The organism is Thalassotalea piscium (assembly GCF_030295935.1).
GTDB classification, from domain to species: Bacteria; Pseudomonadota; Gammaproteobacteria; order Enterobacterales; family Alteromonadaceae; genus Thalassotalea_B; species Thalassotalea_B piscium.
This window is the reverse complement of sequence record NZ_AP027362.1, coordinates 1787813-1845483: the sequence shown is the minus strand read 5'-3', so window position 1 is coordinate 1845483 and position 57671 is coordinate 1787813. Positions and strand designations below refer to the sequence as shown.

The following is a 57671-nucleotide window of genomic DNA, read 5'->3' as shown; positions in this document are numbered from 1 at the left end:
AAGGTATCTAACCAAACTAATTCACCATCTTTAATTTCAGGTGTTTTAGTATATTGAGTAAGCCCTCGTCCACATATAGTCTCAACATCTTCATGAAGTAGGCCGGCTCCAAGCAACTCTTTGAATAGTAATGCCATACCACCTGCTTGTTGAAAGTGATTAACATCTGCTGACCCGTTAGGATAAATTCTTGTAATAAGCGGAACAGCATCAGATAAGTCATTAAAGTCTTGAAAGTTAACGATAATACCTGCGGCTTTAGCAAAAGCAATAATGTGCATTGTTAAGTTTGTCGAGCCGCCTGTGGCTAGCAAAGCAACAATGGCATTTACGATCGAACGTTCATCTATCATTTTTCCTGCAGGCATGTAATTACCTGACTGTTGCGTTAAACGCGTTACCTGGCGTGATGCAGCCTTGGTTAACTCTTCTCTTAACTGTGTATTAGGTGATACAAAAGAAGCTCCTGGTAGATGCAACCCCATAACCTCTACTACTAACTGGTTTGAGTTAGCCGTGCCGAAGAAAGTACAAGTACCAGGACTATGGTAAGATGCAGACTCAGCCTCAAGCAACTCTTCAACACCAATCTCACCTTTAGCAAACTGTTGGCGTACTCGTGCTTTTTCTTTATTTGGAATACCTGAAGGCATTGGTCCAGCAGGAATAAATACAGTAGGTAAATGTCCAAACGTCATAGTAGCGATTAATAGGCCCGGTACAATTTTATCGCAAATACCTAATATAACCGCGCCATCAAACATGTTATGTGACAGAGCAATTGCAGTAGACATCGCAATAACATCTCTGCTCATCAGGCTTAAATCCATTCCCGGTTGGCCTTGGGTTACGCCATCACACATAGCTGGAACACCACCTGCAAATTGCGCTACACCGCCTGTATCACGGATAGCCTGTTTAATGATTTTAGGGTAAGCCTCATACGGTTGATGTGCCGACAACATGTCGTTATAGGCAGAAACAATCGCAATATCTGAGTGATTAAGCCCTCTCAGTATTTGCTTGTCTTCTTTGCCGCATGCTGCAAAACCATGGGCTAAATTACCACATGATAAGTTGGCTCTATGCACTGTTTGTGACTTTTGTGCCTCTATTTTTTTTAAATATGCAGCACGAGTCGCTTTACTACGTTCTATAATATTATTTGTAATCGCTAAAATCTTTTTATTCATTACTTACTCCGCCCAAAAAACTTGTGTATTAATTTCAGGGTCTTGTATAAATGCCCTAATTGGCATTTCTTTAATGTTGGTATCCGCTAACGCTTTATTTAATACTACTTTCTTACCAGTTCCGCTGATATGGAGGAAAATGTTTTTACTTTCTTTTAAAGACAAAAAGCTAAAACTAATACGTTCGTTAGGTGCGGTTTTAGGTAAAACCCTTAATAAAGGAGCTGATGTAGAAAAACATTCATCAATTTGGTCGCTGCAGGGAAACAATGACGCTGTGTGGCCGTCCTCTCCCATACCTAATATAAGGACATCAAGCGGTAATAACATTGACGCTGCTGCAACATTTAAATCAGCTAATGTTTCTTCAGATAATATATTGTCTTGCTTTAAATGAAAAAAGTTTGCCGCAACGGCTTTATTTTGCAGTAAATTTTCATGTACTAACCGTGTGTTACTGTCGGCACTATCAAACGCTACCCAACGTTCATCTGCTAGGGTAATGGTAATATTGGCCCATGGTAAATCTATTTGTGATAACGCCTTAAAAAAACCTTTAGGGGTTGAACCTCCTGATACAGCGATACTTGCTTTACCTTTAGATTTTACTGCTTCAACTAAGATATCTGCTACTTTACTAGCAAGTGCTTGATCAAGAGATTCACGTTGTTTAAATTCATTAATTTGATACATTTTATTCTACCCATTGTCTGTCGTCGCGTGCAATTAAAGCAATTGAAGAAACTGGCCCCCAAGAGCCGGCTGGGTATGGTTTTGGTGCTTCGTTAGTGTCCTCCCAAGCTTCGATAATGCCATCTGCCCATTTCCATGCAGCTTCAACTTCATCCCTGCGCACGAATAAAGATTGATTACCATTGATCACTTCCAACATTAAACGTTCATATGCTTCAACAACCCGCGTGTTTTTATAAGTTTTAGAAAAGCTCAAATCGAGTTTATTTTCATGAATTTTCATTTGTGATGCGATACCTGGAATTTTATTCATCATTTCTAACTCAACCCCTTCATCTGGTTGCAGTCGAATGGTGAGTTTATTCGAAGGTAAATCAGCATAGCTGTCTTTAAAAATATTGTGTGGCTGTTGTTTAAAATGAATCACTATTTCGCTATGTTTTGCTGGCATCCGTTTTCCGGTTCTTAAATAAAAGGGAACCCCTTTCCATCGCCAGTTATCAATTTCAGTTTTTATTGCAACAAAGGTTTCTGTATTACTATTCTCGTTAGAGTCTTCTTCATTTAAATATCCTGGTACCGCAATTCCATTTAAAAAACCATCAGTGTATTGTCCACGAACTGTTTTATCTTTTACATTAAATCGCGTTATAGGCACCAACGCACGAAGCACCTTTAGCTTTTCGTCACGAATACTATCTGCACCTAGATCTGCAGGAGGCTCCATTGCTAATAATGACAATATTTGCAACAAATGATTTTGTATCATGTCTCGCATCTGCCCTGCTTCATCATAAAAGCCCCAACGACCTTCAATACCAACACTTTCAGCCACTGTAATTTGAACATGATCAATACAGTTTCTGTCCCAATTATTAGTAAATAATGAGTTTGCAAAACGCAGAACAAGTAAATTTAATACGGTTTCTTTACCTAAGTAATGATCAATTCTATAAATTTGGCTTTCTGCAAAATACTTAGATACATGATCATTAATTACAATTGAGGATGCTAAGCAATGCCCTATAGGCTTTTCCATTACGACACGATCTTTACTACAAATAAGATTTGCTGCATTAAGTCCACTACCAATATCTCCATATATATCAGGTGGCGTAGAGAAATAATAAACACGAGTATCATGGCCATTAGCCAAGGTTTCGCTTAAATTTTCATAAGCATCTATTTGTTTAAAATCGAGTGTTTGATATACCAGGCGTGCTTTAAACCTTTCTATAGTTTCTTGATCCAAACTTTCTTTAACAAAAGTATGTAAATTTTCTAAAACCAGAGCTTCAAACTCTTCTGGTGTATGCTCTTGACGAGCAACCCCAACAATACGACTCGCTGGGTTTAATAGGCCAGCAAGATCTAATTGATATAAGGCAGGTAATAGTTTTCTACGTGATAAATCACCTAACGCCCCAAAAATAACAATCTCACTCGCTGATTGATAATCAAAATTTTCCATAATTCACTTCTCAAATTTTATCTGGTAATGAAACTAAACTACATTTATACACTAATTTAGCGTGAGTTTCACCTTCAGTAAAGTATTTTCTGTAATTTTACTACACAAGGCTTTTTAACTCATTATATATAGGCTAGCGCTAAGAAAATCTCTATTTGTTGTAATATCTGTTTGCAATAAAATACCATTTTGAATTACATTAGGCCAAATCATGAAATAAATTTTCATAAATACTGTTATTACAACAGAAAATAAATTACAGTAGATAAAAGATCTAGGGCTATACCAGATGAATATTTTAGAAAAAATTGCTAATGAACTAGATACATTCAGTAAATCTGAACGTAAAGTAGCCGAGGTGATATTGTCATCACCAACCACAGTAATTCACGCGAGTATTGCTTCGTTAGCTAAGCAAGCAAATATAAGTGAGCCTACTGTAAATCGCTTTTGCCGGCGCTTAGATACTAAAGGGTACCCTGATTTTAAATTACATTTGGCACAAAGCCTAGCAAACGGCACACCCTATGTTAATCGACATGTCGATGAAAATGATTCAGCTGAAGAATATACAGCAAAGATTTTTGAATCAACAATGGCAAATCTTGAATTAGCGCGTAAAAGCTTAGACACCTCAACAATAAATCGCTCAGTAGATCTATTGACACAGGCTAATAAAATTTCTTTTTTTGGCCTAGGCGCTTCTGCCGTAGTGGCTCATGACGCACAAAATAAATTTTTTCGTTTTAACGTTCCCGTTGTTTATTTTGATGACATATTAATGCAACGTATGAGTGCTATTAATAGTCGTCAAGGTGATGTTGTTGTTGTTATTTCTCATACAGGACGAACAAAGTCATTGGTTGAAGTAGCAAGTTTAGCTAAAGAAAATGATGCCACAGTAATAGGGATAACAACAAATGGTTCACCGCTAGCGAAAGAATGTAATATCGTTTTATCAATCGATGTTGCTGAAGATACAGATTTATATATGCCGATGTCTTCCCGTATAGCTCAACTTGCTTTAATTGATGTATTAGCTACAGGGTTTACGCTAAGACGCGGCACTAAGTTTAGAGATAATTTGAAAAAAGTAAAAGATAGCTTACGAAGCTCACGATTTGAACGCAAAGAATAGAAAACCTATTTTTCTTATTAATTAATTGAACAAAATTGTAAGGATTAAAATGCCTAGAAGAACAAAAATTGTTGCCACCTTAGGTCCAGCAACAGAAGACCGTGAAATTCTCAAAAAAGTACTGGCCGCTGGCGTTAATGTGGTAAGACTTAACTTTTCGCATGGCACCCCTGAAGACCATATAGCCCGAGCAGTTATGGTTAGAGAACTTGCTCAAGAATTAGGTATTTATGTTGGAATATTAGGTGATTTACAAGGACCTAAAATTCGAATATCTACGTTTAAAGATGGCCCGATAAAATTAGCCGTAGGTGAAAAGTTTGAATTAGATGCAAATTTAGCCAAAGGTGAAGGATGCCAAACAAAAGTAGGTATTGACTATAAAAAGCTGCCCGAAGATGTACATGCAGGTGACATTTTATTGTTAGATGATGGGCGAGTTCAATTAAAGGTATTAAGCACTGAAGGTGCTTCTGTATTTACCGAAGTTACCGTTGGAGGCCCTTTATCAAATAATAAAGGGATAAATCGCCAAGGTGGTGGTTTGACTGCTCCTGCACTTACAGAAAAAGATAAAGAAGATATTAAATTAGCCGCAAAAATTGATGTCGACTTTTTAGCCGTATCATTTCCACGTGATGCTGCCGATATGCGTGAGGCTCGCTTATTAGCGCAAGAAGCTAATTGTAATGCACGTTTAGTGTCAAAAATTGAACGGGCTGAAGCCGTTAATGATGATAAGGTATTAGATGAAATAATACTTGCATCAGACGTTGTTATGGTTGCCCGTGGTGATTTAGGCGTTGAAATTGGCGACGCTGCCCTAGTTGGAAAGCAAAAGCATATAATTGCACGAAGTCGTCAATTAAACCGTGCTGTAATTACAGCAACACAAATGATGGAAACAATGATCGAGCAACCCATGCCTACCCGTGCCGAAGTAATGGATGTTTCGAACGCGGTACTAGATGGTACTGATGCTGTTATGTTGTCTGCTGAAACTGCCGCAGGTAAGTACCCTGTTGAAACGGTAACTGCGATGGCTTCTGTTTGTGTAGGTGCGGAAACTCATCGTTCTGTCAATATCTCTAATCACAGAATGGAACTTACCTTCACTGAAGTGTCTGAGACTATTGCTTTGTCAGCTATGTATGCTGCCAATCATTTAGACGGTGTTAAAGCAATTATTTCATTAACTGAATCAGGGCAAACAAGTAAAATAATGTCACGTATTACTTCAGGCTTACCTATTTACTCATTGTCTCGTCATCAAAAAACGTTAAATAACTCTGCTATATATCGAGGTGTTTACCCTTTATATTTCGATTCTACGCCATGTACAAACGACGATTTATCGGAAAAGGTACTCGCCGCAGTTGTTAAAAAAGCAGATTTAAAAGAAGGTGATAAAGTTATATTTACCTATGGAGACATGATGGAAACAGTGGGTGCTACAAACACCATGAAGGTATTAGTGATCACTAAATTTAATAACAAATAATATAGGGTCTGTTGATCTTTCAATTTATTGCTCTGTTGCACTTGAATGGCTGTCAATCGTGGCGCTTAATGTAATATTTAGTTGTTTCAAATTCACATTAAGCAACAAAGAGTGACGCTTTTTCGAGGCAACGCAGACGGCTATGGCTATTTTTCAACCTAGCTACGTTAAAAATAGTTAACCTGAACTCGGGATAATGGATGTACGTTTAACGAAGATAAAAATCATACTTTGCAATATTTTAGATTATTTCTTTTTTTTAGTATTAAGTGCAAATTTACTACCAATGCTATATTTTGTTTGTATCACGGCTGATTTGAGCACCTAATAGCCGGCTATTAGTTGCAAATTAAACGCAGATCTGCATAAAATTGTAGCTTTGGTGTACTTAGCTTATCCCTAATTCAGGTTAGTTCAGATAGAATATCTACATCGCACTATTTTCCTCTTGTTATCTTAAAATAGCTTATAGCAGAGCCTAAAAGATCAATAGACCCAGCTTTTTTAACCTATATTATTCATATTTTAGTACAGCTACTTATACTAAAACCTAAGCCACTTGAACTTTACTCTTTAATAGAAGCATAGTAACTCCCCTATTTCCTCATGGTAATTAAAGCAGCAATAGATTAAATTGGCTTAACCTCCTTAATTTAATTCAATAATCGAGCGTTAGATCATGAAAAATATCGCATTACTTACAAGTGGTGGAGATGCCCCTGGAATGAATGCAGCAATTCGTGCAATTGTTTTAAGTGCCCATCATTATAACTATAACCTTATTGGCTATTATCATGGTTATAATGGTTTAATTAATCGAGAGTGTAAAAGCCTTAAATTAGCTGATGTTAACGGTATTATTGGCCGTGGAGGTACTATTTTAAAAAGTGCACGGTGCAATGCAATGCACAGCGAACAGGGAGTTAATCAGGCTATTCTTACCCTTGAAAATGATAAAATAGATGCGCTCATTGTCATCGGTGGCGATGGTTCATTCAAAGGCGCAATCAAGTTAGCAAAACATTGGCAAGGTCAGGTGATTGGTATACCCGGCACTATCGATAATGATATTTGCGAAACCGACTATACTATTGGGTTTTCTACAGCTGTAAATACCGCAATTGAAGCTATCGATAAGATCAGAGATACCGCTGATGCATTTGAGCGTGTATTTTTAGTAGAAGTGATGGGGCGTAGAAGTGGCCATATTACTTTTAATGTAGGAATTGCCACTGCAGCTGAGCAGATATTATCATTTGAGAACTTTGACTGTACTGATCAAGCTGCACGCCTTAATGACTTAAGTAATGACATTAAAGTCGTTCAACAAAATCGTCATGCGGGCTATTTAATCGTTATAGCAGAAAATTTATGGCCCGAAGGAAATACAAACCTTGCAGCTCAAATAACAAACAAAACTGGCATAGACTGTACACCATGTATATTAGGGCATATACAGCGTGGTGGTGCACCTGTGGCTAAAGATCGCATTTTAGCTACCAAACTTGGTATAGCTGCTGTACAAGCGATCACAGAAGATAAAACAGGGATAATGATCGGAGAAAGTAATGGTGCTGTCGTTACGGTTTTACTTCAACACGCAACCCAAAAAACGAAAGAAGTAAGTCAGCGACTAATAAAAGCGCAACATGATATTTTATCAGTATCAAATCAAGGTTAAATCTAATAGCAATTGAAAAAATAGTTGTTCATTCAGCAACATTAAATAGCTTAGAGGCAAGGCACTGATCACAGATAATGGTTATTCTCGTTAACTGCACCTACGTAAGCCTTTTAAACTCGCCCTTGAGAGCCCGTCAGAAAAGTGATGACTTTACAAATTGAATGGATGGAAAATACTACAACTGCATCAATTTACTTTGTTCTAACTTCCCTGATGATGCTCTGAATTGGTCAAATATTTATTAGCTAAGCTTACGAGCTAGTAAAGTAGCAAACTGCAATTGGGCGCCATTATGCATTGTACCTAAGTCTTCATTGTATTTAATAAGTTCCCAACCGTCATACACTTCACGTAACTGCCCTGCTTTAAGGGTAAAAGGAAATGGAACAGGACAAGGATGTTCTTCGGTATTCATCGCACACACAATTAGATTATACCCGCCAACAAACGTAGACTTTTGCATATCAGCAATAATATCATCAAAGCGTGACGGATCGATAAACATTAAGGTTACGGTACAGGATATAAAACCATAGTTAGTATCAAGGCTAGCATTATTTATATCGCTTACTTGAGTCTGGATAGAATTAAGCTTTTCTTCACTACAAATACGCTCTAACATAGCAATAGCACTAGGGTTAATATCTATTGCGGTAACATCAAACCCAAGCTGAGCAAGGTAAAGTGCATTTCGCCCGCTAGAACATCCCATATCTAAAGCATTACATGGCTCAATAATTTTACACGCATCTACCACTTCACTATGTACGGCACTTAGGCCATAACGGCTATTTAAATCAACTGTCATGTTTTCACTTAGTTTTAAAATTAGAGGGCTATATTACTATTGATTTTACACTTATAAATAAAAATAGATCTATTTATAAATGTTTGTTGTCCTTAATCAACAAACAGGACAAAGCTGTAATTTTCCGGGAGTTAGATTCAAAAGCCAACTTAAAGTAAATTGGCTATTCGTTAACGGCTTGTTTAACTTTGTCTTTGTAACTACGACTAACCTTCAGTTCTTTACCATTACTCATTACTAAAAAGTATTCGCCGTTAAGTTGACTACAAAACTTACCAATATAGTGTTTATTCACAATAGTAGAACGATGACTACGTACAAAAAGTTTAGGGTCCAGTAACTCTTCGAGCTGTTTCATTGTTTTTCTTAAGATATGTGTATTTTCTTCAGTATGAACACACATGTAATCTCCCGCTGCATCAATCCATAATATATCTTTAGTTGGCACCCTACTAACTTCACCACCATCCTTTATCGCAAGCACATCAGAATAACTGGTAATAGAAACGGGAAGATCAGATTCTAGCTCTTTCAATATTGTGTGATAGTCATTACCAGTAACATTACTGACCAAACGCACTAATTTCGATTTGTGCTCGGCATTTTGTTGGCTTTGACGTTTTTCTCTAATTTTATCTAGCGATTGAGATAATCGTTCTTCATCCGCTGGTTTCAATAAATAGTCTTGTGCATGTACCTCAAACGCTTGAAGTGCATATTGATCAAATGCAGTAACAAAAACAACCATGGGTAAGGTTAAATTTTGGTCGATGATAGATTGCATAACCTCAAAGCCATTTAAACCCGGCATTTGAATATCTAAAAACATTAAGTCGGGTTGATGTATTCTTACCGCTTCAATTGCTTCTCGACCATTACTGCATTGGGCTATTATATTAATGTCTTTGTGCTCAGCTAAACGAACGGCTAAACCCTTACGAGCTAACGGTTCATCATCAACAATAATTGTTGACAACGCTTTGTTCATTACTAATTTCCATTATCATATGGCAGTCTGATGTTAACTTTAACACCATTTGGATTATTTTGGGCAATAACTAATGAAAAATTTCCAGGGTAAAGCGCTTGTAGCCTTTCTCTGGTATTGGCCAAACCAACACCTTTATCTCTGAAAATATTACCATCAACAATATTAGCACCGGGGCCATCATCTGACAGTTCTATTAAAAGATCATTACCAAAACGACTTACACTTACTGTAATTGTGCCACCTTCTTCTCTTTCAGCAATAGCATATTTAATTGAGTTTTCTGCCAACGGTTGCAATATCATACTAGGAACTAACGCTTGTCTGCAGTCTGAGGCAATATTAATCTCTATTTTCAAGCGCTCTTCAAAACGCACCTTTTCAATCCCTAAGTATAGCTTTAATGCATCAATTTCATTATCAAGTGTTACTCGCTTCATTGGGTCTTTATCAAGCGAATACCTTAAAAATTCACTAAGTTTTGTTACCATACCATTTGCTGTTTTATTGTCTTCAACCAATATTAACGTTGAAATTGCGTTTAACGTATTAAATAAAAAATGTGGATTTAATTGATAGCGTAGCATTTTGAGTTGGGCTTGATGAGCTACACTATTTGCTTGTAGGACATTTTGCTTCTCTGTTTGCAGCATTTGGTAATATTTAGTCCCAAAGTAAAGCACACTCCAACACAGCATAATTGAAAAAGAAAATAACGAATTCTTAAGGTAATGAATTAAAAACTCTGGCCTATATCCGTGCTTATAAATTTCCCAGTAATTAATGTTTTTGACAATCTGCCAGAGCAAACCAGTAAAATAAGAGGCTAATAGTACCGTTAATGCTATTTTTAAAGGCGTGGAATTCCAAATTTTACGGTAAAGATAGCGCAGTGGAATACTGAACATCCAGCCTGCGTATGCATTTAAGAAAATTATAATAACGAACAAATCACGAAGATCATGAAGTAAAGAGCTCAAATAATGGATCAACACAAAACCAAGCCATCCGCCGGTGTGCATTAACCAAAATAATCGGTCTTTATTTTCAATAATGTTTTTCCAATTCACGGATACAGCTCAATAGATATCATAGGGTTAATTATGGAGCATTGAAATAAACAACGCACTGTTACTGACCGTATCTTTCAAGCTAATTGTCTCATTTACCTCAGGTTAAAATACACCTTCAAACATGGTGCTAATAATATTGCCTTCACCATTAACAACATCTGCTTGGTTAAATTGTTCAAATGCTAAATATAGCCACTGTTTGTCCATGGTTACGTTATACTTGTCTAAATACCATAACCCATTGATTAAAAGCGATTTTAATAAGTAACGCGTAACCCTTTGTTTATTGATACTGATTAATTTTGTAGTTAAATACGCTTCAATATTAGTTAATGTTACTTGTAGATCAGTAGATTTAACTAGGTTGTTAATTGCGATCATCATACCTAAATCATATTCAATTTCAGCATAGCAGCAGCACTCAAAATCTATCAAAGTCGGATTAACTCTCTGTGTTTCAGTTATCAAAACATTCGTAAAATTTAGATCACCGTGGCACAAAACATACGACGCATTATCGATTAGCAACTCATCTATTAATATCGATTTAAGTAATACTTTTTGTGATGCGCTTAAGTTAATCCTATGCGTAAAAAAGCTAAGAATAGATGAAAAATTTAAAGGGCTTATCAGCTTTGAATCTATAAGTGTTGTTTGAAAACTTAACATCGCCTCTATCGTTAATGTGACTTTTTTGTCAATAGCCATTACTTTATTGGCTAAGTTACCACCTTTTAAATACGGAGTGACTAGCCAATGTACATCATGGTAAAGCAATTTTAGTGTAGAAGGGTTATCAGTGGTCAAGTGAAGCACTTCTTTTTCTATAGCGGCAAAATGTGTATTTTCAGAGTCAAAATACTTTGCAAAATATACATCATTTTTATCGCAATACACTGCGAATGTGTCTTGACTGTACCCTGTTGCAATAGGAATAACATTGCTAATATGTTTATCTTTGAAAAACACTAAATTTTGTAGTGTCTCCATAATATTAATCAAGTTACCCTACCCTGTGCTACTAGCATAATTAGTAGGTTCCTCGGTGATGTTTAAAAGTCTGCGCCATTTGAAATAACCATAAGTAGCAAACACAACAAAAAAACCAAAAAGAAACGCTGTAGGGATTAATGCCTTTTCAATATAAAGGTAAATAGAAACAAAATCGATAGCGATCCAATATAACCAGTTTTCAACAACCTTTTGTGTAACTAAATACGTAGCAAATAACGCAAATATGGTAGTAACTGCATCTAAATATGGGAAATGCGTTGGTGTGAAATTTGCCATCAACCAACCTACTAATAGCGAAATAACACCACAGATAAGTATGGCCTTAATATGAAACCCTATTGTTTTTTGGTTAATTGCTAGTAACGGTTTTTCGTTACCATTAGCTGTATGTTCACGCCAACATATCCAACCATATATCGCCATGGCAAAATAATAGACCTGTAATAAGCTGTCAGACCATAAGTAAAACTCATAAAAGATCACCGTATATAATGTGGTACTAACCAGCGCGGCGGGCCAACACCATATATTATTATTCGCTGCAAGAATTACATATAATAATGAGCTAATTACCGCAAGCCATTCAACTAGCGGTAAATTAGCATAATAATGAACAATATCAGCCATTAACTTTCAGCTTCTACTTCAGAACGGTCACCAGAGATGAATTTGCACACGAATACCGCGCTATCAATGGTTTGATGTACTAGCTTAACTTCTTCCATTACATGCTTTACCGCTAAGTCATAGTCACCAAATACTTGAGTACTCATGCCATTAGTGACAACGGTTAAGCCATCAATAGCGCGCAATTTATGTATAAAAGCCCAAATATCTGTTTTAAATTTTTCTTGCGCTAATGGGTATAAGCTAATTTCAATTGAAATATTCATTATATTGCCTTCTGTCACGTTAATAAAAACTAAAATTGATAATCAAATGTAACGCCCAATTGTCTGGGGGCAGCATATCGTTGATATTTTTTAGCAGCCCAGCCAATGTCAGGCTCATTACCAAAGTAAAAGCCGCGTGTTGCAACTTTTTCATCGGCCAGGTTTCTACCCCATAAATAAATAGACCAATCGTTAGTTTCGTAACCTAAACGTGCATTAACTGTCGATGAACTATCTGCTTTCTCAGAATGACTATCCGAAAAATAAAAACCACTTTTCCCCGCAACATACGCATTAAAGAAAAAGCCAGAATCATTTCGATAAGTACCGCCAAAACTATAACTAAATTTGGGCGCATGCGCTAATTCACGATCTGATATATCAATGCTGCTCCCATACTTGTCAAAATAGGCGTACGTGTCATATTTTGCCCGTAAATAGCCCAGTGTAGAATAAAGAACAACGTCACTGGTTAACTGCCATGACACATCCATTTCCATACCATAACTTGAAGAGCTTGTTGCATTAGCCGTGTAAATTGTAAACTGCTGTGGTTTATCTGGATTTTGCTGTGAGGCATTAACTTGTTGATCTTGTCGATCCATAGAGAAAATAGCTAAACGTGAGCTCAAGCGTTTTTCAAAATATTGTGAGTCTAGACCGAATTCGTAATTGAGTAATGTTTCGGTCTCAAACTCTTTAAATTTAGCTAATTGTGTAGGAAGGCCCATGTTAAAACCACCAGCTTTATAGCCCCGCGCAACTCTGATATAGGCATTATGCTGATCATTAAGTTGTTTACTTAACGCAATATGACCGCCCCACATAGTTTCACTTGGGGAAAAGACATCTCCAATCCCACCGCTTAATGTAAAGTCGTTGTAGTCACTACTTCGTTTTTCAACTCGCAATCCAACTGAAAGCTGATAACCTGAAGTCAATTCACTGTCAAGCTGTCCAAACACTGCCAAATTAGTCGCTTTATAGTGTGCAAATATTGTGTCGGATGCCCAACCATTGTACATTTCTTCGGTAATGTTATCTTCTTCGAGTCGACTTACATATATTCCTAGCAACCAATCCGTTGTTTGAGCAAATAATTTATTGTTATCTTTATTGCTAAAGCGAAACTCTTGCGATAATACGTCGCGTTCCGCTTTTTTGTCCCAAAGGTAATCATACACACAAGCAATCGTATCATCGTATTCGCCATTACCATTTTCATCGTATTCATCAAGGCACTCTTTACTTGCCCAATATTCAGGATTTGCCCAGTCTCCGTCATAAGCATGCTGATGATCTGTTGTGGTGAAGCTCGAAATAGCAGTTAAGTCAATTGTATCAAAGCCTGTATATTCAAACTTTAAAGCACTACCAATAGATTTTTGATTATCAACACCTGGTACATCAGTTAGTGTTTGAAAACCGTTATTGTCTAGCGTCCATGCATCAAAACCGTTATCCATATTAGCGAATAATAAGGTAAATTTGATCGCCAATTCATCGGTAAGTTGCGCATTAATTTTAATTTTGCCCGTTAGTTCATCAATATTATTAGTGTCATCTTTGTCTAAAAATGAATTATTGCTATAACCATTTTGCTGGTGATGCTCTAAACTTACTCGGTAATTTACATTAGAAGATAATGCTCCGGAACTAAAGCCTGATAAAGTCAGTAACTGGTCATCACCGAAACTGGAAGTTATTCCGTGCTCTGCAACATCGGTAGGTTCATTCGATTGAACATAAATAAGACCGGCTAACGCATTTGCACCAAAACGAGTGCCTTGTGGGCCTCTTAATACTTCTATTTGGCTAACATCATATAAATTTGCGGCCATTCCTAAGCCAGACAAATCAATATCATCAACAATAAAGCCAACGGAAGCGTTAGGAGCGCCATTATATTCAGAACGCTCTCCAACGCCTCTTATTTGAAAATACTTTGGTCTTGATGTTCCGCCAGCAAAATTAACATTTGCAATACTTGATAATACGTTATCAAAGTGCTGAACACTTTGGTCTTGAAGTTGTTGCTGATTAATGACAGCGATACTTGTTGGTGTTGCTGCTAATGATTGTTTTTTGAAGTTTGACGTTACTGTGATCTTTTCAACGGCTTGCTCGGTAGATTGCGCAAATGAAACGGGGGTGAAAAGTGAAACAGTAATGGCAATTGCTAATGAAGATTTTTTGAATGTCATGTTTATCTCAATTGGTAAATACACATTACTGGCATAAGATAAAAAGTGTGATCCATTATTCTGTTATAAGAATATAGAAAACACTAACCATTCCTACGCCAGAATTATCCGGGTCAGGTTCAAAGGGTTTGCAAATATCACATCTCAGCCCGTTACAAAGTAAACTTAGTAAGGACACCCCTTGGTTCGTGCAGCATATTATCAATATTTGGTTAAATGTACAGCCTTTGTTGATAATACGGTTAATTACCTATTGAGATACTTAAATAACAACAGAATTATTATACATCTTACAGGTCAAGCATTTTACCTAATGGTTGACCACCGACTAAATGCATATGAATATGATAGACCTCTTGTCCACCATGTTGATTGCAATTCATAATCAATCGATACCCATCTTCGGCAATACCTTCTTCTTTTGCCAACTTTTTAGCAACAGTAAACATTCGGCCCATAGTTAATTCATCACTTTCTTCAATATCGTTCGCTGTAGGTATTAACTTATTGGGAATAATTAAAATATGCGTATTAGCTTGCGGTGAAATATCACGGAATGCAGTCACTAGCTCGTCTTGATACAACAGTGGGGTTGGTATTTCTTGTCTTACAATTTTAGAAAATATGGTTTCTTCAGCCATAATTAACGCTCCATAAATGATAAAGAAGTATTGCTATTAAAACACAAAAGCAACACTCCTTTATGTATAAGTTAAGCGGTTACTGATTTTAATGCTTCAGTACCCTTTTTTGTATAACGCTTTAGCTCTTCAACTAACATGTAATTAACTGGAATAAGCACTAAGGTGATAAAGGTCGCAAAGATAATTCCAAAACCAAGAGATACTGCCATAGGAATTAAAAATTGTGCTTGGGTAGCCGTTTCAAAAAGTAACGGCATCAAACCAAAAAATGTGGTTAGCGATGTTAACATAACGGGTCTAAAACGAGACTGCCCTGCTGTTAAAACAGCTTCCATTAGCGCCATACCTTGCTCACGTTTTTTATTGATAAAATCAACTAGTACTAAACTGTCATTCACCACTACACCAATTAAAGCCATTAAACCTAAAATACTCATAATGGTAAGGTCCATCCCCATAATCCAATGACCAAGTACTGCACCAATTGCACCAAAAGGAATAACCGACATTACAATTAACGGCTGAATATAAGACTTAAAAGGTATCGCTAGTAAGCAATAAATAATGAAAAACACGAACATGAGCCCAAAACCTAAACTACTGAAAGACTCAGCTTGCTCTTTAGCCTCCCCCTCAAAGGTATAGCTAACTCCTGGATACTTATTCATTAATTCATCTAAATACATTTTCAAATCAGCATTCAGTACGGTCATATTAGTCGCTGTTTTATCAACATCGGCGGTAACATTCACTGTTCTAAACCTATCTATTCGATTAATGGCCGATGGGCTTTTACCTGGATTAAATGTAGCTACGTGTGCTAATGGTACTTGTCCACCATTAGGCGTTTTTATTAGCATTTCACCTAAATTTGATAAAGATTGTCGCTCAGATAACGGATAGCGTAATATCACCCTAACATCATCACGACCGCGCTGAATTCGTTGAATTTGTGAACCGAAGAAGGCTGATCTCACTTGATTAGTAACAACTGATCTTGTTAGACCAAGAGCGTGCCCTTGATCAGTTAATTCGATTTGAATTTCTTCTTTACCATTAGATAAGCTGTCTGATATTTCAAAAGCAGTAGGATAAGTCGCTATTTGTTGGCGCACTTGAGCCGACACTTCTTTAAGTGTTGATAAGTCATTTGCACTTAATTGAATATTAATCGGATCGCCCCCACGTCCAATTTCAGCCCGAAAATTTAAACTTTCAGCGCCGGGCATAGTTCCAATTAGTTGACGCCACTCACTGACTAACTGCTGAGATCCTATTCCTGTTTCGTTTATATCGGCAGGTAATATTTCAAACATAACTCGGCCAGTTTCATTACGTGTAATTGCCATACTGTTTAAAATAATACTATTACCTTCTTCATCTTGGTATTTTTCTTTCAAGACATTAGCCGCATTAACCATGCGCTCAACATACCCATCAACAACGTCATAAGAGCTGCCAACAGGCATAGTTAACGTTGCTCTAACCACTTCACTTGGTATACGAGGGAAGAAGGTAAACTTTGCCCAACCAGAAGTAATAAAGGTTAAAATAAGTACAAACACACCAACAAATAGGGCCAGTGTTGTTAATTTATTCGATACTGCTTTTTTTAATATAGGGTAATAATATTTTAATATGGCATTTTCAAAGCCATCAGCAAAACGTTCTTGCCAAGCACTCAGTTTCGACTGTTTGGTCTTTTCACTACGTAGTTTCAAGCCTTTAAGGTGAGACGGTAATACAAACTTAGACTCAATCAACGAGAATAAAAGTACAGGTATAACAATAACTGGAATTTGCGCAAACATTGCCCCTCGCATACCTTCAATAAATGCCAAAGGAAGAAATGCCGCAACGGTTGTTAATATGCCAAAAGTAACTGGCACAGCCACTTCTTCGGTACCCTTGATTGCAGCTTCTAATCCAGAACTTGCAGTTTGGGTATGCCGGTAGATATTTTCACCAGTAACAATAGCATCATCAACTACAATGCCAAGTACTAGAATAAAACCAAATAAGCTCATTACGTTGATAGAAATCCCAAAGAAAGGCATCATAATAAACGCGCCCATAAAGCTTACGGGAATACCAATAAACACCCAAAAAGCTATAGATGGTCTTAAAAACAAGGTCAAGAGTAGTAAAACTAAAAAACCACCTTGCAAGGCATTAGTGATCAAGGTGTTGAGCCGGCTTTTAACAATTTCAGAGCTGTCTCGCCAATAACCAAGGTTAAACCCTTCAGGTAATGTTGCTTGTCTGTTGTCAATATATGCCTTAACTGCATCAGCAACTTCAATAGCACTTTGGTCTCCAATACGATAAACCTCGATCATTGCCGCTTGCTTGCCGTTAAATCGCGCTCTTAATGGTGTTTCTTCAAAGCCATCATTAACGGTGGCAATATCGCTCAATTGCAATAAAGTACCGTCTTCGTTTGTCTTAATGATAATTTGTTCAAACTCATCACGGCGGTATGCCTGACCTTTCGAGCGAACTAAAACGTCTCCGCCTTCTGTACGAACATTACCTGCGGATAAGTCTTGTGAACTCGCTTTTACTGCGTTAGCAATATCAGCTATGGTAATTTGATATTGGTTTAATTTATCTTGGCTAACATCGATATTAATTTCATAATTTCTCACCGCATCTAATGAAAGTTGTGTTATTTCAGGTAAGGTCATTAAGTCATCACGTACTTTTTCCGCAAATTCTCGGATCTCTTTTTCACTATAGATTGAAGAAACTGTAACCGAAATAACCTCTCTGGTACGTTGTAAAATTGAAGTGGTTGGTTTTTCCGCTTCTACAGGAAACGTATTAATGGCATCGACACGACTTTTAACATCTGACAATAGTTCGCGAACATCATAGCCTGACTCTGCCTCAATACGAACACGGGCTGAACCTTCAACAGATGTTGATGAAATATGCTTGATCCCTTCAAGATCTTGTACTGCTTCTTCTATACGGATGGAGACACCTTGTTCAACATCTTCTGGTGTTGCACCTCGCAGAGAAACACTTACATTAACTATATCAGACTCAAATGAAGGAAATACTTCTAGTGGGATATTGCCTTTTAATGAAAATAATCCTGATAAAAATATAGTGATCATTAACAAATTAGCAGCAACATGATTACGCGCAAACCAAGCTATCATAATTGTTCACCTTCGGCAGATTTACGTTGGTTGTTTTCACTTCTTTTACCTGTACCTGTACCTTTAGTTGCTTTACCACTTGCTTGTTTAGTCGGTTTAACTACAACACCATCTCTAGCATTAATGGCAACTGGAGTGCCAGAATTAACTTGTCCTAAAGGCGTAACTACCAAAAGCTCGCCTTCAGTTAACCCTGAACGAATGATAGCAATTTTGTCGTTTTGCCATGCTAATGAGACTTCTTTTCTTTTTAAGACATTATTATCAACAATATAAACGTAACTGCCTTGGTAAATTGATTGATTAGGTACCACTAAAGCATTTTTTAACTCTTTTCCTTTAATTTTTGCTTTAACGTACTGACCAATCTTTAATGGTAACCCTTCAGATTGATTAATCCCGTAAGGATCATCAATTTGTGCAACAACAAACAATTGCTGTGAGGCTGTGTCAAACGCTCCTTCGGTGCGCACTACCTTCCCTTTCCAAGTTTGTGCTATTGTCATAATATCTGACGATAACTCAACTTCAGGCTGATAACTTACTTGTCCTTGAAAACGATTATTTTCTGGTAAATCAATGTATGAAAGGTCTTTATTTTGTATAGGTAAACGAACTTCTACATAGTCAACCGCAAATATCTCAGCTAATTTAGTACCAGATGAAACCACTTGGCCCACATCAACCTCTTTACGCAACACCCTACCTGTAAATGGCGCTTTAATTTTAGTACGTTCTAGCGCTAATTCTGACTTTGCCAAACTCGCTTTTGCAGACGATACTTTTGCTTGTGCTGACATTAATTGTGGCTTACGCAATACCAGATCAGAAGCAACACCTTTATTACCTAGGCGTTGCCAGTCTTGATTAGCTTGTTCTGCTCTGGCTTTTTCCTCACTTAATGCTTGTTTAGCAGTAAAAAGCGCCGATCTAGCTATTTCAATTTCAGCTTTATGGTCTCTATCATCTAGTTTTAACAACATATCGCCTTTATCGAAAAAGCCACCATCTCTAAAATTTGGGCTAATTTCCATAATTTGTCCTGAGACTTGCGGCAACAAAATACTTTGAGTTCTTGGTTTTACTTTGCCATAACTATTGATAAAGATTGTTGTATCAGCTTTTTTTAGTGTTACTACATCTACGGTCAATTGCGGCGCTGAACTAGGTCTACCTCGTTTAGTTTGAGGTGGGTTTTGGCTAACAATGTAAGCAGTTAACAGAAAAGCTGTAATAACAAGTAGAGGGATTAACTTTTTAATTTTTAAAGACATGTTTATTTACTCTGTAAATTAGCTGACTCACTAAATGGCGAACCACCTAAAGCAACAAATAATGAAATACGGTTAGCTAATAATTGATTTTGCAATTGTATTAAGGTTGACTGTGCATCAAAAGCACGGCGTTGTGACTCTAGAACAGTAGTGTAAGTAACAAGACCTTTTAAATATTGATCAAAAGAAATAGTTTCGGCTGAAATAGCATTATCTTTTGCTTTCTCATAATGGTTAAACCGTTCCTTTAGTGCTTTTGCATTAGCAAGGGTGTTTTCAACCTCGGCAAACGCTTGATAAACTTGCTGTAGGTACAGTTGCTCTTTTTGAACAACGGCTAAACGCGCCTGTTCTTCAAGTGCTGCTAATCGACCAGCATTAAATAATGGCATAGTTAAATTGCCAATAAGTGACCAAGCCATTGCACCACTGTCTAATAAATTACCAAGCTCATTAGCACTGTCACCGGTTGATGCCGTCAACGAAATACGGGGAAAGCGTTGTTTATGAGCAATTGCTAAACTTGCATCTAATGACATTAATTCATACCACGAAGCCATAATATCGCTACGTCTAGTCAAAATATCTGAGGGTATACCTTGGGTTATTTGGGTATCAAAACTTGTTAATTGAACATCAGAGGTAATATCTGCATCAGGATATTCACCAAGTAGTAACTCTAATGCACGGCCTTTTGTAGCAACTTGTTGCTGTTGTTCAGCAATTCTTGCTAATTCTCTACTAACATCATTCTGAGTTAAATAAACATCTAACGCATCACTTAACCCTAAGCGGTAAGATGACTGAATCATCTCTAAATTATTTTTTAAATTATTTGCACGCTCTTGGTATAAAGAAAGTAATGACTTTGCTTCTACTAAGTTAAAATAAGCTTTACTCACATCAGCAACCAAATTCAGTTCTGCTTGCTGGTATTGGGCTAATTCACTGGCATAATTTAGTTGTGCTTTTGTTTGTTCGTCAGATAACTTACCCCAAAGGTCTAATTCATAACTTAATTGCAGGTTAATGTCAGCTGAATTGGTATAGTTAGTTTCATCAGTTGAAACTGATTTACGGCGAGACTGCCCTAAAGATAATGATAACTCAGGAAGATCAGACGCATCAGCTACTTGAATGCGTGATTTAGCTATGGCTAGCTTCGCTGATTGCGCTTTAAAATTATAATTGTTTTTAGTCGCTTGAATAATAAGTTGTGATAACTGTGGGTGGTTAAAACTTTTGATCCAATTATTAATCTCAATATAATTATCTTCAATATTACTTGAAGCGTCTCGTTCACTTGACCAATTACTCGGTGCTGTTAACTGCTTTACATTATCTGTAACAGCACTTGGGCCAGCACACGCTGATAATACTGCAATTGTTGGTAGTAGATATTTAAATTTTTTAGTACGGCTCATCTGGATTGTTTCTACCTGTAAAAGAAGTAGCATTTCACCACTTAATATTTCAGTTAAATGGTACTAATACATTCATTTTGAAACAATTACCTTTACATAGCTTTACATTTAAGACGAATTACATGGTTTATACGATATTTTGTGAAAATTGTAGATGCTGTTATACCAGTTTAATTAATTGATCTATTTTATACGCAGTGAAAACAGTCAAATACAAGGAATTTATTTTCATAACTAGTTGTTCAGGGCAATTATGCACCTGCATTGCCCACATAAGCTGCATCCTTGTAGCGATAATTATAAAATAAATAACGCAGTAGTTGATTGTTTTAACCAGTAGAAATGATCACATAGTTAGTGAAATTGGTATTATAAAAACATTAGGCAGGAAGAGTTTGTTAGCAACTGATAATAAGATTAAAATGCGTTAACAACGCTTGTTAACGCATTAAATAATTTTACACCGCACTACTAGGGTCTGTTGATCTTTCATTTTAGCCTCTGCTATAGACTATTTTTTAAGATAACAAGGCGAAAATGGTGCAATGTAGCATTCTACTTTAACCATTTTTAACGATGTTAGGTTGAAAAATAGTCATAGCCCTTTGGGTTGCCTTGAAAAAGCGTCACTCTTTGTTACTTAATGTGCATTTGGAACAACCAAACATTACATTAAGTGCCTCGACTGTCATCTTTTTCAAATGCAACAGAGCTATAAACTGAAAGATCAACAGACCCTAAATTATTTACTCAGATTTATTGGCGATTTTTTGCAGATTTTCATGAATTTTAAACAGTACAATTAATAATTCACACCAAATTCTTGAGCCAATTGCCCCACCGATAATAATGCCCAAGCCAGCAAAGAAACCGCCACCATAATCAGTAAACATAGCGCCCAACCCTGAAACAACCGTACCAAATAACATCAACCAATAAACAAAGGTAATTATTTTGGGGGTTAACATTGAATCAAAGAAAAAAATATCTTTCATAGATAAGTCCTTTTTTATTAATAACTCCTATATGCTCACGTTAAACAGCGGAGTTTTAAAGTTTAACGTTAAAAGCCTATTAAATATTAAACCAGTACATTTTACTAGAGCAAGAGTAATATCTACCTAATAATTAAAGTTGCTTTAATAAATAAATATCTATATAAAGCCTAGTTAAATGACAAACTCATTTCACGTCAACTAATTAGGTAATTAATGAACTATATTAAGCTCGATGACTTCAAGTATGCATGGATTTTTCGCCACCAAAGTATGCCGTTAGATGAAAAAACTAAAAGCTTAATTAAACCAATGAATTCAAATCGTGCCAACAGTTTATGGGATGAGTTTATTAGTAAACAAGCTGACCATCCTGACTTTTTTAAAAAGGGTGACTGGCCTGCTAATAAAAAGTCTTGGCTTGATAATGGCGAGTGGGAAAACAGATGGGAATCAGACACGCCTGAACTTCCAGAAAGCATTACCGAATACTTAAACTGGGATAATAACACCGCTGTTTATTATTGTATAAACCGACAATTAATTTTAGAAACTACTTGGATTACTTTTCAACGGTGTTGGAAGAATTTTCTATTTGTTGATGATGGCACTATACTTATTGGTAAAAAACGCCAACAAGCGGTGCAGTTTACCTCTGACGGTAAATTTAGGTTAGGAAATAAAAATACTAAACAAGTTAAATAACCTTAATTAAAGTTAATTTTGATTTAACAGAAAAAGTGGCTGTCCTAGCTATTGTTTATTTACTCTTATTACTCAAGTAAAAGAATGGTACAAACCAAGCTATAATGAGTATAAAAACAATATTTTGAGATAAGTCTTTGTCCGCGATGAAGTATGAGGTCAGTAGCATTGCGAGTGCAAATACTATTGAAATAACGATGTTCGCTTGTTTAGCTTTATTACAATCCATTTTATAGCTCCTAGTTATATACTCATTTTAAAACATGTTGGGCTTTTAAGTTACTCAGTTTACATATTACTTTAATTAAAATACGCTAACTGCGGTTTTCATTTTACATTATTAAGCAGTCAATAAAACATAAGTGACTGCCCTTTTAAATTCTCTTAAAGCACGATACTTTCACCTTCTTTTAAAATATAGAGAGGTACCTGGGAGTCCATTTCATTGTGCATGTGCAATAAACGCAATAATGCTGAATGACTACTGTGATCACCCATTTTCCAACTTGAATTACCAAAGCCCCATGGGATCATCACTTTACAATTAAGGTCTTGTGCTGCAGTTAGAGCATCTTCAGGCGTGGTATGAACGTAACGATACCATTTAGCACTTTCTGCATGAAAATACGACGCAATAGGCATTAAACAAATATCAATATCGCCATAACGCTGCTTAATATCGTTAAAATGATTTGAATAGCCAGTATCACCTGCAAAAAATAGCGTTTTGCCGTTTTGTTCAAGTAACCATCCATTCCATAAATCTTTATCATTGTCTTCATAAATAAAGGGAACTAATACGCGGCTACTAAAGTGATGGGCGGGTACTGCATGAATGGTTAAATCATCGATGTTTGTTTTTGCAAACCACGCCATTTCACTAATATTAAAACCCCCATCAGGGAAATTATCAGCCATGCCGAGCGCAGTTAGGTAGCGTGGTTGATTACCTATTTCTATAATGTCGGCTTTATTGAAATGATCATAATGCAGGTGTGAATAGATAACTGCGTTCAAGTTTGCTAATTCGCTCTGTGTTAACCAGTCACCGGGTTTTCGATAAAAGCCAGATGACAACCTAAAGGCTAAATCAACTGGTGAGTCAAACTGATCTTTTACAGGGTCAAAAACGACATGTTGGCCGTTAGGCGTATTGATCATAAATCCTGCATGGCCTAGCCAACGTACAGTAAATCCAGTTTTAAGTGCTGGAATAGTTTGTTCTCCTACATACAGGCAGTTTTCACTTCCATCTTCACATTGTAAATGGGCATTACTTGGGTAGCAGTTACTTTCACAGTTATTTGGGTAGTTTTTTTCGCCGGGATAAAGATTATGGTAGCGACCTTTGCGTTGCCCCTCCTTATGCAAGGGGGTTATGGTATCTGCTCCGTCGACTCGATAAATATTATTTGCACTACCACAGGCAGTTAATATGCCTGAAATAAAGAACAGGCTTAAAAGACTTAGTTTCATTATTATAAATTTTTAGTTTCACCATCATAAAAGTGTAACAAAAACGTTAAGCTAAAGAATAATATAAAAGTAACAAAAAATAACAATAAACAAATATAAGCGTCTGTCATTATTATTCTTGATATTATCAAACGTGAGAGCTTTATTTGTTACGTTGAACATTGTTTCACCCCAAAGATAAATAGAACAAACTAAAAGTTTTCTATTAGGGTCTGTTGATCTTTCATTTTAGCCTCTGCTATAGACTATTTTTTAAGGTAACAAGGCGAAAATGGTGCAATGTAGTTATTCTCGGCTTTGGCATCCTGCGTCGCTCTACCTTCTGCATCCGTGCAGTCGTACTTTAACCATTTTTAACGATGTTAGGTTGAAAAATAGTTATAGCCCTTTGGGTTGCCTTGACAAAGCGTCACTCTTTGTTACTTAATGTGCATTTGGAACAACCAAACATTACATTAAGTGCTTCGACTGTCATCTTTTTCAAATGCAACAGAGCTATAAACTGAAAGATCAACAGACCCTAGTAATAAAATTACTAAAGCCACTTTGGCGAATCTTGGATCATTAAAATAAGATAAGCATGATATTAAAGAAAGTTGTGAACGTAGCCACAAACAATTTCGCCTAACGACCCTGTAGAATTACCCGTTTTATATATTATTTTTAACAATAAAAGTGTTTACGTTTTTAGCGGCTTTAATTTTAGATTGTTAAATAGTCAATTAAATATAAGTGACTGTCCTTCTTATTTTTGTTGAAAATAACGTTTACCGAGTAAAAAAGGCTTAGGCAACGACATTCGTATCGTTAGATGTTGCTACCGTAGGTTCGGTCATGCGTGTGACTAAAAGCTGCTCAACTCTGATACCATCAATAAATATAAGTGACTGTCCTTCTTATTTTTGTTGAAAATAACGTTTACCGAGTAAAAAAGGCTTAGGCAACGACATTCGTATCGTTAGATGTTGCTACCGTAGGTTCGGTCATGCGTGTGACTAAAAGCTGCTCAACTCTGATACCATCAACGTCTATGGCCTCAAACTTATAACCGTCGAGGATCACGTAATCGGTGCGTTTGGGTATGCGCTTCAACATATAGATCAGGAATCCGGCAAGGGTTTCATACTGATTATTATTGGGGAATACGTCGATTTCAAGAAGTTTCATTAGATCTACTATGGGCGTCACGCCATCAACTAACCAAGAATTGGTATCACGCTGAACAATTTGTGGCTCGCCGTGAATAGTAACTAGGTCCCCCATAAAACTACTCATCAAATCTTTTAACGTCACTAGACCGACAACCATAGCATATTCGTTAACCACTATAGCAAAAGGCTGCATCGCAGATTTAAACTCGTTTAGTGCTTCTGACAGGGTTAGGGTTTCAGGTAAGTAAAACAGTTCAGTATTTATCATGCTGTCCTGCAAATGGGCGGATTCGCCCTTAAGAAGTTGGCGTAATATTTGTTTTGACTCGACCGAACCAACGACACGGTCTAAGTGACCGTCACACACTAAGAAATTATTATGTGGGTGCTCTAGGATCTTGGCACTTATAGTTGCGCTGTCATCTTTGATGTCAAAGTAAACGATGGCGTCTCGTGTAGTCATAGCTGTGGGCAAAGTGCGGCCCTCAAGCTCGAACACGTTGCCTAGTAGTTGGTATTCTTGTTGCTGCAACGATCCATGCTCTGCACCCGCGTCCATCATGGCGACAATGTCTTCGGTAGTAACCACATCCACACGCAACATCGGCACTTTAAAAATACGTAAGATGAGGTTAGTGATGCTGTTAAACAACATAACAAGCGGCGTTAATGCATAAGTAATAACGTTCATCAGACCAACGATTTTTGCAGCGACGGCTTCTGGCATTATCATAGCAATGCGTTTCGGCAATAAATCGGCAAACAATATGAATAATGATGTGATGGTTAAGAACGAAATCAAGAAACTAATTTGCTCTGCCAAAGGGCCAGTATACACAAGCGCGACCAGCTTAGATGTATAAGGTGTTAGGGTTTGTTCGCCAATTATACCGCCTAAGATGGCGATGGCATTTAGGGCTATTTGGATCATGGCAAAAAAGCTGCCTGGTTGCTCTTGCAAGCGGATTACGGCTTCGGCTTTTTCATCACCTTCAGCGGCCATGACTCTTAACTTAATTTTACGCGAAGCTGCGATGGAAATCTCAGACATGGCAAACAAAGCGCCAAATAATATTAAGATGGCTATGCCTATTAAGTCACTCATATTGTACTCCAAATCACGGGGGTTGGCTTGGCTGCAACCATCGTCTTGCTACACTTAAAAAGTGCGCAATTATTATTGAATATTAGTTAGACAGCAACTATTTTGTTATAAAGATCACAAAATAAAATTATCATTTTAAAATCAATATATTAAAGGCTTTTTTATTCTATGCAACGTCATGCTAAAAAGTGGGTATTACAAGGCGCGAGTATTGGCAAATTTCAAGACCCTCCTCATTATTATGGCTCAAGAAAAACCAGCAAATATAAGCGACTGTCCTAGTTATTTGTAGTTATTTGGCTTTGCGGTCCACCTCAGGGCGTGTTGTTAGGCCTATTTTCTCAATTTCTCAAACCATAACTGAAATTACAATTAGAAAACATTTGGTAGCTTTGGATTGGCTTAATCTCAACAATGTTGACCTTACCAATAAGATCTTCTTCTGTTCTTTTTATAGCTTCAAAATACATAGGCAAAGAACCGTTTTCAGCGGAAAGTTCCAAATAAGGATAGCTACTAATTTTCCAGGAGCCTTGTTTTACCTTTATTTGATTTTTGTCTGTATAGGTTATTTTATAGAGATTATTGTCTTGTATATCTATCTCAACTTGAGAATCACAATCAGTGCCAACATATTTATGGGATAAACCTTTATTCATTTCCCAGTCGCTATTAATTAATCCATTAGGTAACAAAATTAAACCTAAGCTGTTTTTTCCGTACCAATGGTTACCTTTAACTAAAGATTCTAATCTAATTTCTGACCATCCTACTTTAGATAATGAATCTAAAGCATTACTTAGATCTTCTCTGTTCTTGAGAAAAGGTGAGTAAATTATAGTGGATTCTCTAATACCATCGGGAATTGAAAGTGTATTTTCAATAACAGTAAAATTATTACTTTCAAGCTCTTTAATTATATCCTGTGATTCATTTTCTGATAAATACTTAGTATATAAATGAACTTTTGTATTTGCACATCCCGTTAAGAAAACAAAGAAAATTATTATTAGTTTACAGTACAATTTTAGACTCTCTCATGAAATAACAAAGGACACTCGCTTATAAATTACTACAACAAAGCCAGTATGCAAGCTAATAAACAGCTTAAAATAAACTCAATGATTAAGAATATAAACTTAATTTGAAAAACATTGGGCAAAGTTACAGTCAAAGTAGAAAAACACTGTTTTCTAGGCATAACTACTACATCAGGCTTGATGTGTTGGTGGGATTTAAGTGGTAGTACTAAAAGTTTTGCTTAATACTATGCTAACAATTTAGTACAACGGTTAACATTGGCTCGTCGTTTTAACCCTTTATGCTCACAATAGTCAGTTAATACATCGCTATGACCTACAGCACCATGAAAGAGCTTTCTAAAATCTTTACTTAACGTTAACCAGTTTTCAGGTTTTATATTTAGCCTTGTTAGTAGTGCTGGTTGGTGTTTATCAATATACCCTGTTTTGTCTTCTCGAATACAGCGCCCTGTTAGCTCAATGAGTTCAAGGTAGTCTTTAAGCTCAAACGGTAAGCCTTTTGGCATGGTTTGGCGTGGGTTGCCTATAAAAGGCAATAATAGTGTTGGCTGTGTCGCTTTTCTAGCTGATATTACGCGTTGTTTGACACTAGTATTCTCTGAGCTTTCTGGTGTTTTAGCTACATTGGCTCGCACCGGGTTTAAATCAACATAGGCCATACAAGCTGCAAGGGCGGCTTCATCAAGTAACGCTTGTGATTTAAAACGTCCTTCCCAAAAATGCCCTGTACAGTTATCTTCTTTGTTGGCTTTTGTGGCAATACTTTGGTTTAGTATGCGCATAAACCAACTAATATCCATTAAACGGCTGCGATATACCTCAACTGTTTCAAGCAATGAGGACATTAAATAGTCGGGAATTTCATCACCACAACAATATTGCTGTGTGAGTAGTGTGCCTTTGAATAATTGATGCCAGCGTTCAAGCACTTCTTTGGTTGACCAACCTTTAGCGGTGTCTTCATCAATAAACAGTACGGTATGCGTGTGGTTACTCATCACAGCGTAAGCGCATACATCAATAGCAAACACTTGAGTTAGGCTAAGTAGTTTTTCTTCTACCCAGCCTTTCCTGTGGTTAAAGTTCTGACCTGTATTTTTATCTTCACCACACAAAAAAGCACGGCGTACACAACGAGAAATACAATGATAATAAGGGGTGTCGGTTAAGCTAATTAACTGTTTTCTTGCTGTTGTCATAATACCATCCTTGAATTTTGATTAGATATTAACCTTAGTTCAGTGATTTGTATTATTCAAATATAAGCGACTGTCCTTGTTATTAAAGTCCTTGTTATTAAATAGTGATTTGTATTATTCAAATATAAGCGACTGTCCTTGTTATTAAATATAAGCGACTGTCCTTGTTATTACTTTTTACCATTTGTTTTAAATGAAATAATGTAAGGTTGCGCTGCTTTACCATTTACACCTTTAAAACCACTTTTATTCTTTGAGTTGATACTGAATGCATAAACGGTATTTGCTTTTAATTTTACAGGAATAACAAATGTACGATCATTTTTAAAATAAACATCCCCTGTAATTTGTGGAAATTGAGCATTTGCTAGTGTAACAACTGACCACATTTTATTGGTCATCATCTCTTTGCTGAACTCGACAGTTATTTCGTTGGTTGACGGATCAACAGTTGTTGCTCCAGCTACAGGAGAACTAGCTATAACAACAGGGCTTATATCTTTTAAAGAGAGGTGTTTGGCAGACACAACTGTTGAAGCCAATATTACTGAGAATATTGCTAGATTTTTAACTAATTTCATAATAATCATCCTTGTCTAAAGATACACATAACAGCTTTAATAAAAGGAATTTTTCTCGTCTATTACATACCACGATCAATTTTCCTTAATTTTTAAATAATTTAACAATATAGCGTAATGCATTAAATTTTAAAATAAATTTATTTTAATGTTCAGTTGTTTTTGCGTGAAACCGAGAAAACACCTTAACTGTAATTACATACAGTTAAAATAAAAAGGATTTTAAAAATAATTAACATGACAATCAGAAACCAGATATCTGTATTCCTTTTTCTACTCGTTTAAAGTTATTTAATAACTCCAAACTAGCAAAACAACTACACCTTATTATGAGGCAAATTGCCGCCTTTCTTTCAGAAAGGCGGATTTGTGTTAACAGTAAATATAAAGCGTGGTTATTTCAAAGAAAAACACTATTTGCTGGTCATTGGTTTTGTGTTGCGTATTTGGAAATGCTTAGTTGGCCTTTATCTGCTCTTCTACATCACCAGAAAGTAAAATGGCTATCCACTTACCATCTTGTGAACTTTCTAAGCCTATTTTAATGATCATGGTCAATGGCACAGATAACAACATACCAACGGTACCTAATAACCAGCCCCAGAAGATTAAAGAGAGAAAGACCACTAAGGTTGATAACCCTAAACCTCGGCCTAAATAGCGAGGCTCAACCACATTACCCATAACGGTATTAATACCTAAAAACCCTAATCCGATAAAAGCAGCGGGTGCAATGCCCAATTGCAATACAGCTAATGACATTGCAGGTACTGCAGCGATTATAGAACCAATATTAGGGATATAGTTGAGTAAAAAAGCTAATACTCCCCATAAAAGATAAAAATCTAAACCAAATGCCCATAACATCAGTGATACACAAACACCTGTTGCAATACTTACTAAAGTTTTTATTGCTAGGTAATGATTGACCGAGGACAGAAATTGGTCAATTTGTTTCATTCTCATTTCGGGATCATCTAACGCTAAATGTACCTTTTGGGGTAACGATGGCGCTTCAAATAACATAAATATAACAGTAATGACAATCAAGAAAAGGTTGGCCATTACTGCGCCTAAGCCGCTTAGCATATCTGCAGCAAGCCCCATCGCTGCACCTGGGTCAAAGTATTCGACTAATAAATCAGATGACAGGGTAATGTTAAAAGCTGCTAATTGGTTTATTACCCAAATGTATTCACCTTTTAATTGTTCACGGTATTCAGGTAAAAGCCTTGATAGCTCTGTTAATGATGAACCAACCAAGCCTGCTAACGATATTACAATCACTACAAAAACAATAATCACTCCCACTACTGCGAGTGGTTTAGGTATTTTAAAGCCTTCTATTTTTTTAACTAAGGGGTTACAAATTATCGCGATAAAAACCGATAACAAAAAAGGCACCAATATATTAGTAGCTGTTTTTATCCCGGCAAGCACAACGAAAAGTGCTGCGGTTACGAGTAATGCTTTAAAAACACCACTTTTATAATCTAATGTTGACATAAACTAATTAAAATCCATTATTATTTTATTTATGCCTGCTATTGTATCTGAAAATTAAAATAGAAGGCTTAATTTGTATCTCAAATTTTTACATGGTACGTCTGATCAATGTCACACTTGACAGTGACAACAAACGCCAACAACTAAGCATACCCATAACACCAACAAAGCCACCTCCTGCCACAATACCTATTAACCATGCGTTAAAGTGAAAGCTCGGCGTCATATTAAATACTTGTGTTTGTAATATATAAACCGCTATTTCCATTGCAACACTCGCCATTAAGCCCGCAATTGCACCAAGGGCAACGAATTCAAAAAGCACACTATTGCGTAGTAAACTACCTTTAGCACCAAGCGTACGCAATATAGCAAGTTCTCGTTCACGCTCTTCCATGCTTGCTTGTACTTGCGCAACTAATACTAAACTACCCGCTAAAATTACTAGCACTAAAATAAGTTCAATAGCAACAGATACCTGCTCTATCATGTTATTAAGCTGCTTCATAATAGCACCAAAATCCATAATAGAGATTGTTGGGTAGTTAGCTAAGAAACGATATACATCATCTTTTTTATCATCTGGTACCATCCAAGCAGAAATTGAAGTTGATTCAATATCTGCTAGCACAACCTGATTAAACACCATAATAAAGTTTAGCTGTCTGCTTTGCCAATTAACTTCACGAATACTTGTAACAGGTACTGTAATAGTGTCGGTAGCAAGAGTAAAAGTTAGCTCATCTCCTAGTTTAATATCTAACCGCTCGGCAACATTGTTCTCGATAGACACTTGCGGTGTTGTATCATCACTACTCCACCACTTTCCTTCTAGAATTTTATTCTCATTAGGTATGTCGTTAAGCCAGGTTAAACCCAGCTCGCGTCCCATTCCGCGACGCCCTTCTTTCTTTTGTTCAGAATTTTTCTTCAAGCTTTTCACTTGTCTCGAATCTTCGTAAGTATCGTCTGAATCTCTATTATCTACTGCAATAGTTTTTTCATTATTTATCGCGGCTAACCTGCCTCGATACACTGAATAAAAGCCTTGATGCGCTATACCTTGTGATTCAACAAAATCAGTAAGCGGCTTAATTTGCTGATCGGTAATATTTATTAAATAGTGGTTTGGAGTATCTTCTGGAAATTGCTGTTGCCACTCTTCAAGCATCGACGTTTTCATAACTGTAATTAACAAAAGTAATTGTATAGCAATGGTAAAACTAACTAATTGAACACTGTTTTCGTTAGCGCGCCTTTTTAAATTAGCTAATGCTAAATGCAAAGATTTCCCAGCTCTGGTGCCAGCGCTTCTACTTGCTGACATTAACAATTGGCCAAAACCAAGTAAAATTAATGAAACTAGTAAACCGCCAAACAATAATGCAACACTCATTTTAAGGTCTTGGCTGAACATAAGTAATAATGCGAATAAGCCAAGTAATGGTATTACCTGATGTAAACCAACTTTTCTGCCTGCTTTGTTAGCAATCCCCCTTATTACTAACAATGGTGAGGTTTTAATTAACTCACTAATAGGGTGTATTGCAAAAGCAATAGCACAAAGTAAACCTGTAATTATTGCAGTAAGAAATGGTGTTAAGCTTAGCGTAGCATTATCAAGTTCTATAAAGTTTTTTACTGCATCTTGGCCAAGTAAAATAAGGCCATAACCAACAATTAACCCCGAAGCAATACTAAGTAAGCTTAATAAGCCCCAATGTAAAATATAAAGTTTTGCTATATGGTTAATTGTAGCGCCTAATGCTTTAAATACAGCAACAGTGGCTTGATGTCTTTGACCATACCTTCGACTTGCAACAGCAACTGCAACTGCAGCTAAAACAATCCCTAGCATACTAGCTAATGAAAGAAATTTTTCTGCGCCGTCAAGTACTCGTGAAAGCCTATTTTGAGCAGCTTTAGCGTCGTACCATCGTTGAGTATCATTTAATTGTGGCTTTAGCCATTGTTCAAACGTTTCAATATCGTCATTTTCACCAGCAAATAAGTATTTATAGCTGATACGACTACCTGGCTGTATAAGCTCTGTTTTCATCATGTCATCAACATGCAAAAATATAGACGGCCCAGCAATAAAAGCGCGGTATGAACGATCGGGGATATCGGTTAAAATACCGGCAATAGTCAGTGGCAACACCCCTATTTCAATAGTATCTCCTAGCGAAACTTGCATTCTACTTAACACAGTAGCTTCAACCCAAACACTCCCCACCGGAGGAGCATTAACAATAGTAGACTCAACTTGCGCTTTACTTTCCTTTATCCGCAGCTCTCCGCGCAGTGGATACTCATTTGAAATTGCACTTATTTCTGCAAGCAACATATTGTCACCAGCAAAAGCCATTGATTCTGTTTCTATTTTTCTAGCAACGCGTAACTTTTGCGTTTGACTTTTGGTTAGTATTTCCTGATCAATCGGTGAATTTAGTCTTAACACCCGATCAGCAGCAATGGTATTAGTGCTACTTGTAGCAATAGCTTGCTTGATTTGTTCAGTAAAGCCAGAAAGTGAAAAAACGGTAGCAACTGCAAGAACAATAGCTAAAAATATTATAGTGAGCTCGCCACGGCGTAGCTCGTTTTTTAATAAACGCAGTGAGTGGCTGAGCCATCGGTTATTCTTTTTAATCTCCATAGCGCTATGCTCACTCATTAATTGATGCAAAATGGCCTTGCTCAGCAGCACTTATGTTGCCTTGAACACTCTCTTTAGACCTATTTTCTGTTAAGAAACCACTATCCATTACTACTTGGCGTTTACAGCGAGCGGCTAACTTAGCATCGTGCGTAACAAGTACTAATGTTGTACCTAATTTATCATTTAATTCAAACAATAAATCTTCAATATGTTTGCCTGTTTTAGCATCTAAATTACCGGTAGGTTCATCAGCAAATAGTATGTCTGGGCGGGTGATAAATGCGCGGGCAATAGCAACACGTTGTTGTTCACCGCCAGATAATTGCGATGGATAGTGTGAAGCGCGTTCAGATAGCCCCACTTGCTTTAACAACTCAAGTCCCTTTGTTTTGGCATCAGGTAAATTGGCAAGTTCTGCTGGTAGCATAACGTTTTCAAGCGCAGTTAAACTATTTACTAATAAAAACTGTTGAAAAATAAACCCAACATGCTCTGCACGAACTTGGCTACGTTGTTCTTCATTTAACTGGTGTAATGGGTAGTTTTTAAGATAAACTTCACCTTTAGTCGGAATATCAAGCCCAGCAAGAATAGACAACAAGGTAGTTTTACCTGAACCAGAAGAACCAACAATAGCAAGAGACTCTCCTGCATTAACACTAAGGTTTACAGGTTGTAATAATTCTAATATTTTATCTTCTAAAGGGACTGACTTGGTTAAGGCACTAACTTTTAAAATAACTTCGGAATCTAACGGCATGAAAAAGTATCCACTCTATTTTAGTTTATTGATCACTCTATATACGGTATTTAACACTGCTTGGGCCACACAATCAATTCTCCTGTTAGGCGATAGTGTTAGTGCCGGTTATCAAATGTCACCTGAAGAAAGTTGGGCATACCTTTTAAACGAGCGCTTAGAGGATGAAAAAGCACCTTATCGCTTGATAAATGCGAGTATTAGTGGTGAAACAACAAGTGGCGGTTTATCTAGACTTCCTGCCATTTTAGCGAACGAAAAAGTTGATCATTTACTTATTGAGTTAGGAGGCAACGATGGCTTACGCGGCTACGCACCTAAACGGATTAAAAGCAATTTGTTACAAATGATTTCTATGGCTCAGGAACGTGACATTAAAGTGTCATTAATTAAAATTAAAATTACACCAAATTATGGACCACGCTATTTAGCCCTTTTTGAAAAGGTATATGATGATATAGCAGAAGAAACAGGAGTTACTTTATTTCCGTTTTTTATGGAAAAAATAGCACAGGACCCAAATTTAATGATGGCTGATGGCATTCACCCAAATAAAGAAGCTCAGCCTTTAATTGCCACTTACGTTGGTGAACAACTTAAACAAATGATGAATTAAACTGATGGAATTTATTTGGATATTTTTCGCTTTTGCTTTTGGGCTTATAAGTAAGCTGATCTCTTTACCACCTTCAATTGGATATTTAGTTGCAGGCTTTTTACTATTTGGTTTAGGCTTTCAAGCTGATGATACAATAATGGCTCTCTCTAATATGGGAATAACGTTAATGTTATTTTCAATAGGGCTTAAATTAAACATTAAAGATTTACTCAAAAAGGAAGTTTGGTTAAGCACCCTTTCTCATACCGCTTTATGGATTATTTTTGCACTTATTGCGTTAAAGCTTTTTGCCATCATCTCACTGGCATACGCCATTAACTTAACAACGGTAAGTGCGGCATTAATTGTTTTTGCCTTAAGCTTTAGTAGTACTGTTTGTGTTGTAAAGTTACTTGAAGACCACGGAGAAATGAGAACAAGGCATGGAAAGCTAGCGATTGCTATTCTAGTAATGCAAGATGTCATCGCGGTGGTTTTTCTGGTACTTGCTACAGGAAAAACCCCCAGTCACTGGGCCTTATTATTACTTCTTGTTATACCTTTTAAAAAAGTGATCTCACAGCTTGTTGATAAAGCTGGTCATGGCGAACTATTACCACTTTTTGGTTTTTTTATCGCCTTTGGTGCCTATGAAGTATTCGAACTAGTTAATATTAAGGGCGATTTAGGAGCTCTACTGGCTGGTGTTTATATTGCTTCTCATAGTAAGTCTAGTGAAATCAGTAAATCTTTATTAAGCTTCAAAGACCTGTTTTTAATCGGCTTCTTTTTATCTATTGGCTTTACGGCGCTTCCTACCTGGGAGATGTTCGGGACCTCACTTTTACTGCTTATGTTATTGCCAGTTAAGTTTGCATTGTTTTTCTTTATTTTACTCAAACTTAAAATACGTGGAAGAACGGCATTTTTAAGCTCATTAACCCTTTCAAATTTTAGTGAATTTGGGCTCATTGTTTGTGCGTTAAGTGTTAAAGAGCAATGGTTAAGCGAAGAATGGCTGATCATAATTTCACTTGCTGTTGCCCTTTCCTTTGTTATTACTAATATTTGTTATAATTATGCCCATAGTTTTTTCTCTGATCATAAAGAGTGGTTTAAAAAGTATGAATCTAATACACGACTACCTGAAGACGATTTTATACAGCCTACTGATGCCCCAATTATCATAATTGGCATGGGTCGTGTCGGCATGGGAGCATTTAAAGCACTTAATTCGCATAACCCTAATAAAGTTTGGGGATTAGACACAGATAAAGCTAAGGTTGCGTGGTTAAATGAAAATGACGTTCTCGCCTATACGGGTGATGCAGAAGACGCTGACTTTTGGGAAAATATAAACCTCGACGGTATAAAGCTTGTTTTATTAGCCTTACCTTCGGTACAAGACAGTATGTGTATTACTACACAACTTCAACGGATTAAATACAAAGGTAAAATTGCTGCTATTGCTCGCTTTGATGATGAAAAAGATGAACTTGAAAATTTTGGTGTTGATAAAGTATTTAACTTTTATACCGAGGCTGGTGTTGGTTTCGCCGAAGAGAGTATGGAATTAATTAATAAACAGGCACTGTAAGAATAGAGCGTGTTGTTAAAGTTTTTGTTAGAGCACTAGGGTTAAAATACCTAATGCTCTAGTTTAGATAAAAAGTAATAACTTTAGAAGTCGTCCATTTCTACTTCAGCTAATGCTGGTGCCGGTGCTGAGCTTTTTGATTCACTTGCCATAAAGCCGTGGCGTCGCTTAGATTTTTGTATCGCTTCCAAGTATTTCTTCCACAATTTTACCGCATAAACATTACTTGGTTCATCAACCATTACCTGATCAACAAACAGCTGCTCTTCTTCATTAGTAGGTGATAAAACACCAGAATATAAACCTTCAAGTGTTAAACCATACATTTCTAAGTCTAAAGATTCTCGCTTGTTAAAATAACCACTTCGCGATATTCCATGTGAAAATGTAATGTCACCCAAAAACATTCGACTACCTATTCTAATTGTCGTATCCATTTTTATACCTCACATAAAAATTATGTGTTGATAATGAGTGTTATATCAATCTCACTAACTATTTGATCTTTTCTACTGGCTAAACAGATCACTTAATTAATAAAACTGGTATTAAGCTCCATAACTTATAGAGTAATGTACTTTTTACTCATTTTTATGGAATTGTTAAACCCTCATTCCTACACCGTATTATCTTTGGCTGAATGTAATTGAATTTTAAACATCAAGAAAACAAAAATAATTTGTCGTATCGATAAGATTTGCTTAAATTAGGCATACTTTAATTAAATAAGCTTATTTAAATGGATATCAGACTTTTTAAAACCTTTATACAAGTTGCTGAAACCAAACATTTTGGACATGCAGCTGAAAACTTGTTTATTACACAAGCAGCAGTTAGTGCTCGTATAAAACAACTTGAGGAATATTATGCAACAGCGTTATTCATTCGTAATAAAAATAACTTAAAATTAACGCCTTCTGGAGAAGCTCTACTTTCACATGCTTATTTAATAGTGGAGCAACTAGAGTATTCTAAACAATCGCTTGCCCAAACCCAGCAACAAAAAATAAATTTCAATATAGCTGCAACACCTAATATATGGGATGCTTTTTTCAGTAAGCGTATTCATGAATCTATTAAATTTTTTGATCATGTATCATTAGGCACCGAAATATCGGTACGTGAGGCTATACAACGTAAATTAAGCGACAAAACTATTGATATAGGCTTACTCACAGATCAAATCAAAGACGAAGGCTACAACAATCAATTAATTGCACATTTTGAGCTAGCACTTGTTGGTTCATCGCAGATTCAAAAAGATATTTTAGACCATTACATCTTTGTTGATTGGGGGCTAACATTTGCCAAAGAACATGCTCAACATCATAAATTTCAACCAATACTTAAAACCTCTACCGCGATGATCGCACTAGAGGTTATTTTATCAAAAGGTGGCTTTGCCTATTTACCAATGGAACTTGCCGAGCCTTATATCAAAAAAAATGAACTCTTTATTATTGATTGCCCACTGGTAATTAAAAGGCCCATTTATATGGTCAGTAAAGCGAATACATTTACCAAAGGCTTAATAGAGGCATACGGAGACTTTATCAGCTTACCAATTAACGCTACTCATGAACGTACATGATGCTATGAATTAGTCAAATAGTTATTTCAATTGGTATAAGTGCGAGGGAGAAGACTAAAAACACAAATAAAAACGCCGACATATTGTCGGCGTTTTTATTACTTAATGTGGCATCCCTAAGGGGATTCGAACCCCTGTTACCGCCGTGAAAGGGCGGTGTCCTAGGCCTCTAGACGATAGGGACGCAGAAACTCTTGAGAAAAGTACTACCTTTCTGGTTCGCTACTAATATTCCATTTAACTGAAACATTGATAACGTGAGCTTTGAATAAAGTTACCTTTATTCAAGTAATTAGCATGCTAATTACACGTCAAAACAGTTTTAGTTTACTACTTATATAAATGCTATAAGCAATAACCAAGGATAAAATAAGACCTAGATTACTCTACCCTTTTTAATGTGGCATCCCTAAGGGGATTCGAACCCCTGTTACCGCCGTGAAAGGGCGGTGTCCTAGGCCTCTAGACGATAGGGACGCAGAAACTCTTGAGAAAAGTATTACCTTTCTGGTTCGCTACTAACATTTCATTTAACCGAAACATTAACAACGTGAGCTTTGAATAAAGTTACCTTTATTCAAGTAATTAGCATGCTAATTACACGTCAAAACAGTTTTAGTTTACTACTTATATAAATGCTATAAGCAATAACCAAGGATAAAATAAGACCTAGATTACTCTACCCTTTTTAATGTGGCATCCCTAAGGGGATTCGAACCCCTGTTACCGCCGTGAAAGGGCGGTGTCCTAGGCCTCTAGACGATAGGGACGCAGAAACTCTTGAGAAAAGTATTACCTTTCTGGTTCACTACTAATATTCCATTTAACCGAAACATTAATAACGTGAGCTTTGAATAAAGTTACCTTTATTCAAGTAATTAGCATGCTAATTACACGTCAAAACAGTTTTAGTTTACTACTTATATAAATGCTATAAGCAATAACCAAGGATAAAGTAAGACCTAGATTACTCTACCCTTTTTAATGTGGCATCCCTAAGGGGATTCGAACCCCTGTTACCGCCGTGAAAGGGCGGTGTCCTAGGCCTCTAGACGATAGGGACACAATTTTTATATATCGAAATAACTAGAAGCTAAGTCAATATAGCTGCACTATATAATTAAAGTGCAAAATTAGTGTCGATTAAATAAAAACATATATTTAATACTTAATCATTAAACTTTAACATATTCAAAGTTTATATTTTTGGTGGAGCTATGCGGGATCGAACCGCAGACCTCTTCACTGCCAGCGAAGCGCTCTCCCAGCTGAGCTATAGCCCCTCTTTATTCACAAACTTTGATGGCCTAGTATCAAAATTTGCTGCTTAACAAGCCCAATATCTACTCGTTGAAAGCGAGGCGCATTCTAAGCAGAGCCCCTTCTACTGTCAACTATTAATTTAACATTATAGTCTTTTTTTTGCCAAATGCGGCTCAAGTGATTAGTAAAGCAACAACTTGACTAAAATTTATATAATCAATCGCTTAGAGCTATGACAATGTAAATCTAAAATTAGCTATGATAATATGCAAAGTGTTCGCAATTAAAAAGATTGCAGTTTAATCGTTTAAAACAAGCCTTTAGTTTCTTGGACTATCATACACTAAAGTGTACTTTATTTTTTGTCTAATAAACGCTATTGTAGACACTTATTCACTATACGAATGTATTCAATGCCGTTAAAAAAGCTAAATGTAGTTGCTATTGGTGGTGGTCACGGCCTTGGCCGAGTGCTTTCAACACTTTCTTTTCTAGAAACACGACTAACGGGTATTGTTACCACCACAGATAATGGTGGGTCTACAGGACGTCTTCGAAAGCGCACAAGCTCAATTGCGTGGGGTGACTTACGCAACTGCCTTACACAATTAGTTGATGGAAACTCAATTGGAAGCCAGTTATTTGATTTCCGTTTTGACGGTGAAGATGAGTTAGGCGGTCATAATCTAGGTAATTTAATTTTATACGGTTTAGGTAAGATACAATCGAGGCCGTTAGATTCTATCAAACTTGTTCGTCGAATTTTGCGAGTAAAAACACCTGTCTTGCCTATGTCTGAAACCCCTACTGACTTAATGGCTTTTTATCCTAAAGGCCGATGCCGTGTTGGTGAGTTGTCAGTAGACCAAATGCCAGTAATGCCAGAAAAACTAATGCTAGCCCCTCTTGTCAAAACACTAGACGTTGCTAAAATTGCTATTGAAAAAGCAGATTTAATCATTTTAGGGCCGGGTAGCTTTTTAACTAGTGTCATTCCCCCTTTATTGATTCGAGATATTGTTAACGCTATTAATACGAGTAATGGTCATTGTGTCTTTATCGACAACATCGTTCAAGAAAATAGCCCTGCTGGTAAGCTATCACTTGATGAAAAGCTAACTTGGATCAAAAACAATATTGGTTGCTTACCGGTAGATTCTGCTATTTGCCATGGTGACCAAACGACTTCAAAAATAGTTCCTGTCATAAATTGTAATTTGGCAAATGACGAAATTAAACACTATCATGACCGAAATAAATTAATTACTGCCTTAGAACAATGCCTAATAAATGCTCAAGGGCAAAACCTGCCTGATATTGTCAACAAGTAGTCATAACCAAACTGGTTGTAACTAGCAGAAAAAAACTTTAATCACTCGCGCACAGTACTGTGATAATCTTTTAAAATTGAAAATTCGCAATCCATCTAAAATCTACCATAATTAATACCTGTTTCATTAAAGAAACGGGTATTAGGTATTTCAATATTTGGAGGGGCTATGCCTAGCAATCTTTCAGAGCAACGCATTGAATGTCCACATTGTGGCCATCACCTATTTGTATCGTTAGATACTTCGGCTGGCGATCAAGATTATTACGAAGATTGCCCATCATGTTGTCGAGAAATCCATCTTAATATGCATATCGACGATTATCATCAAAAAATACAACTAGCAATTGATAGCGATGATGAGCAAGTCTTTTAAACGTATAATTTAAGTATTAAGACCTGTATATCACATAAAATAACGATAACATCGCTTTGCAGTAACAAATTAAACCTATATGATCTATCTTTATTTTTATCAGTAACTTTATCAGGGTTTCATGAACGTTAGCGCATTTTTTAAAGACACCAAGAGTTTAATGAAACTCGCCTACCCTATCCTTATCGCACAACTAATTCAAAATTTAATGGGGTTTGCAGATACAGTGATGGCAGGCCGTGTAAGTGCAACTGATATGGCTGCTGTTGCTGTGGCAAGTAGTATTTGGCTCCCGTTAATCCTCACTATTTATGGCTTAATCATGGCCTTAGCAAGTATAGTTTCACAACTGTCTGGTGCAAAAAAATATGATGAAGTTGCCGATCAAACTTTTCAAACTGGTTGGATTGCTTTATTTTTAGGGCTCAGCTTAATTGCAATTTATTATTTTGTAGCGCCAATATTATTTGCAAAAGTTGGTCTTGAACAAGATCTTAAAGTGCTAATGTTCGATTACTTGGGTTATATCGTTTGGGGTGGCCCTGGCTTTTGTCTATATATTGTTTTACGCAATTATGCTGAAGGGTTATCACATACTAAACCAACGATGATCATTAGTATGCTAGGTCTATTGATCAATATACCTGCTAATTACATCTTTATTTATGGAGAATTCGGAGCCCCTGCACTTGGTGGTGCGGGTTGTGGCCTGGCGACTGCAATTGTCTATTGGGTCATGTTTTTCGGTATGCTTATATATTGTCTAACCAGCAGAAACCTTAAACATGCATCATTATTAGGAAAGTTTTACTGGCCAAATATTAATGCAATTAAAGCGATTTTAGTTTTGGGTGTACCTATAGCAATGTCATTACTTTTTGAAGTTAGCTTATTTTCTGTCGTCGCGATATTGCTAGCTCCTTTTGGTTCCGAGGTAGTGGCAAGTCATCAAATTGCAATAAACTTCTCGGGCTTAGTATTTATGGTGCCTTTAAGTATTGCTATGGCTGTGACAATAAAAGTTGGTTTTGCTGTTGGAAATGACAACTTAACCGCAGCAAAAGCGCTTTGCAAACACTCTATTATCCTTGGACTTTTAATAGCAATACTTACAGCTGCCCTCTCTCTTACCTTTAGAGAACAAATTGCAACTATCTATTCAACAGATATAGAGGTAGTTAATCTTGCCGCTAGCTTGATGTTTTTAGCAGCTTTATTTCAGTTTTCCGATTCAATTCAAGTGATTTCAGCAGGCGCTTTACGTGGTTATCAAGACACAAAGTCAATACTATATATTACGTTCACTTCTTATTGGGTTGTAGGTTTGAGTATCGGTTTAATATTGGGGTTAACCAATTGGGTCATCGAGCCAATTGGTCCTTATGGTTTCTGGATTGGTATCATTATAGGCTTAACTACAGCTGCAGTACTTTTAGCATGGCGATTACGTGTTGTTCAAAAAAGACTCGAAGAACCACTAATCGTCTCATAAATAATCAATTTTATTTAATTTAAAGATAATTTAACAAAACAACTTGCAACTCGTTTTTCAGATCGCTAACATAGCGCTCCGTTGATTGATTCAACTTGAAATATTACGCTGATTTAAAATAGTTACAGTGTTAGTAAAAATAAATAAGGTTTTACCTAGCTTTATTTAACAAGTTTTTATTAGGTACGTTGGGAGTGTAGCTCAGTTGGTTAGAGCGCTTCGTTGACATCGAAGAGGTCGCTGATTCGAATTCAGTCACACCCACCACATTAGAAAAGGCAGCCTAAATGGCTGCCTTTTTGCTTTCTGATCAATTAACCTTTTTACTTATTTATACCGGTTTCATTAATTAAATGATCTACTTTATACGCAGTAAAAACAGTCAAAACCAAGGTGTTTATTTTCATAACTAGTTGTTCTGGGTAATTATGTTCCTGTCTTGTCCACATAAGCTACATCCTTGTAGCGATAATTATAAAATAAGTAACACAGCAGTTGATTGTTTTAGCTAGTAGAAAATGATCACATAGTAGTGAGATTAATGGTATTACTTATGCGTATAATTAATCTGTCACATAAATTGGATAAAATCTCCTATTTATAAATTAATAATTTGCTAACGATAAGCGATAATTATTACTCATTGATTTAATTTTAGTCATGTAGGAGTGAAAATGACAATAAAAATTGGTATTAACGGTTTTGGTCGTATGGGACGTTTAACCATGCGAGCAGCGTTCGATTGGGATGACATAGAAATCATTCAAATTAATGATCCTGCTGGAAATGCTGAAACTCTTGCCCATTTAATGACCTTTGATTCAGTCCACGGTCGTTGGCACCACGAGGCAACTCATCAAGGTGATTCAATTATTATTCTAAATAATAAAGATATGGATAAAGGCAATAGCAAAGCTATTCCTTGCACACAAAATAAAGCTATACAAGAGACCGATTGGTCCAAGTGTGATGTTGTTATTGAAGCGTCGGGCAAAATTAAAACCAAAGCTTTATTAAAGGCCTATTTAGATCAAGGCGTAAAACGTGTTGTGGTTACCGCTCCAGTAAAAGAAGATGGCGTCTTAAATATCGTTATGGGTGTTAATGAGCATTTATACGATAAAACAATCCACCCAATTGTAACAGCGGCTTCATGTACAACTAATTGTTTAGCGCCAGTTGTAAAAGTAATCCATGAAAAAATAGGTATTAAGCATGGTTCAATGACGACTATTCACGACATTACCAATACCCAAACCATACTAGATGCCCCTCATAAAGATCTACGCCGAGCACGCGCTTGCGGTATGAGTTTAATTCCAACAACTACGGGCTCTGCTACGGCTATTACACATATATTTCCTGAGCTTAAAGGCAAGTTAAATGGTCACGCCGTACGCGTTCCTTTAGCCAATGCATCATTAACTGATTGTGTCTTTGAAGTTAATCGTACAACTACGATAGAAGAAGTGAACCACCTATTGAAACAAGCCGCTGAAGGTGAATTAAAAGACATTATGGGATTTGAACAACGTCCGCTGGTGTCTATTGATTATAAAACGGATCCTCGTTCAAGCATCATTGATGCCTTATCAACAATCGTGATCAATAACACACAAGTAAAACTCTATGTGTGGTACGACAATGAATGGGGCTATGCTAACAGAACCGCTGAATTAGCGCGTATGGTCGGCTTGGCTGACAAGAGTCAATAAAGCATGGGGCTTTTATCACTAAAAAAAATATCATCTAAGTTGCCTGACCAAGTAAAACAGTATTTGGTGATCACCGGAAATTATTGGGCGTTTACCTTAACTGATGGTGCATTACGCATGCTAGTTGTGCTGTATTTTCATCAATTAGGTTACAGCCCATTAAATATTGCTATGCTGTTTTTGTTTTATGAGGTTTTTGGTGTGATCACCAACCTTATTGGTGGTTGGCTCGGCGCAAGGCTGGGTTTAAATAAAACCATGAATACCGGCTTAATTCTACAAATTATAGCACTTGCCATGCTAGCTGTACCTGCCGACATGTTAACCATAATTTATGTGATGGCAGCACAGGCATTATCAGGTATCGCTAAAGATTTAAATAAAATGAGTGCGAAAAGCGCAATAAAGCTACTCGTCCCGAATGGAGCAGAAGGCAAGCTATATCAGTGGGTCGCTATGCTCACAGGATCTAAAAATGCGTTAAAAGGTGTTGGCTTCTTTCTTGGTGGGGTATTGCTTACCACACTTGAATTTAAAGGAGCAGTAATATTTATGGCTGCGCTGTTAACCTTAGTGTGGTTATTTAGTTTATTAGCCCTAAAAGAAGATTTAGGTAAAGCTATTAACAAGCCAAAATTTAATGATATTTTCTCAAAAAGCTCGTCAATAAACACTCTTTCTGCCGCACGATTGTTCTTGTTTGGTGCAAGAGATGTTTGGTTTGTGGTGGCATTACCTGTATTTTTAGCCGTAACCTTTAGTTGGGATCATTGGTGGGTAGGTGGCTTTATGGCAAGCTGGGTGATTGGTTATGGCATTGTACAGTCTATAGCACCATATATTAACGGCATCAAACAAGGTAATGCTCCAACGGGTAAGAGCGCTTTTAAATGGGCAAGTTATTTAACCTTAGTGCCTGCCGCTATTGCTTTAGCATTACATTACAATTTTCACATTCAAGCATCCATTATTATTGGCTTAATGATATTTGGCGCTATTTTTGCCATTAACTCGGCTTTACACAGTTACCTTATTGTAAGTTATGCTAGCAGTGATGGTGTATCACTTGATATTGGCTTTTACTACATGGCAAATGCTATGGGGCGGCTAATAGGTACAATATTATCAGGTTGGATATACCAAGCCTATGGTTTAACAGCATGTTTATGGATCTCTACCCTGTTCATTGGCATTGCGGCTTTGTTATCACTAAGGTTAAAAAGTTAGTAAATAAAAGCATGAGTACGTAGAAGACTTCCAGTCGCATTACCTAGAAGTAACTTCAGGCCTGTATTAGTTTACTTGAGTAATCTGTCCGAGAATTGCCTCTTTGCTTGCCCCTGTTACACGAGTGTCATTTGCTGGCAGTTGATTAACACACCGATAAGCTAACCACGCAAAAGCCATGGCTTCAACATAATCAGGATCAACATCAAGTGTAGCGGTTGTAGTTACTGTGCAATCTGGCAGTAATAAACTTAACTGCTCAAGTAAATAACCATTTTTAGCACCACCACCGCAAACATAGATTGTACTGCCTGATAAATGAGAGAGCGCTCTTGCAATAGATTGTGCCGTTAAAGCAACTAAAGTCGCTAAGACATCTTCATTGCTTAGTTTATTCTTATATTCAGTGTCAAGGAAGCTAGCTAAATGAGTCGATAACCATTGAATATTAAAATATTCACGCCCGGTGCTTTTAGCACCAACTTTATTAAAATATTCATCAGCCAACATATTTTTCAACAACGGGGCTATAACTATTCCTTGTTTTGCTATGCTGCCATTATCATCATATTTTATTGAAAATTTTTGTTGTACCCAACTATCAATTAAAATGTTCCCTGGGCCTGTATCAAAACCAACTAACTTATTAGGGCTAATTATTGAGAGGTTGGCTATACCGCCGATATTTAAAAATACGGCTTCATCGTTACTACCAACTAAACTTTGATGGAACGTTGGCACTAAAGGTGCGCCTTGGCCACCTAAAGCAAGGTCCATACTACGAAAGTCAGATACGGTAGTAATGCCTGTATTTGCAGCTAGCACACTCGCATTAATTAATTGCATTGAAAAAGGATATTCGCCCTGAGGTGAATGAAAAACAGTTTGTCCATGACAACCAATTGCCATTACCTCTGTCGGATTAATATTGTGCTTGTTTAATAGCAAATTAACGCCATCAGCATAAGCCAAGCTTAGTTCTACGGTTAGCTCGCCTAATGTTTTTAAGTGAATGTTACCATCTTGACAAAGTGATAATAATCGTCCTCTAAGCTCTTCATCAAAGGGCCGCTCAATTGCAGCTATATACTGAGTTTGATTATCCGTTATCTTGACCAATGAAACATCAATAGCATCGAGGCTAGTACCTGACATTATACCGATGTAATAATCACCTTTTGCGTTGGAAATAATACTTGTGTTCATAAAAACCCTAAAATGAGACCTATCGGATACCTACTATAACTATAACTGATGCTAGTTTGCCTAATGATTACTGATGGCTAAATAGCGTTAATTGTCGAATTTGTTGCTCTTCTTCAAGAAAGGTTTGCGCTTGATTTAGCGATATTTCTTGAAAGTACACAAGCGCACCCGCGGTACATTGTGATAAACGATAAGCATCTATTGATAAAATAGCGCCAAGTTTAGGATAACCGCCTAATGTTTGTCGATCAGAAAGTAACACTATTGGTTGCCCATTGGGTGGCACCTGCACTGCGCCAAAAGCGATCCCTTCAGATGTCATGCTAGACTTTGATGCTTGTAAAGCTGGCCCTTCAAGGCGATATCCCATACGATCAGCTTGTTTAGAAACAACATACTCACAATTAAACAGTGTTTTTGTAGCTTGCTCAGAAAAAAAACTATGCTGAGCCCCTAATATAAGGCGTAATGTTAAATGTTGATGATAACTTGGGATGTGTTTTCTTGGCATTGACAGTAAGGGTTTTGTTTCAACGTCGAAAATAGGAAGTATATCACCTATCTTTAGCGGCTCACCCGACAACCCACCAATATTTTCTCTAACAACCGTTGTACTACTACCGAACTGTAAAGGGATGTTAAAACCTTTATTAACGCCTAAATATACAATAGCGCCTTTACTAGCATGGCCAAGTTCAATCAAATCATCAGCTGAAACACGGTAACTACACCATGTAGCTTTTCGTTGACCATTGATAAATAAAGGCGCATTAGCACCGGTTACGGCAATAGTTTGATCTGAAGTTGAACGTAATAACAAGCCACCGAAATTACACTCAATAGCGGTATTATTACTATTATTTCCCAGTAACCGATTTAACCAATAAAATGCATTTTCATCTGCAGGTCCACCTTGAGTAAGTCCAATATGAGCCTGACCGAATCGTCCGCTATCCACTAAAATACTTTGAACACCTGATTTTTCAACAATAAAACCTTGCATTAAAGTTCACCGCCAAGCGATAAAAACGTATTTTTATCTACTGAATCGAAAGTAACAGTATCACCTAAAGAAAACGACATTGGTTGCTCTTTATTTATATCAAATAATGTTAATGGGCAACGACCTATGATGTTCCAACCACCAGGAGATGATGCAGGATAAATAGCCGTTTGTTGTTCTGCAATTGCAACAGCACCTTTAGGAACACTTAAACGGGGACTTGTTAGTCTTGGCATAGCAATTTTACTATTCACCTCCCCTAAATATGCAAAACCAGGGGCAAAGCCAATTGCATTTACGTAGTAAGTACCTTGTTGATGTAAGTTAATGACTTCTGCGACCGTAAGCTTTGCATGTTTTGCAATACGTGCTAAATCAGGGCCAACACTTTCATCATAATAAATAGGTAATGTTAAAGTTTTAGTAGATAAACTATTCACACTATAAAGCTGTTGATTGCTGTTTAACATCAGGTTTTCAACCAAAGATTGGCATTGGTTAAAGCTTGATTTATCTGTGTCGAAAACAATTAATAAACTATGATATGCAGGGATCACGTTTAGTACAATATTGGCTAATTTAAGCTGTACTTTATGTGAAATGCTAGCAACATAGCGAATTATATCGGCATTTTTCTTTTCATTGTTTACACTTGCGGCAAGGGTGAAATAGATGATAAAAGCATTTTCACCGGCAATTTCACAATGATACTGATACCTTGGTTGTTTATTTAATAATGACTTACTGATGACAGAGTTCCTTTAGTTCTTTGATCAGGTCCACACCGTCTTTATTATCACCATGTACACATACAGTTTGTGCATTTAACGGTAATAAGCGCTTGCCAGAGGTTTCAACGGTTTGGGTTGCAATTAATTGCTGTACTTGAGCTAAAGTTTGTTCTTTATTGAGCACAGCACCACTTACGGTACGTGACATCAGAAAACCATCATCTGTATAGCGTCTATCAGCGAATGCTTCAAATATAAGTTCAATACCAAAAGCGTTCGCTAATTGTCTAAAATGTTGGTTATTGGGAGTTGCCAATAGCATCAACTTTAATGACGAATTTATTTGCTCAATCACTTTTAAGATCAATATAAATAACTGTTCGTCATTAATCATATCATTATATAGCGCGCCGTGTGGTTTAACGTAACTCACTTCTTGTCCATTCTCATGTGCAAGCAGACACACTAAACTAATTTGCTGGTATAGGGTTTCAGTAAGCTCTTGCTTTGAAATATTTATCGACTTTCGACCAAAATTTTCACGATCAGGGTAGCTTGGATGTGCGCCAATTTCCACTTGATACTTTTTAGCTAGCTTCAAGGTCGATTTTATTAACGCTGTACTGCCTGCATGTGCTGCACAACAAATATTTGCCATATCAATAAAGGGCATTACCAACTCTGCAACACCATTATCTATCTCAGCAAGATCACAATTTAATTTCATTCTATTTTTGCCAGTCAACATTCATAAGAACAACCTTATTAAAGTGTTTGGTTTAATCGTTCAAACCCATGAGTTAAGTCTTCGATAAGATCATCAACATTCTCTAAACCTATATGCAAACGAATTAATGGATAGGTATCATCCCACGTAGTTACCGAACGGGTTCTACTGACATTAGTAACCCCTAAAATAAGGCTTTCGAATCCGCCCCATGAGTATCCCATCTTAAAATGTTTCATTCCATCAAGTAAGGCATTTAATGAATGCTGGTTTCCACGAGTAAGTACAAATGAAAATAAGCCATTGCTGCCTGTAAAATCACGTTGAAAAAATTCATGCCCAGGACAAGAATTAAAAGCAGGATGTAGTATTTTTCCTACTTCTTCACGTGTTTGTAACCACTTTACTATTTTTAATGTGCTTTCTTGATGCTGTTTTAGCCGAACAGCAAGTGTGCGAATACCTCTCAAAGCAAGGTATAAGTCATCTGGTGATGTACATTGCCCCATTAGGTAGCTATTTTCACGCAATGTTGGCCAATACTCTTCTGTACTTGTTGCTGTGCCCAACATCACATCCGAATGGCCAACTATGTATTTAGTGGCAGCTTGAATTGAAATGTCTACACCAAAGTCAAACGGTTGAAAATTAACACCTGCAGACCAAGTATTATCTAACATTACAATACAACTATGTTGGTGTGCAATTTTAGCCAAGGTAGGCACATCTTGTACTTCCATAGTAATTGAACCTGGCGATTCTAAAAATAATATACGAGTGTTACTTTGAATTAATTGTTCAATGCCTGCACCAATCATAGGATCATAATAAGTGGTTTCAACACCCATGCGTTTAAGCACGTTCTCACAAAAATCACGGGTCGGCTCATAAGTATTATCAGCCATTAAAATATGATCACCCGTTTTAACGAACGCCAAAATTGCATTGGTAATAGCGGCAGTACCTGAAGGATAAATAGCACAACCTGCTCCGCCCTCCAACTCATTCATTGCATCAGCAAAAGCAAACGCGGTAGTTGTTCCTCGGCGGCCGTAGAATAAAACCTGTTTACCACGATTTGAAGTTGCGTGTTTCATTTGTTTAACAGAATCAAACACTACAGTGGAGGCACGCTCAACGGGTGGATTAACGACGCCTCTAGTCCATTTAGACTGACGGCCAGCATTGATTATTTTAGTTTCTTTTTTCATAATTTACCCTGCTTTGGCGAAAGTATTAATAAGTGTCATCTTGTATTAAACATAAATTAAAACAACAGTTGGCAGTCTAGCCATCTAAAAGTAAAATTACAACGAATTTATCACCATGGTAATTAACACTATTGGTAAATTATGTTGTATTGGTTCAACTAAAGCTGTTGACTTTTCGCGGCCAAGTTTGGTGTAGATAAAAACGCTTTTAAGCCAAATAATTGTATGTGCGGTGACGAGCACTGTAATAAAAAGGTGTTATTGTTTTTCTTAAGTAACCTGAGTTCGGGATAATGGATGTGCATAAAAACATTTAAAATAATAGTTTACAGTGCTTTAGGTGACTTTTATAAGTGCTAGGTGCATTGTAACTCAACCAATGCTAAAAGTTTTGTGTGAATCAAGGCTAATTTGTGTACCTAATAGCTGGCTATTAGTAGCAAATTATACGCAGATACGCGCGAAAATCTTAGCTTTGGTGTACTTAGCTTATCCCGAACTCAGGTTAAGTAGTAACCAGAGAATAAACATTAATTAAACCTTACACATCCATGTGCAAATTTAAGTCACGTTTATAAAAGACAAGGTCAGTATTTACAAATACACCGCATTAAACAGCGCTATTACTTTTTTATGTTTGTTAAGTAGTGTTAATGAGTTTGTATTAATTTGATAAAAAGCAGTATCTCTTAATACATTAAAGTACGTTTGTTCGTTAATGTTACTATCAGGGCAAGCTCTTTTGGTTGATGCAACACCAACAAACTTTAATTCCCCTTCCCCTTTAAGTAGTTCTTCTGCTTCAAACTCACCAAAAAAACTATTACAACCAGAAAAACCAGATAGACGATTATCGTCCGCGTTCATAATCATGTGTCGTTCTTGGTCTTGATTTTGCTGCATAGTTACAGCATTACCATTAAGTTGTGTAAGTTTCCAGTAAGCTGAGGTGAGTGTAGCCGTATTAATAGTTTCCTGCTCAATGTCTTGTGTGTTTATGTTCGATTGGCAACCAGCTAATAAGGCAGATAAAGAAATAAGGCCAGCAAAAATAAGTTTATTCAAAGTGTTCTCCTACAATAGTCTAATTGTGTAATTTAAGCAGGAATTGAGCAAGTACGCGAGCTTTTAGTTTGATCAATATCGCTGATCGCTATACTCATTCTAATTTGGGCAGTATTTTTAATGTCGTAATTACTAGGGCGTGTTGATCTTATTTCAGCTGAGCATTCAATATTGTAAAAGGCTCGGCGGAAGTAATAGAGTCACTCCTCATAAAGAAGCGAAAATGCAGTAAATAATAAAACACGCAATATGAGTATATTAAGGTTGCTAGTCTCTTATTAAACTAGACCAACAACCTTTATTGCAGAAGATGTGAATCTATTTTGAGTGATATTTTGCGGGTGTACCTTTATCAGGTAAAGTTGCTTGCATAAACTCACGAATATCTTGGTTAGACGCTTTAAGATCTTCATAACGTAAATACATCATATGACCACTTTTGTAACCTTTAAATGACAATCTATCTTTCATTTTACCACTGGGGTCTAGCTGCCATAATGTGTATTTAGCATCAAAATAATTGGTTGCGCCATCATAATAACCCGATTGAACCATTACGTTTAAATAGGGATTTTGTGCCATGGCTAAGCGTAAGTTTTCTCCGGTTCTATTATTCGATCTATCCCACGGATGAACATTACCAAACATATTGTATTTTATATCAGTTTTATAATTAAGCTCTTCACGCAAATAGTAATTAATTGCTGGGGTAAAGCTGTGTAACCAAGACGTTAACTCAGCATTATAGTCTGGTCTGCTACCGGTTACTTTCTCGTCAATACCTAAATATCTTGAATCTAAACGGCCAACAGTTTGTTCACGATCACGAAGAATTTCTTTCCAGAAATATGACGCTTCAATATCTAAATTATTACGTAATACTTCTTGTACTGACAAACCAGAATAGCGTGATACCTGCTTTGCAATGTTTTGCTTTTCTTGGGCTTCAATAAACCCACCCTTTGCGAGTGCGGGTAAATATTTTTCTACGGTAAATTTTTCTATCTCTGGTAGTATTTCTAACAGATCACGGTTTTGTAGGTCTTCAGCTAACGCTTTATGATACCAAGCTGTTGCTGCAAAGTAAGGTAAGCGATTTGCAGCTTCCACAGGGCCTTCACGTTTAATGCCTATTTCTGTGGGCGAAACTAAAATAACGCCATTAAGGTACATCCATTGGCGAGCTTGTAATTCAAGTGCTAAACCAGCAACGCGTGTGGTGCCATAGCTTTCACCAATAAGATATTTGGGGGATTGCCAGCGATTATTACGAGTAACAAAAGTGTTCACCCAATCAGCCAAATATTTTATATCTGCATTTACGCCAAAGAACATACTTTTTTGTTCAGCCTTTGAAGGCATTTTACCTTCTTTGTTCGGTAACACTCGAGAATATCCGGTATTTACAGGGTTAACAAAAACAATATCCGCTGTATCTAAAATTGAGTAATCATTGGGTTTAACACCGTAAGGCTGTAACGGATAACCTTCGCTGTCGACGTTAAGTACTTTAGGACCAGTATAGGCAATATGCATCCAAACCGATGCTGAGCCTGGTCCACCATTAAATGAAATAAGTAATGGGCGAGCAGCTCTGTCTTTTACTTTTGAACGCTGGTAATAGGTATAAAAAAGGGTTGCTGTTGGATTACCTTCTTCATCCCATACAGGCTGAGTACCTGTAGTTGCAGTGTAATCGAATTTCTTACCTTTCACAGAAGTACTGTGACTTGTGGTAATACTTTCATCAATAGCTATTTTGCGTTCAAATTCTGCATGTACAGAAGTTGATAGCAACAATAAAAGGCTAAACAGTTTTATATAATGACTAAACTTCATCACAATGTCCTTAGTGGTAATGGGTAAGCTTTATAGTGTTTTAAATGCGAGTGTAATTATATAATCGTAAGCGTCGGTTAAACCACACCTAAATTTTTTATTCAGCATTATTTGCAATATTTCATCCTTATTCTAGACTTAAAAAGTTGGTAACAACAGCAAGCTGGATGCTTGTTTAGGGAAGCTTTACGGATGAGGTGATGTAGCGAGGATTGCTATGAGGGATGAAGTAAACAGGGAGTGTTGATCACGGATGATTACCTCTGTTTTACCTTTCGTTTTTATTTCTGCATTATCATTTTCTACTGACTAACGCTTGATGTTCCACGGCAATATTGCGTCAATATCAGGGTGTGGTTTACATAACTCTTCAAGACATTGCTTGACATAATCAAATGGAACTAAGCCATTAGCTTTAGCGGTTTCGATAATACTATACAGTGCAGCACTCGCATCGGCACCGTTAGCGGTTTGGCTAAACAACCAATTTTTACGTCCGATAACGAAGGACTTTATTGCCCGCTCTGCACGATTATTGTCGATGCTCAAGCGACCGTCTTCGAGGTAACCCACCAATTTTGGCCACTGATTACTCAGATACGTGATAGCTTCACCTAATTTGTTTTTGGGCAACACATTTTGTTGAGTAAACCAACCGTGTAATTTATCTAGTATCGGTTTGGCTTGAGTTTGGCGAGCCTCGTAAGTCTCTTCTGGAGTTGTATTTTTAAAACGCGATTCAATACCGTACAATTTTTGAATATAACTTAGCGCCACATCAGCTTTACCACTTTTTCCTTTGGGTTGTGCTTGTTTGGCTTCAATGAATTTACGCCGCGCATGTGCCCAACAACCCACTAAGGTTGCTTGGGTTTGATGATAGGCTTGATAACCATCAACTTGAAGGTAGCCCGAATAGCCGTCGAGATAATCAACCACGCAGCGACCTGCACGGCTATCATGATAATCGTATAAGATAATATTTGGGATTGAACTAGTGGGCATGGGGGAATCCGTGCCCGTGCAATACAACCACATGTAACTTTTTATTTTGTCAGACTTGATGACATTGACCGTAGTCTCATCGGCATGTATCACTGCTTGTTTTCGTAATTCTTCCTTAAGCCGTTTGATGAGCGGGGGAAATAACGCTGCTGATTTGAGCATCCAATCACTCATTGTTTGGCGACTGAGCGCGATACCGTATTGTTTGAATAATGATTCTTGGCGATAAAGAGGCAAACCATATTGATATTTACTGGTAATGAGTTGACTCAGTAAACTTGCAGTAGCAATGCCTTTAGGGATAGGACTTACTGGCATCAACGCTTGTTTAATCGGGTTGCTAGTGCCTGTTTTTTCGCATTCACGACACGCGTATTTAGGGCGAACATGTTCAATAACTTTGACTTGTGCCGGGATGAAGTCTAGTTTTTCAGTGATGTCTTCACCGATTTTATGTAATTGAGCATGACAACAAACGCACACTTTCTCAGCGTCGCTAATATCATGCACCACCACTTCCCGTGGTAAGTCTTTCGGTAAGGGTTTACGCTTTGGTTTATTACGGCGATAGCTGATGTCTTGTTGCTCAGTTTCAGCAAGCACAGCGATTTCTTCCGCCTCGTTGAACAATTCCCCTTGACCTGCAAAGCCTTCACCACTTTTACCGAATTGTTTTTGCTGCGCTAGGCGAAACTGCTCTTCAAGGAACAGTAAACGTGCGTCTTTTTCTGCTAATAACCGCTCTAACTGAGCAATACGTTGGTGAAGTTTAGTCTTGGTATTCATGCAGTTATTTTACCAGAGTAAATGGTTAAGTTGTTGTTATTACCTAGACTATTTCGTGATCGATAACTGCTGCTTATGATCGCAGGTTATAAGGACAAATTATCGAGGCTCATCGCTTGATGGCCCACCACATCAAAGCCAGATAACAGCCAATGTAATTGCTGCTCGGTGAGCTCCATGGTCGATTCAGTTAACCTTGTTGGCCACTTAAATTTATCTCGCTCAAGGCGTTTATACCACAGCGCAAAACCCGTCTGATCCCAATACAAAATTTTTAATTTATCGCGACCTTTATTACAAAACACAAACAAAGCCCCAGAGAGCACGGGTAATTGCAGCTCACTATCGAGCAAAGCCGATAAACCATTAATGGATTTGCGAAAGTCGACAAACTGGCGGTGTAAATAGACATCTGGCACATCAACAAACATCTTCATGCGTGTAACGCTTTAATAAGTTCAGCTAACCATGTTGGCTCGCAATGATGAGGTAGCGTTAACCTTGTGTCACCAAAGACTATGTGTATTGTTGCATCGGCAGGTTGAGTTGTTACCTTTGTTGCTACCTTAGCTTTTACAAAACCCGATGTTTGATTGAGGTGTTCAATTTTATGTCGGTATTTATAAAAATTTGACGTAGGTATCAGGTGTTGCCTACAAAAAGCAAGAATAGATAAGCCACTTTGGGCTTGTTGTTCAATAAGTTTCGTCCAATCATCTAACGTTCTTCGGGTCATGATATATCCTCAATAGTAAATTATTGAGGAGTTTATTTAGTTTGGCGATTATTGAAAAGGTGTGGTTTAACCGACGCTTACATATAATCACACTCTGTAGGTACTTAAAGACTACACTAGCTCATTCTAAAGATCATGTTTAAGAGATAAATAGACTATTTCTAGCGATTGATTACTTTTGACGGCTAATTAAATTGCTTCGCAGGTATTTAATTAACCGAATTAGGGCATGTTGGACTTTTCTGTACATTTTTGCAGCGATTTATTTGGTGTTTATATAAGGCTGAACTTATGTAATGGGGTTGTTCCCCATAACTAAGTGAAAACACCGTAGAAAAACCAAAGAGGCGCTGTCTTACGGATACGTTTAAACATGATTTATTTTTCGTTCTAGCTCATTTATGTAGAATACTACACTTTATTCGCTACGCCTCAATTAAATCATGTTTAATTCGTACAAAATTTGTACTCGAAAGATCAACACGCCCTAGTACTTTCACTTAACTTTAACGCAACGGCTGTCCGAAGCTTACCTGAACCAAACATCGACATTTTATCGAAGTTCTCACGAGATATAGGTAAGTATTGGCAGTCAATTGGCAGTTGATATTTTTCATCTAAATCAGGATCATTGACATAGAAACAAAGCTCATCAAAACCAGTAATTGTCACCCAATGTGGTGCCTTTTTGCCGTCTAAACGATAAGTACTAATTAGCATGATTATGGCATAACCTTCGCTAAGTAGCCTTGTTAAATGAAGTTGGTCAATATCACAAAACTCTACCCCTACTTTTTGTATATCTGCATTTTCCATAAATTGCTGATGAACACGCTCCATAATGTTTTTTTTATGCAGAGATCTAACACCATCAATAAATAGAGGCGTTTGCTGGTTAAGAAACACTTTAGCTTCAAAGCCTCGCAACTTTGCAGCATTAGCTAAACCTACAGGATGGCAACCTCCATGACCCGATGTCATAAAAATAGTTGTTGATTCACGCCAAAGATCGAGCTCTAAACGTTGTTCCATTACTAACAGATTATCTAAGCTATTCATTGCCATCATCAAAGATGCAGGGCCACATGTAAATTCTGTCGTTTGTTGATACCACTGTGTAGAATTTTGAAAATCAGATGCCTGTTTACGCAATAATTGTTTTTGCATACGGTAAGCATCACTGTGATCTTCATAATAATCACTAAACTCTCCAAAAATCCGATAACCTAAACTTTCATATAAACTAATGGCGCTAACGTTGGTTTTAGAAACCTCTAGTCGTAAAAAATATCGCTTACGTTGTAATGTTTCAGTTTCAAGTTTTGTCAGTAGCTGTTTAGCAATATTTTGACCACGCCATTTTGGGCTTATTGCAAGTGAATATAAACGTGCTAAACGTGTACCTTTATGGCACCAAACTAAGCCATAGCCAACAACTTCTTTATTTAATTCAGCAACAGTTTCTGCCACTAATAAAACACCTGTATTGGCTTTTATCCAATGACGAAAGCTACGCTTACTTAGTTTGTCGTATACAAAGCAGTTATTCTCTAATACAACAAGAGCATCAAGATCGGCCAGTGATGCAAAGCGGTAGTTAAATTCCAGTGTTGTACTTACCATTAATTAGCGTCCACGCTCTTCCAAGCGACGATGAAACTCAGCCATAATTTGCATATATAACTCATCTTTTAAGTAAGCATCTTCAACTTTATAATCAATACTTGGATTGTCATTCACCTCTAGTACATACGCTTTATTATCAACATCCTTAATATCAACGCCATAAAGCCCTGAACCAACAACACTAGTTGCGCGAAG

The 57671-nt window shown here is 37.0% G+C and carries 51 protein-coding genes, 6 tRNA genes and 1 riboswitch (2 of these 58 running past the window's edge); of the genes, 13 read left to right on the top strand and 44 right to left on the bottom strand.

Translation table 11 applies throughout. From position 1 onward, the window contains the following. The 3 genes in view from edd to zwf are tightly spaced (at most 3 nt apart) and all read right to left on the bottom strand, a layout consistent with a single transcriptional unit that may run on beyond the window. On the bottom strand, positions 1 to 1193 hold the 5' portion of the coding sequence (edd, locus tag QUD79_RS07960) for a phosphogluconate dehydratase (protein WP_184422821.1). The gene continues 622 nt to the left of window position 1, outside the view; the window shows 1193 of its 1815 coding nt (coding positions 1–1193); the start codon lies at positions 1191 to 1193; the stop codon falls past the left edge of the window. Between the two features lie 3 nt (positions 1194 to 1196). Next, positions 1197 to 1886, bottom strand: a complete 690-nt coding sequence (gene pgl / locus QUD79_RS07955) for a 6-phosphogluconolactonase (RefSeq protein ID WP_184422819.1) — start codon at positions 1884 to 1886, stop codon at positions 1197 to 1199. A 1-nt stretch (position 1887) separates the two neighbouring features. After that, positions 1888 to 3357, bottom strand: a complete 1470-nt coding sequence (gene zwf, locus QUD79_RS07950) for a glucose-6-phosphate dehydrogenase (RefSeq protein WP_184422817.1) — start codon at positions 3355 to 3357, stop codon at positions 1888 to 1890. A 289-nt stretch (positions 3358 to 3646) separates the two neighbouring features. On the opposite strand from zwf, the gene QUD79_RS07945 reads away from it, so the two are divergent. The 3 genes from QUD79_RS07945 to QUD79_RS07935 all read left to right on the top strand — a co-directional run bounded on the left by QUD79_RS07945 (position 3647) and on the right by QUD79_RS07935 (position 7677). Then, positions 3647 to 4495, top strand: a complete 849-nt coding sequence (locus QUD79_RS07945; RefSeq protein WP_184422815.1) for a MurR/RpiR family transcriptional regulator — start codon at positions 3647 to 3649, stop codon at positions 4493 to 4495. A gap of 49 nt (positions 4496 to 4544) precedes the next feature. Continuing rightward, the gene (gene pyk, locus QUD79_RS07940) at positions 4545 to 5996 is read left to right on the top strand and encodes a pyruvate kinase (protein ID WP_184422813.1); all 1452 of its coding nucleotides are present in this window, start codon (positions 4545 to 4547) and stop codon (positions 5994 to 5996) included. A gap of 679 nt (positions 5997 to 6675) precedes the next feature. Beyond that, positions 6676 to 7677, top strand: coding sequence for an ATP-dependent 6-phosphofructokinase (locus QUD79_RS07935; protein ID WP_184422811.1), 1002 nt, complete (start codon positions 6676 to 6678; stop codon positions 7675 to 7677). 244 nt (positions 7678 to 7921) lie between these two features. On the opposite strand, the gene tehB is transcribed toward QUD79_RS07935, so the two are convergent. From tehB to QUD79_RS07875, 12 genes are all read right to left on the bottom strand, one after another. Next, complete coding sequence (gene tehB, locus QUD79_RS07930; RefSeq protein WP_184422809.1) at positions 7922 to 8488, bottom strand: tellurite resistance methyltransferase TehB; 567 nt, start codon at positions 8486 to 8488, stop codon at positions 7922 to 7924. Between the two features lie 163 nt (positions 8489 to 8651). After that, positions 8652 to 9476, bottom strand: coding sequence for a LytR/AlgR family response regulator transcription factor (locus QUD79_RS07925; RefSeq protein ID WP_184422807.1), 825 nt, complete (start codon positions 9474 to 9476; stop codon positions 8652 to 8654). A gap of 2 nt (positions 9477 to 9478) precedes the next feature. Beyond that, on the bottom strand, positions 9479 to 10546 hold the full coding sequence (locus QUD79_RS07920; RefSeq protein WP_184422805.1) for a sensor histidine kinase: 1068 nt from the start codon (positions 10544 to 10546) through the stop codon (positions 9479 to 9481). A 105-nt stretch (positions 10547 to 10651) separates the two neighbouring features. Beyond that, positions 10652 to 11539: a phosphotransferase gene (locus QUD79_RS07915; RefSeq protein ID WP_184422802.1), complete on the bottom strand. Its 888-nt coding sequence runs from the start codon at positions 11537 to 11539 to the stop codon at positions 10652 to 10654. A gap of 18 nt (positions 11540 to 11557) precedes the next feature. Then, the gene (gene pnuC / locus QUD79_RS07910; protein ID WP_184422800.1) at positions 11558 to 12190 is read right to left on the bottom strand and encodes a nicotinamide riboside transporter PnuC; all 633 of its coding nucleotides are present in this window, start codon (positions 12188 to 12190) and stop codon (positions 11558 to 11560) included. Then, positions 12190 to 12456, bottom strand: a complete 267-nt coding sequence (locus tag QUD79_RS07905; protein WP_184422798.1) for a hypothetical protein — start codon at positions 12454 to 12456, stop codon at positions 12190 to 12192. Before QUD79_RS07905 ends, pnuC begins: the two co-directional genes overlap by 1 nt. A 29-nt stretch (positions 12457 to 12485) precedes the next feature. Then, positions 12486 to 14660 (bottom strand): TonB-dependent receptor, encoded by a 2175-nt coding sequence (locus QUD79_RS07900; RefSeq protein ID WP_184422795.1) that lies wholly within the window; start codon positions 14658 to 14660, stop codon positions 12486 to 12488. A 73-nt stretch (positions 14661 to 14733) separates the two neighbouring features. After that, positions 14734 to 14852: riboswitch (TPP riboswitch) on the bottom strand. A gap of 98 nt (positions 14853 to 14950) precedes the next feature. After that, positions 14951 to 15301 carry an HIT domain-containing protein gene (locus QUD79_RS07895; protein ID WP_184422792.1) on the bottom strand — a complete coding sequence of 117 codons (351 nt, stop codon included), beginning with the start codon at positions 15299 to 15301 and terminating at the stop codon, positions 14951 to 14953. Between the two features lie 71 nt (positions 15302 to 15372). Then, positions 15373 to 18471, bottom strand: a complete 3099-nt coding sequence (locus QUD79_RS07890; protein WP_184422790.1) for an efflux RND transporter permease subunit — start codon at positions 18469 to 18471, stop codon at positions 15373 to 15375. Further along, positions 18468 to 19745, bottom strand: a complete 1278-nt coding sequence (locus QUD79_RS07885; RefSeq protein ID WP_221435133.1) for an efflux RND transporter periplasmic adaptor subunit — start codon at positions 19743 to 19745, stop codon at positions 18468 to 18470. The genes QUD79_RS07890 and QUD79_RS07885 overlap by 4 nt, the downstream gene beginning before the upstream one ends. 2 nt (positions 19746 to 19747) lie before the next feature. Further along, a complete protein-coding gene (locus QUD79_RS07880; protein ID WP_286290636.1) occupies positions 19748 to 21169 on the bottom strand; it encodes an efflux transporter outer membrane subunit in 1422 nt (473 codons plus the stop codon). A gap of 746 nt (positions 21170 to 21915) precedes the next feature. Next, positions 21916 to 22164, bottom strand: coding sequence for a DUF4282 domain-containing protein (locus QUD79_RS07875; RefSeq protein WP_184422786.1), 249 nt, complete (start codon positions 22162 to 22164; stop codon positions 21916 to 21918). A 216-nt stretch (positions 22165 to 22380) separates the two neighbouring features. Between QUD79_RS07875 and QUD79_RS07870 the strand changes: the two genes are divergently transcribed. Further along, positions 22381 to 22869 (top strand): DUF2947 family protein, encoded by a 489-nt coding sequence (locus QUD79_RS07870; RefSeq protein WP_184422784.1) that lies wholly within the window; start codon positions 22381 to 22383, stop codon positions 22867 to 22869. A gap of 55 nt (positions 22870 to 22924) precedes the next feature. Here QUD79_RS07870 and QUD79_RS07865 read toward each other — a convergent pair whose 3' ends face one another. The 10 genes from QUD79_RS07865 to QUD79_RS07820 all read right to left on the bottom strand — a co-directional run bounded on the left by QUD79_RS07865 (position 22925) and on the right by QUD79_RS07820 (position 34352). Then, on the bottom strand, positions 22925 to 23098 hold the full coding sequence (locus QUD79_RS07865) for a hypothetical protein (RefSeq protein ID WP_184422782.1): 174 nt from the start codon (positions 23096 to 23098) through the stop codon (positions 22925 to 22927). Positions 23099 to 23253: 155 nt separating this feature from the next. Beyond that, positions 23254 to 24345, bottom strand: coding sequence for an MBL fold metallo-hydrolase (locus QUD79_RS07860; RefSeq protein ID WP_184422780.1), 1092 nt, complete (start codon positions 24343 to 24345; stop codon positions 23254 to 23256). Between the two features lie 455 nt (positions 24346 to 24800). After that, positions 24801 to 24959, bottom strand: coding sequence for a hypothetical protein (locus QUD79_RS07855; protein WP_184422778.1), 159 nt, complete (start codon positions 24957 to 24959; stop codon positions 24801 to 24803). 322 nt (positions 24960 to 25281) lie between these two features. Continuing rightward, the gene (gene paeA, locus QUD79_RS07850) at positions 25282 to 26601 is read right to left on the bottom strand and encodes a polyamine export protein PaeA (RefSeq protein WP_286290630.1); all 1320 of its coding nucleotides are present in this window, start codon (positions 26599 to 26601) and stop codon (positions 25282 to 25284) included. A 341-nt stretch (positions 26602 to 26942) separates the two neighbouring features. Continuing rightward, on the bottom strand, positions 26943 to 27626 hold the full coding sequence (locus QUD79_RS07845; protein ID WP_184422774.1) for a hypothetical protein: 684 nt from the start codon (positions 27624 to 27626) through the stop codon (positions 26943 to 26945). A gap of 242 nt (positions 27627 to 27868) precedes the next feature. After that, positions 27869 to 28843, bottom strand: coding sequence for a transposase (locus QUD79_RS07840; protein ID WP_286287992.1), 975 nt, complete (start codon positions 28841 to 28843; stop codon positions 27869 to 27871). A gap of 170 nt (positions 28844 to 29013) precedes the next feature. Further along, positions 29014 to 29424 carry an Ig-like domain-containing domain gene (locus QUD79_RS07835; RefSeq protein WP_184426677.1) on the bottom strand — a complete coding sequence of 137 codons (411 nt, stop codon included), beginning with the start codon at positions 29422 to 29424 and terminating at the stop codon, positions 29014 to 29016. Between the two features lie 456 nt (positions 29425 to 29880). Continuing rightward, positions 29881 to 30930, bottom strand: coding sequence for an AI-2E family transporter (locus QUD79_RS07830; RefSeq protein ID WP_184426680.1), 1050 nt, complete (start codon positions 30928 to 30930; stop codon positions 29881 to 29883). Positions 30931 to 31018: 88 nt separating this feature from the next. Next, positions 31019 to 33640: an ABC transporter permease gene (locus tag QUD79_RS07825; RefSeq protein ID WP_286290626.1), complete on the bottom strand. Its 2622-nt coding sequence runs from the start codon at positions 33638 to 33640 to the stop codon at positions 31019 to 31021. Continuing rightward, positions 33600 to 34352, bottom strand: coding sequence for an ABC transporter ATP-binding protein (locus QUD79_RS07820; RefSeq protein ID WP_184426682.1), 753 nt, complete (start codon positions 34350 to 34352; stop codon positions 33600 to 33602). Before QUD79_RS07820 ends, QUD79_RS07825 begins: the two co-directional genes overlap by 41 nt. Between QUD79_RS07820 and QUD79_RS07815 the strand changes: the two genes are divergently transcribed. Continuing rightward, complete coding sequence (locus QUD79_RS07815; RefSeq protein WP_184426684.1) at positions 34351 to 34968, top strand: arylesterase; 618 nt, start codon at positions 34351 to 34353, stop codon at positions 34966 to 34968. The two genes, QUD79_RS07820 and QUD79_RS07815, sit on opposite strands and share 2 nt — an antisense overlap. A 4-nt stretch (positions 34969 to 34972) precedes the next feature. Continuing rightward, positions 34973 to 36547 carry a cation:proton antiporter family protein gene (locus tag QUD79_RS07810; RefSeq protein WP_184426686.1) on the top strand — a complete coding sequence of 525 codons (1575 nt, stop codon included), beginning with the start codon at positions 34973 to 34975 and terminating at the stop codon, positions 36545 to 36547. Between the two features lie 83 nt (positions 36548 to 36630). Here QUD79_RS07810 and maoP read toward each other — a convergent pair whose 3' ends face one another. Beyond that, positions 36631 to 36984, bottom strand: a complete 354-nt coding sequence (gene maoP / locus QUD79_RS07805; RefSeq protein ID WP_184426688.1) for a DUF413 domain-containing protein — start codon at positions 36982 to 36984, stop codon at positions 36631 to 36633. Between the two features lie 302 nt (positions 36985 to 37286). On the opposite strand from maoP, the gene QUD79_RS07800 reads away from it, so the two are divergent. Beyond that, complete coding sequence (locus tag QUD79_RS07800) at positions 37287 to 38138, top strand: LysR family transcriptional regulator (protein ID WP_184426690.1); 852 nt, start codon at positions 37287 to 37289, stop codon at positions 38136 to 38138. 108 nt (positions 38139 to 38246) lie between these two features. Here QUD79_RS07800 and QUD79_RS07795 read toward each other — a convergent pair. The 5 genes from QUD79_RS07795 to QUD79_RS07775 all read right to left on the bottom strand — a co-directional run bounded on the left by QUD79_RS07795 (position 38247) and on the right by QUD79_RS07775 (position 39421). Then, a tRNA-Glu gene (locus QUD79_RS07795) sits at positions 38247 to 38322 on the bottom strand. Positions 38323 to 38539: 217 nt separating this feature from the next. Further along, positions 38540 to 38615 (bottom strand) — tRNA-Glu (locus QUD79_RS07790). Between the two features lie 217 nt (positions 38616 to 38832). Next, positions 38833 to 38908: transfer RNA gene (locus QUD79_RS07785), tRNA-Glu, on the bottom strand. A gap of 217 nt (positions 38909 to 39125) precedes the next feature. Beyond that, positions 39126 to 39201 (bottom strand) — tRNA-Glu (locus tag QUD79_RS07780). Positions 39202 to 39345: 144 nt separating this feature from the next. After that, positions 39346 to 39421: transfer RNA gene (locus QUD79_RS07775), tRNA-Ala, on the bottom strand. Between the two features lie 393 nt (positions 39422 to 39814). Here QUD79_RS07775 and QUD79_RS07770 point away from each other — a divergent pair. From QUD79_RS07770 to QUD79_RS07755, 4 genes are all read left to right on the top strand, one after another. Continuing rightward, positions 39815 to 40732 (top strand): gluconeogenesis factor YvcK family protein, encoded by a 918-nt coding sequence (locus tag QUD79_RS07770; protein ID WP_184426692.1) that lies wholly within the window; start codon positions 39815 to 39817, stop codon positions 40730 to 40732. 168 nt (positions 40733 to 40900) lie between these two features. Continuing rightward, positions 40901 to 41107, top strand: coding sequence for a CPXCG motif-containing cysteine-rich protein (locus QUD79_RS07765; protein ID WP_184426694.1), 207 nt, complete (start codon positions 40901 to 40903; stop codon positions 41105 to 41107). A 121-nt stretch (positions 41108 to 41228) separates the two neighbouring features. After that, positions 41229 to 42599 (top strand): MATE family efflux transporter, encoded by a 1371-nt coding sequence (locus tag QUD79_RS07760; RefSeq protein ID WP_184426696.1) that lies wholly within the window; start codon positions 41229 to 41231, stop codon positions 42597 to 42599. Between the two features lie 190 nt (positions 42600 to 42789). Then, positions 42790 to 42866, top strand: a tRNA-Val gene (locus tag QUD79_RS07755). 56 nt (positions 42867 to 42922) lie between these two features. On the opposite strand, the gene QUD79_RS07750 is transcribed toward QUD79_RS07755, so the two are convergent. Further along, positions 42923 to 43048, bottom strand: coding sequence for a hypothetical protein (locus QUD79_RS07750; RefSeq protein ID WP_281401863.1), 126 nt, complete (start codon positions 43046 to 43048; stop codon positions 42923 to 42925). A 225-nt stretch (positions 43049 to 43273) separates the two neighbouring features. On the opposite strand from QUD79_RS07750, the gene QUD79_RS07745 reads away from it, so the two are divergent. Beyond that, complete coding sequence (locus tag QUD79_RS07745; protein WP_184426699.1) at positions 43274 to 44314, top strand: ArsJ-associated glyceraldehyde-3-phosphate dehydrogenase; 1041 nt, start codon at positions 43274 to 43276, stop codon at positions 44312 to 44314. Positions 44315 to 44317: 3 nt separating this feature from the next. After that, entirely contained in the window at positions 44318 to 45541 is a 1224-nt protein-coding gene (gene arsJ / locus QUD79_RS07740) for an organoarsenical effux MFS transporter ArsJ (RefSeq protein ID WP_184426701.1), read from the top strand. A gap of 66 nt (positions 45542 to 45607) precedes the next feature. Here arsJ and QUD79_RS07735 read toward each other — a convergent pair whose 3' ends face one another. From QUD79_RS07735 to QUD79_RS07680, 12 genes are all read right to left on the bottom strand, one after another. Beyond that, positions 45608 to 46747, bottom strand: coding sequence for an anhydro-N-acetylmuramic acid kinase (locus tag QUD79_RS07735; RefSeq protein ID WP_184426703.1), 1140 nt, complete (start codon positions 46745 to 46747; stop codon positions 45608 to 45610). Between the two features lie 67 nt (positions 46748 to 46814). Next, a complete protein-coding gene (locus QUD79_RS07730; RefSeq protein ID WP_184426705.1) occupies positions 46815 to 47750 on the bottom strand; it encodes a 5-oxoprolinase subunit C family protein in 936 nt (311 codons plus the stop codon). Further along, the gene (pxpB, locus tag QUD79_RS07725) at positions 47750 to 48448 is read right to left on the bottom strand and encodes a 5-oxoprolinase subunit PxpB (RefSeq protein ID WP_286290788.1); all 699 of its coding nucleotides are present in this window, start codon (positions 48446 to 48448) and stop codon (positions 47750 to 47752) included. Before pxpB ends, QUD79_RS07730 begins: the two co-directional genes overlap by 1 nt. Before the next feature lie 43 nt (positions 48449 to 48491). Continuing rightward, on the bottom strand, positions 48492 to 49208 hold the full coding sequence (gene pxpA / locus QUD79_RS07720) for a 5-oxoprolinase subunit PxpA (RefSeq protein WP_184426707.1): 717 nt from the start codon (positions 49206 to 49208) through the stop codon (positions 48492 to 48494). Between the two features lie 38 nt (positions 49209 to 49246). Next, on the bottom strand, positions 49247 to 50419 hold the full coding sequence (locus tag QUD79_RS07715; RefSeq protein ID WP_184426709.1) for a cystathionine beta-lyase: 1173 nt from the start codon (positions 50417 to 50419) through the stop codon (positions 49247 to 49249). A 594-nt stretch (positions 50420 to 51013) separates the two neighbouring features. Then, positions 51014 to 51484 carry an META domain-containing protein gene (locus tag QUD79_RS07710; protein WP_184426711.1) on the bottom strand — a complete coding sequence of 157 codons (471 nt, stop codon included), beginning with the start codon at positions 51482 to 51484 and terminating at the stop codon, positions 51014 to 51016. A gap of 318 nt (positions 51485 to 51802) precedes the next feature. Beyond that, a complete protein-coding gene (locus tag QUD79_RS07705) occupies positions 51803 to 53323 on the bottom strand; it encodes a S10 family peptidase (RefSeq protein WP_184426713.1) in 1521 nt (506 codons plus the stop codon). A 309-nt stretch (positions 53324 to 53632) separates the two neighbouring features. Then, complete coding sequence (gene tnpC, locus QUD79_RS07700) at positions 53633 to 55114, bottom strand: IS66 family transposase (RefSeq protein WP_184426944.1); 1482 nt, start codon at positions 55112 to 55114, stop codon at positions 53633 to 53635. 86 nt (positions 55115 to 55200) lie between these two features. Then, the gene (gene tnpB / locus QUD79_RS07695; RefSeq protein ID WP_286287996.1) at positions 55201 to 55551 is read right to left on the bottom strand and encodes an IS66 family insertion sequence element accessory protein TnpB; all 351 of its coding nucleotides are present in this window, start codon (positions 55549 to 55551) and stop codon (positions 55201 to 55203) included. Further along, positions 55548 to 55850 carry an IS66 family insertion sequence element accessory protein TnpA gene (tnpA, locus tag QUD79_RS07690; RefSeq protein ID WP_184423956.1) on the bottom strand — a complete coding sequence of 101 codons (303 nt, stop codon included), beginning with the start codon at positions 55848 to 55850 and terminating at the stop codon, positions 55548 to 55550. Before tnpA ends, tnpB begins: the two co-directional genes overlap by 4 nt. 477 nt (positions 55851 to 56327) lie before the next feature. Then, positions 56328 to 57473 (bottom strand): GNAT family N-acetyltransferase/peptidase C39 family protein, encoded by a 1146-nt coding sequence (locus tag QUD79_RS07685; protein WP_184426461.1) that lies wholly within the window; start codon positions 57471 to 57473, stop codon positions 56328 to 56330. Positions 57474 to 57476: 3 nt separating this feature from the next. Further along, positions 57477 to 57671, bottom strand: partial view of a RimK family ATP-grasp domain-containing protein gene (locus QUD79_RS07680; RefSeq protein WP_184426459.1) — the final stretch only. Its footprint extends 1251 nt past the window's final position; the window shows 195 of its 1446 coding nt (coding positions 1252–1446); its start codon lies beyond the right edge, outside the window; its stop codon occupies positions 57477 to 57479.

Coding starts and splice junctions, on each gene's coding strand:
- QUD79_RS07765 (WP_184426694.1), top strand. CDS start 40,901: ATGCCTAGCAATCTTTCAGAGCAACGCATTGAATGTCCACATTGTGGC.
- QUD79_RS07870 (WP_184422784.1), top strand. CDS start 22,381: ATGAACTATATTAAGCTCGATGACTTCAAGTATGCATGGATTTTTCGC.
- QUD79_RS07900 (WP_184422795.1), bottom strand. CDS start 14,660: ATGACATTCAAAAAATCTTCATTAGCAATTGCCATTACTGTTTCACTT.
- pyk (WP_184422813.1), top strand. CDS start 4,545: ATGCCTAGAAGAACAAAAATTGTTGCCACCTTAGGTCCAGCAACAGAA.
- tnpA (WP_184423956.1), bottom strand. CDS start 55,850: ATGACCCGAAGAACGTTAGATGATTGGACGAAACTTATTGAACAACAA.
- tnpB (WP_286287996.1), bottom strand. CDS start 55,551: ATGAAGATGTTTGTTGATGTGCCAGATGTCTATTTACACCGCCAGTTT.
- QUD79_RS07945 (WP_184422815.1), top strand. CDS start 3,647: ATGAATATTTTAGAAAAAATTGCTAATGAACTAGATACATTCAGTAAA.
- arsJ (WP_184426701.1), top strand. CDS start 44,318: ATGGGGCTTTTATCACTAAAAAAAATATCATCTAAGTTGCCTGACCAA.
- tehB (WP_184422809.1), bottom strand. CDS start 8,488: ATGACAGTTGATTTAAATAGCCGTTATGGCCTAAGTGCCGTACATAGT.
- QUD79_RS07770 (WP_184426692.1), top strand. CDS start 39,815: ATGCCGTTAAAAAAGCTAAATGTAGTTGCTATTGGTGGTGGTCACGGC.
- QUD79_RS07830 (WP_184426680.1), bottom strand. CDS start 30,930: ATGTCAACATTAGATTATAAAAGTGGTGTTTTTAAAGCATTACTCGTA.
- QUD79_RS07800 (WP_184426690.1), top strand. CDS start 37,287: ATGGATATCAGACTTTTTAAAACCTTTATACAAGTTGCTGAAACCAAA.
- QUD79_RS07925 (WP_184422807.1), bottom strand. CDS start 9,476: ATGAACAAAGCGTTGTCAACAATTATTGTTGATGATGAACCGTTAGCT.
- QUD79_RS07715 (WP_184426709.1), bottom strand. CDS start 50,419: ATGAAAAAAGAAACTAAAATAATCAATGCTGGCCGTCAGTCTAAATGG.
- QUD79_RS07890 (WP_184422790.1), bottom strand. CDS start 18,471: ATGATAGCTTGGTTTGCGCGTAATCATGTTGCTGCTAATTTGTTAATG.
- pgl (WP_184422819.1), bottom strand. CDS start 1,886: ATGTATCAAATTAATGAATTTAAACAACGTGAATCTCTTGATCAAGCA.
- QUD79_RS07895 (WP_184422792.1), bottom strand. CDS start 15,301: ATGGCTGAAGAAACCATATTTTCTAAAATTGTAAGACAAGAAATACCA.
- QUD79_RS07745 (WP_184426699.1), top strand. CDS start 43,274: ATGACAATAAAAATTGGTATTAACGGTTTTGGTCGTATGGGACGTTTA.
- QUD79_RS07815 (WP_184426684.1), top strand. CDS start 34,351: ATGAAAAAGTATCCACTCTATTTTAGTTTATTGATCACTCTATATACG.
- tnpC (WP_184426944.1), bottom strand. CDS start 55,114: ATGAATACCAAGACTAAACTTCACCAACGTATTGCTCAGTTAGAGCGG.
- QUD79_RS07750 (WP_281401863.1), bottom strand. CDS start 43,048: ATGTGGACAAGACAGGAACATAATTACCCAGAACAACTAGTTATGAAA.
- QUD79_RS07810 (WP_184426686.1), top strand. CDS start 34,973: ATGGAATTTATTTGGATATTTTTCGCTTTTGCTTTTGGGCTTATAAGT.
- QUD79_RS07860 (WP_184422780.1), bottom strand. CDS start 24,345: ATGAAACTAAGTCTTTTAAGCCTGTTCTTTATTTCAGGCATATTAACT.
- QUD79_RS07885 (WP_221435133.1), bottom strand. CDS start 19,745: ATGTCTTTAAAAATTAAAAAGTTAATCCCTCTACTTGTTATTACAGCT.
- QUD79_RS07760 (WP_184426696.1), top strand. CDS start 41,229: ATGAACGTTAGCGCATTTTTTAAAGACACCAAGAGTTTAATGAAACTC.
- QUD79_RS07730 (WP_184426705.1), bottom strand. CDS start 47,750: ATGCAAGGTTTTATTGTTGAAAAATCAGGTGTTCAAAGTATTTTAGTG.
- QUD79_RS07935 (WP_184422811.1), top strand. CDS start 6,676: ATGAAAAATATCGCATTACTTACAAGTGGTGGAGATGCCCCTGGAATG.
- QUD79_RS07705 (WP_184426713.1), bottom strand. CDS start 53,323: ATGAAGTTTAGTCATTATATAAAACTGTTTAGCCTTTTATTGTTGCTA.
- pnuC (WP_184422800.1), bottom strand. CDS start 12,190: ATGGCTGATATTGTTCATTATTATGCTAATTTACCGCTAGTTGAATGG.
- QUD79_RS07820 (WP_184426682.1), bottom strand. CDS start 34,352: ATGCCGTTAGATTCCGAAGTTATTTTAAAAGTTAGTGCCTTAACCAAG.
- maoP (WP_184426688.1), bottom strand. CDS start 36,984: ATGGATACGACAATTAGAATAGGTAGTCGAATGTTTTTGGGTGACATT.
- zwf (WP_184422817.1), bottom strand. CDS start 3,357: ATGGAAAATTTTGATTATCAATCAGCGAGTGAGATTGTTATTTTTGGG.
- QUD79_RS07835 (WP_184426677.1), bottom strand. CDS start 29,424: ATGAAATTAGTTAAAAATCTAGCAATATTCTCAGTAATATTGGCTTCA.
- QUD79_RS07905 (WP_184422798.1), bottom strand. CDS start 12,456: ATGAATATTTCAATTGAAATTAGCTTATACCCATTAGCGCAAGAAAAA.
- QUD79_RS07865 (WP_184422782.1), bottom strand. CDS start 23,098: ATGGATTGTAATAAAGCTAAACAAGCGAACATCGTTATTTCAATAGTA.
- QUD79_RS07840 (WP_286287992.1), bottom strand. CDS start 28,843: ATGACAACAGCAAGAAAACAGTTAATTAGCTTAACCGACACCCCTTAT.
- paeA (WP_286290630.1), bottom strand. CDS start 26,601: ATGAGTGACTTAATAGGCATAGCCATCTTAATATTATTTGGCGCTTTG.
- QUD79_RS07880 (WP_286290636.1), bottom strand. CDS start 21,169: ATGAGCCGTACTAAAAAATTTAAATATCTACTACCAACAATTGCAGTA.
- QUD79_RS07735 (WP_184426703.1), bottom strand. CDS start 46,747: ATGAACACAAGTATTATTTCCAACGCAAAAGGTGATTATTACATCGGT.
- QUD79_RS07685 (WP_184426461.1), bottom strand. CDS start 57,473: ATGGTAAGTACAACACTGGAATTTAACTACCGCTTTGCATCACTGGCC.
- QUD79_RS07915 (WP_184422802.1), bottom strand. CDS start 11,539: ATGGAGACACTACAAAATTTAGTGTTTTTCAAAGATAAACATATTAGC.
- QUD79_RS07875 (WP_184422786.1), bottom strand. CDS start 22,164: ATGAAAGATATTTTTTTCTTTGATTCAATGTTAACCCCCAAAATAATT.
- pxpA (WP_184426707.1), bottom strand. CDS start 49,208: ATGAAATTAAATTGTGATCTTGCTGAGATAGATAATGGTGTTGCAGAG.